43 protein-coding genes and 2 tRNA genes are annotated in these 46,575 nt (G+C 71.7%); 22 read left to right on the top strand and 23 right to left on the bottom strand.

All coding sequences use genetic code 11. The annotated features are described in order from the left end of the window. The 3 genes from DY240_RS14600 to DY240_RS14590 form a co-directional block, all read left to right on the top strand. The coding region (locus DY240_RS14600; RefSeq protein ID WP_119660585.1) for a S8 family peptidase at positions 1-3,730 on the top strand (3,730 nt) is incomplete at its 5' end. Positions 3,731-3,873: 143 nt separating this feature from the next. Then, positions 3,874-4,449, top strand: coding sequence for a TetR/AcrR family transcriptional regulator (locus tag DY240_RS14595; protein ID WP_119660584.1), 576 nt, complete (start codon positions 3,874-3,876; stop codon positions 4,447-4,449). Next, on the top strand, positions 4,446-5,618 hold the full coding sequence (locus DY240_RS14590; RefSeq protein WP_119660583.1) for an MFS transporter: 1,173 nt from the start codon (positions 4,446-4,448) through the stop codon (positions 5,616-5,618). The genes DY240_RS14595 and DY240_RS14590 overlap by 4 nt, the downstream gene beginning before the upstream one ends. A 512-nt stretch (positions 5,619-6,130) precedes the next feature. Here the strand turns inward: DY240_RS14590 and DY240_RS14585 are convergent. From DY240_RS14585 to DY240_RS14565, 5 genes are all read right to left on the bottom strand, one after another. Next, positions 6,131-6,889 (bottom strand): alpha/beta hydrolase, encoded by a 759-nt coding sequence (locus tag DY240_RS14585; RefSeq protein ID WP_119660582.1) that lies wholly within the window; start codon positions 6,887-6,889, stop codon positions 6,131-6,133. A 15-nt stretch (positions 6,890-6,904) separates the two neighbouring features. After that, complete coding sequence (locus DY240_RS14580; protein WP_119660588.1) at positions 6,905-7,906, bottom strand: PHP domain-containing protein; 1,002 nt, start codon at positions 7,904-7,906, stop codon at positions 6,905-6,907. 26 nt (positions 7,907-7,932) lie between these two features. Beyond that, complete coding sequence (locus tag DY240_RS14575) at positions 7,933-8,844, bottom strand: arginase family protein (RefSeq protein ID WP_119660581.1); 912 nt, start codon at positions 8,842-8,844, stop codon at positions 7,933-7,935. A gap of 4 nt (positions 8,845-8,848) precedes the next feature. Continuing rightward, a complete protein-coding gene (locus tag DY240_RS14570; RefSeq protein WP_119660580.1) occupies positions 8,849-9,550 on the bottom strand; it encodes a VOC family protein in 702 nt (233 codons plus the stop codon). A 162-nt stretch (positions 9,551-9,712) separates the two neighbouring features. Beyond that, entirely contained in the window at positions 9,713-10,981 is a 1,269-nt protein-coding gene (locus tag DY240_RS14565; RefSeq protein ID WP_158602853.1) for an MFS transporter, read from the bottom strand. Positions 10,982-11,080: 99 nt separating this feature from the next. On the opposite strand from DY240_RS14565, the gene DY240_RS33345 reads away from it, so the two are divergent. Further along, on the top strand, positions 11,081-11,653 hold the full coding sequence (locus DY240_RS33345; RefSeq protein WP_119660578.1) for a CGNR zinc finger domain-containing protein: 573 nt from the start codon (positions 11,081-11,083) through the stop codon (positions 11,651-11,653). 124 nt (positions 11,654-11,777) lie between these two features. On the opposite strand, the gene DY240_RS14555 is transcribed toward DY240_RS33345, so the two are convergent. Both DY240_RS14555 and DY240_RS14550 read right to left on the bottom strand, forming a co-directional pair. Then, a complete protein-coding gene (locus DY240_RS14555) occupies positions 11,778-12,671 on the bottom strand; it encodes an alpha/beta hydrolase (RefSeq protein WP_119660577.1) in 894 nt (297 codons plus the stop codon). A 61-nt stretch (positions 12,672-12,732) separates the two neighbouring features. Next, positions 12,733-14,103, bottom strand: a complete 1,371-nt coding sequence (locus DY240_RS14550; protein ID WP_147375327.1) for a M14 family zinc carboxypeptidase — start codon at positions 14,101-14,103, stop codon at positions 12,733-12,735. 173 nt (positions 14,104-14,276) lie between these two features. Here DY240_RS14550 and DY240_RS14545 point away from each other — a divergent pair, with 173 nt between their 5' ends. From DY240_RS14545 to DY240_RS14515, 7 genes are all read left to right on the top strand, one after another. Beyond that, positions 14,277-15,101, top strand: coding sequence for a DUF4190 domain-containing protein (locus tag DY240_RS14545; protein ID WP_119660575.1), 825 nt, complete (start codon positions 14,277-14,279; stop codon positions 15,099-15,101). 77 nt (positions 15,102-15,178) lie between these two features. Next, entirely contained in the window at positions 15,179-16,579 is a 1,401-nt protein-coding gene (locus DY240_RS14540; protein ID WP_233552741.1) for a diaminobutyrate--2-oxoglutarate transaminase family protein, read from the top strand. Continuing rightward, positions 16,576-18,027, top strand: a complete 1,452-nt coding sequence (locus tag DY240_RS14535; RefSeq protein ID WP_119660574.1) for a pyridoxal phosphate-dependent decarboxylase family protein — start codon at positions 16,576-16,578, stop codon at positions 18,025-18,027. The genes DY240_RS14540 and DY240_RS14535 overlap by 4 nt, the downstream gene beginning before the upstream one ends. Further along, positions 18,024-19,850, top strand: a complete 1,827-nt coding sequence (locus DY240_RS14530; RefSeq protein ID WP_119660573.1) for an IucA/IucC family protein — start codon at positions 18,024-18,026, stop codon at positions 19,848-19,850. Before DY240_RS14535 ends, DY240_RS14530 begins: the two co-directional genes overlap by 4 nt. After that, positions 19,847-20,539: a GNAT family N-acetyltransferase gene (locus tag DY240_RS14525; protein ID WP_119660572.1), complete on the top strand. Its 693-nt coding sequence runs from the start codon at positions 19,847-19,849 to the stop codon at positions 20,537-20,539. Before DY240_RS14530 ends, DY240_RS14525 begins: the two co-directional genes overlap by 4 nt. Then, the gene (locus tag DY240_RS14520; protein ID WP_199701521.1) at positions 20,523-21,860 is read left to right on the top strand and encodes a lysine N(6)-hydroxylase/L-ornithine N(5)-oxygenase family protein; all 1,338 of its coding nucleotides are present in this window, start codon (positions 20,523-20,525) and stop codon (positions 21,858-21,860) included. Before DY240_RS14525 ends, DY240_RS14520 begins: the two co-directional genes overlap by 17 nt. Further along, entirely contained in the window at positions 21,847-23,589 is a 1,743-nt protein-coding gene (locus DY240_RS14515; RefSeq protein WP_119660570.1) for an IucA/IucC family protein, read from the top strand. Before DY240_RS14520 ends, DY240_RS14515 begins: the two co-directional genes overlap by 14 nt. 203 nt (positions 23,590-23,792) lie before the next feature. On the opposite strand, the gene DY240_RS31380 is transcribed toward DY240_RS14515, so the two are convergent. From DY240_RS31380 to DY240_RS14495, 3 genes are read right to left on the bottom strand one after another with little or no spacing between them, the layout of a single operon-like run. Continuing rightward, the gene (locus tag DY240_RS31380) at positions 23,793-24,410 is read right to left on the bottom strand and encodes a hypothetical protein (protein WP_199701516.1); all 618 of its coding nucleotides are present in this window, start codon (positions 24,408-24,410) and stop codon (positions 23,793-23,795) included. Positions 24,411-24,447: 37 nt separating this feature from the next. Continuing rightward, positions 24,448-25,077: an MBL fold metallo-hydrolase gene (locus tag DY240_RS14500; RefSeq protein ID WP_119660567.1), complete on the bottom strand. Its 630-nt coding sequence runs from the start codon at positions 25,075-25,077 to the stop codon at positions 24,448-24,450. 10 nt (positions 25,078-25,087) lie between these two features. Beyond that, the gene (locus tag DY240_RS14495; RefSeq protein WP_119660566.1) at positions 25,088-25,714 is read right to left on the bottom strand and encodes a cob(I)yrinic acid a,c-diamide adenosyltransferase; all 627 of its coding nucleotides are present in this window, start codon (positions 25,712-25,714) and stop codon (positions 25,088-25,090) included. Positions 25,715-25,736: 22 nt separating this feature from the next. On the opposite strand from DY240_RS14495, the gene DY240_RS14490 reads away from it, so the two are divergent. Beyond that, positions 25,737-26,480: an ABC transporter permease gene (locus DY240_RS14490; protein WP_119660586.1), complete on the top strand. Its 744-nt coding sequence runs from the start codon at positions 25,737-25,739 to the stop codon at positions 26,478-26,480. Here DY240_RS14490 and DY240_RS14485 read toward each other — a convergent pair. Next, complete coding sequence (locus DY240_RS14485; RefSeq protein ID WP_119660565.1) at positions 26,437-26,691, bottom strand: hypothetical protein; 255 nt, start codon at positions 26,689-26,691, stop codon at positions 26,437-26,439. The two genes, DY240_RS14490 and DY240_RS14485, sit on opposite strands and share 44 nt — an antisense overlap. 66 nt (positions 26,692-26,757) lie before the next feature. Between DY240_RS14485 and DY240_RS14480 the strand changes: the two genes are divergently transcribed. The 5 genes from DY240_RS14480 (at position 26,758) to DY240_RS14460 (ending at position 31,289) form a co-directional block, all read left to right on the top strand. Next, on the top strand, positions 26,758-27,339 hold the full coding sequence (locus DY240_RS14480; protein WP_119660564.1) for a TetR family transcriptional regulator: 582 nt from the start codon (positions 26,758-26,760) through the stop codon (positions 27,337-27,339). A 236-nt stretch (positions 27,340-27,575) separates the two neighbouring features. Continuing rightward, on the top strand, positions 27,576-28,499 hold the full coding sequence (locus DY240_RS14475) for a LysR family transcriptional regulator (protein ID WP_119660563.1): 924 nt from the start codon (positions 27,576-27,578) through the stop codon (positions 28,497-28,499). Between the two features lie 227 nt (positions 28,500-28,726). After that, positions 28,727-29,467 carry an SDR family oxidoreductase gene (locus DY240_RS14470; protein WP_119660562.1) on the top strand — a complete coding sequence of 247 codons (741 nt, stop codon included), beginning with the start codon at positions 28,727-28,729 and terminating at the stop codon, positions 29,465-29,467. 32 nt (positions 29,468-29,499) lie between these two features. Further along, a complete protein-coding gene (locus tag DY240_RS14465; protein ID WP_119660561.1) occupies positions 29,500-30,390 on the top strand; it encodes an SDR family oxidoreductase in 891 nt (296 codons plus the stop codon). After that, positions 30,387-31,289: an amidohydrolase family protein gene (locus tag DY240_RS14460; protein ID WP_119660560.1), complete on the top strand. Its 903-nt coding sequence runs from the start codon at positions 30,387-30,389 to the stop codon at positions 31,287-31,289. Before DY240_RS14465 ends, DY240_RS14460 begins: the two co-directional genes overlap by 4 nt. A gap of 1 nt (position 31,290) precedes the next feature. On the opposite strand, the gene DY240_RS14455 is transcribed toward DY240_RS14460, so the two are convergent. Continuing rightward, the gene (locus DY240_RS14455; RefSeq protein ID WP_407659328.1) at positions 31,291-31,632 is read right to left on the bottom strand and encodes a metallopeptidase family protein; all 342 of its coding nucleotides are present in this window, start codon (positions 31,630-31,632) and stop codon (positions 31,291-31,293) included. A gap of 77 nt (positions 31,633-31,709) precedes the next feature. Between DY240_RS14455 and DY240_RS14450 the strand changes: the two genes are divergently transcribed. The 3 genes from DY240_RS14450 (at position 31,710) to DY240_RS14440 (ending at position 33,500) form a co-directional block, all read left to right on the top strand. Next, on the top strand, positions 31,710-33,239 hold the full coding sequence (locus DY240_RS14450; protein WP_119660558.1) for a metallophosphoesterase family protein: 1,530 nt from the start codon (positions 31,710-31,712) through the stop codon (positions 33,237-33,239). A 65-nt stretch (positions 33,240-33,304) separates the two neighbouring features. Then, positions 33,305-33,377 (top strand) — tRNA-Glu (locus DY240_RS14445). Positions 33,378-33,422: 45 nt separating this feature from the next. After that, positions 33,423-33,500 (top strand) — tRNA-Asp (locus DY240_RS14440). 14 nt (positions 33,501-33,514) lie between these two features. On the opposite strand, the gene DY240_RS14435 is transcribed toward DY240_RS14440, so the two are convergent. The 4 genes from DY240_RS14435 to DY240_RS14420 are packed head-to-tail and all read right to left on the bottom strand — an operon-like array spanning position 33,515 to position 36,901. Further along, a complete protein-coding gene (locus DY240_RS14435; RefSeq protein ID WP_119660557.1) occupies positions 33,515-34,774 on the bottom strand; it encodes a tyrosine-type recombinase/integrase in 1,260 nt (419 codons plus the stop codon). Beyond that, positions 34,774-35,016, bottom strand: coding sequence for a helix-turn-helix domain-containing protein (locus DY240_RS14430; RefSeq protein WP_119660556.1), 243 nt, complete (start codon positions 35,014-35,016; stop codon positions 34,774-34,776). The genes DY240_RS14435 and DY240_RS14430 overlap by 1 nt, the downstream gene beginning before the upstream one ends. Further along, the gene (locus tag DY240_RS14425; RefSeq protein ID WP_119660555.1) at positions 35,001-36,572 is read right to left on the bottom strand and encodes a replication initiator; all 1,572 of its coding nucleotides are present in this window, start codon (positions 36,570-36,572) and stop codon (positions 35,001-35,003) included. Before DY240_RS14425 ends, DY240_RS14430 begins: the two co-directional genes overlap by 16 nt. Beyond that, entirely contained in the window at positions 36,572-36,901 is a 330-nt protein-coding gene (locus DY240_RS14420) for a hypothetical protein (RefSeq protein WP_147375325.1), read from the bottom strand. The genes DY240_RS14425 and DY240_RS14420 overlap by 1 nt, the downstream gene beginning before the upstream one ends. A gap of 162 nt (positions 36,902-37,063) precedes the next feature. Here DY240_RS14420 and DY240_RS14415 point away from each other — a divergent pair, with 162 nt between their 5' ends. Then, positions 37,064-37,828: a GntR family transcriptional regulator gene (locus tag DY240_RS14415; protein ID WP_119660553.1), complete on the top strand. Its 765-nt coding sequence runs from the start codon at positions 37,064-37,066 to the stop codon at positions 37,826-37,828. Between the two features lie 213 nt (positions 37,829-38,041). Here DY240_RS14415 and DY240_RS14410 read toward each other — a convergent pair whose 3' ends face one another. Beyond that, complete coding sequence (locus DY240_RS14410) at positions 38,042-39,382, bottom strand: Fic family protein (protein WP_119660552.1); 1,341 nt, start codon at positions 39,380-39,382, stop codon at positions 38,042-38,044. Positions 39,383-39,966: 584 nt separating this feature from the next. Here DY240_RS14410 and DY240_RS14405 point away from each other — a divergent pair. Continuing rightward, a complete protein-coding gene (locus DY240_RS14405) occupies positions 39,967-41,709 on the top strand; it encodes an ATP-dependent nuclease (protein WP_119660551.1) in 1,743 nt (580 codons plus the stop codon). Positions 41,710-41,762: 53 nt separating this feature from the next. On the opposite strand, the gene DY240_RS14400 is transcribed toward DY240_RS14405, so the two are convergent. The 6 genes from DY240_RS14400 to DY240_RS31990 all read right to left on the bottom strand — a co-directional run. Continuing rightward, complete coding sequence (locus DY240_RS14400) at positions 41,763-42,140, bottom strand: hypothetical protein (protein ID WP_199701513.1); 378 nt, start codon at positions 42,138-42,140, stop codon at positions 41,763-41,765. Continuing rightward, positions 42,140-42,394 carry a type II toxin-antitoxin system Phd/YefM family antitoxin gene (locus DY240_RS32000; protein WP_051425603.1) on the bottom strand — a complete coding sequence of 85 codons (255 nt, stop codon included), beginning with the start codon at positions 42,392-42,394 and terminating at the stop codon, positions 42,140-42,142. The genes DY240_RS14400 and DY240_RS32000 overlap by 1 nt, the downstream gene beginning before the upstream one ends. A gap of 160 nt (positions 42,395-42,554) precedes the next feature. Further along, complete coding sequence (locus DY240_RS31995) at positions 42,555-42,848, bottom strand: hypothetical protein (protein WP_158602852.1); 294 nt, start codon at positions 42,846-42,848, stop codon at positions 42,555-42,557. Next, entirely contained in the window at positions 42,845-43,369 is a 525-nt protein-coding gene (locus DY240_RS14390; RefSeq protein WP_119660548.1) for a hypothetical protein, read from the bottom strand. Before DY240_RS14390 ends, DY240_RS31995 begins: the two co-directional genes overlap by 4 nt. A gap of 560 nt (positions 43,370-43,929) precedes the next feature. Further along, entirely contained in the window at positions 43,930-44,493 is a 564-nt protein-coding gene (locus DY240_RS14385; protein ID WP_119660547.1) for a hypothetical protein, read from the bottom strand. A 218-nt stretch (positions 44,494-44,711) separates the two neighbouring features. After that, the coding region (locus tag DY240_RS31990; protein WP_119660546.1) for a hypothetical protein at positions 44,712-46,575 on the bottom strand (1,864 nt) is incomplete at its 5' end.

Here is a 46,575-nt window from a genome sequence, read left to right as displayed (position 1 = left end):
CCCGGCCACGTCGGCGCCGGCCGCCCCTGCCGCCGCGCCGGAGACCGCCGCCGACCCCACGGGCGGCGGCGCACCCGCAGGCGGCGAGTCCGCCACCCGGGTCACGCTGGTCACCGGCGACGTCGTCCACGTCACCACCGTCGGCGGGAAGACGTCGGTTGCCGTCGACGCGGCGGACGGGGGTGCGGTCGAGGCGTACGAGCTGGACGGCGACACCTACGTCGTCCCGGCGCGCGTGGCAGCGCAGGTCCGCGCCGGCGCCGTGGACGACCAGCTGTTCAACGTCACCCGGCTCATCGCGGAGGGGTACGCCGACGACGCGGCCGCCGAGCTGCCGGTCATCGTCACCTACGACGGCGCCGCCGCGCGGTCCGCGTCCACCGTCGCGAGCCGGGCCGAGAGCCTGCCGGCCAGCGACGCCACGCTCCCGCTGCCGAGCATCGACGGAGCCGCGGTCGAGGTCGCCAAGGCCGACGCCGGCACGTTCTGGGACGCCGTCCAGGCCGACCGCGGCGTCGACGGCGTCTGGCTCGACGGCAGCGTCACCGCGACGCTCGACGTCAGCGTCCCGATGGTCGGTGCGCCCGAGGCGTGGGCGAGTGGACTCGACGGCACCGGCACCACGGTCGCCGTCCTGGACACCGGCATCGACGCGAGCCACCCGGACGTCGCCGGCCAGATCACCGTTCAACAGGACTTCACCGGTGGGAACAGCCCGGTCGACCGGCACGGCCACGGCACCCACGTCGCGGCCACCGTCGCCGGCACCGGCGCGGGCTCCAACGGCGCCCGCCGCGGCGTCGCGCCCGGCGCCGACCTGATGATCGGCAAGGTCCTCGACGACGGCGGCAACGGCCAGGACTCCTGGGTGATCGCCGGCATGGAGTGGGCCGCACGGAACGGCGCCGACGTCGTCAGCATGAGCCTCGGCGGGTACGCCACCGACGGCACCGACCCGCTCAGCCAGGCGGCGAACGAGCTGACCGCGGAGACCGGCGCCTTGTTCGTCATCGCCGGCGGCAACTACGGCCCGGGCGACTACTCGCTGACCAACCCGGGCGCCGCCGACGCCGCGCTCACCGTCGGCAACGTCACCAAGACCGAGGAGCTGGCGGCGACGTCCGGCCGCGGCCCGCGCGTGGGCGACCACGCCGTCAAGCCCGACATCACCGCGCCCGGCACGAACATCGTCGCCGCCCGGGCCGCCGGCACGGCCATGGGTTCCCCGGTCGACGAGCTCTACACCAGCGCGTCCGGCACCTCGATGGCCACGCCGCACGTCGCCGGCGCCGCCGCGATCGTCCGTCAGCAGCACCCGGACTGGACGCCCGAACAGGTCAAGGCCGCGCTGGTGTCGACCGCCGTCCCACGCGACGGCCTCACCGTCTACCAGCAGGGCGGCGGACGGCTCGACGTCGCCACCGCCGTCGCCCAGGGCGTCTACGCCGGACCCGCGCCGCTGAACTTCGGCTACCTGCCCTACCCGCAGGCCGAGCTGGAGCCGATCGTCCGCACCGTCACGTTCACCAACGTCACGGATGCACCGGTCAGCCTCGACCTCGCCGCGACCGCGACCACCGGCGGCGCCCCGGCGCCGGCCGGCATGCTCACGCTCGGCGCGCCGTCGGTGACGGTCCCCGCGAACGGCACCGCCACCGTCGACGTCACGCTCGACCCGTCGCTCGGCGCGGCCGGCCTGTACAGCGGCTTCGTCACCGGGACCGGCCCGGACGGGGTGAGCGTCTCGCTGCCACTCGGGCTGAACAAGGAGCCGGAGGTCTACGAGCTCACCGTCACCGTCCTGGACCGCGACGGCGCCCCGAACCGCGGCGCGACCGTCCAGGTCGGCAACGTCGACGACTCCTCCACGCACGTCTCGTTCCCGAACCTGGACGCGCGCGGCCAGGCGACCGTCCGCGTGCCACCGGGCACGTACAGCGTGCTGAGCATCATGACCGAGCTCGACGGCGAGCGGTACACCTACACGTTCGCCGGCGACCCGCAGGTGGAGGTCGGGCCGGGCGGCGCGAGCGTCGTGCTCGACGGCCGCACCGCGGTCCCGGTCAGCGCCGACGTCGGACGGACCGTCGAGGGCGTCTCGGCGAAGCTGGAGTTCTGGCGGTTCCCGCTGGCCGGCGCCGCGATGCACTACCGGTACCTGCTCGGAGAGCCGTTCACCGATCTCTACGCCACGCCGACCGAGCAGGTCACCGAGGGGCAGTTCCACCTGGTGTCGCAGCTGTCGCTGGCCGAGCCGGACATCGTCGTCGACGGCGCCGGGCTGGCCGCGTTCGAGCCGGAGTACTTCGTCTACGCGCCGGAGCTGCCGGCCGGCCGGTTCCGGTGGGACGTCGTCGACGCCGGCGCCGCCACGCCGGCCGAGCTCGCCGGAGTCGACCTGGACGGCAGGATCGCGCTGGTCGAGGCGACCGGCGGGCAGTGGAGCGAGCAGATCCGGGCGGTCGCCGCGGCCGGTGCGGAGCTGGCGCTGCTCTACAGCCGGTCCGGCTACCCGTTCTCCGGCGCGGTCGAGCGCGGGCTGCCCATCCCGGCGGCCGCGCTGGACCTCAGCGAGGCCGAGACGCTGCTGGCCCGCGGCGGCGGAGCCGTCACCGTCCACTCCACGCCGGACAGCCCGTACCTCTACGACCTGCGCTTCGACGAGGACGGCGGCGTGGGCACGGACCTGTCCCACGTCATCGACACGGACGACCTCGCCACGGTGTCGAGCACGTACCACGCGGACGTGCCGGAACGCACGGTCGCCGACGTGAACCCGTCGTTCGCGCCCTGGCAGGACAACTCCTTCGACTCCTTCCGCTACTTCCGCGCGCCGGTCGAGCGGACGGAGTACGTGACGGCGGCGCCCGGAATGCTGTGGCTGAAGCAGCTGGCCGGCTACGAGACGGACGACGTCGTCCTGGCCCGCGGCGCGCGCGACCGGCTGCGGACGCTCTCGGCCGGCGAGCGGGTCGAGGACACCTGGTTCGGTGCGCCGTTCGTGCCGTCGCCGCGACGGGAGGTGCTCCAGCAGACCCGCGTGGGCATCCCGTGCCCGGCCTGCCGCGACGCCGACGAGCTGTTCTTCTGGATCGAGGACTACGCCGACTCCGGCGACGGCCACTACGGCGTCTGGGATACCCGCTGGGAGAACTCGGCCACCCGCCTGTACCGCGACGACCAGCTGGTGGTCAGCCGGCGCACCGGGCGCGGGGTGCTCGCGGCGGTCGCGGCGGACTCGGAGTACCGCCTGGAGATCGACGCGTGGTCGGACGCGCCGTGGAGCTGGGGGACGCGGTCGTCGACGGCGTGGACGTTCCGGTCCGCGGCCCCGGCGTCCGGCCTGGGCGAGCTGCCCCCGCAGTACGCCTGCACCGACGGCGGGCACCGGAACTGTGCGTTCCTGCCGCTGCTGTTCGCGTCGTACGACGTGCCGCTGGACCCGCTCAACCGCGCGCCGGCCGGCCGCACGTTCCACTTCGACCTCACCGTGGGCGGGCAGGTGGGCGCGCCGTCGCCGTCCGTTCGCCGGGTGCGGGTGGAGGTCTCCTACGACGACGGCGCCAGCTGGCGGCCCGCGGTCGTCCGGCCGGCGGCGGGCGCACCGGGGCGGTACACCGTCACCGTCAAGCACCCCGGCGACGCCGCGCACGTGTCGCTGCGGATCGACGCCGAGGGCGACGGCACCCGGCTGGAGCAGGAGGTGATCCGCGCCTACCCGCTGGACTGATCCCCCGCCGCATGCTGGGGCCCCGCCGCCGGGGCCCCAGCATGCGCGGCGTCCGAGGCAGCCCCCAACCCCTCCCGCCCCACCCCACTTTGAGGTAGGCGGGGTCTAGACGACGCCAGCCGCGGCGTGATACACCTTGTATCATGAGTGAAGCGGCGGTGTCTCAGGACGTGCTGGCCGCGGCCAAGCGGCTGGCCGAGCGGCAGGAGCTCGGCGGCGCGTCGATGGCCGACATCGCCAAGGAGGCCGGCATCACCCGCGTCACGCTGTACCGGCGCGGCGAGACGCGGGCCGCCATCCTGGTCGCGCTGCGCGACGAGCTGGCCCGCGAGGAGCGCGCGCGGCTGCTGCCGGTGCTCGCCGGCGACGGCGACGCGCGCACCCGTCTGATCGCGGCGTTCGAGGTCATCTGCGCGATCACCGACGAGCGTGCCGACCTCCTCACCGGGCTCGACGATCCGACGCTCAACGCGATCTACCACGACCCGGGCGACGAGTCGCTCACCCGCACGGAGTTCACCGCGCCCATCGTCCGGCTGCTGCGCGACGGCGCGCTGGACGGCTCGCTGCGCGCCGTCGCCGATCCGGAGGAGGCCGCCACCGTGCTCTACGTCCAGGTCACCGAGACCTACCTGCATCTGCGCCGGGAGCACCGCTGGTCGGCGAAGCGCACCACGGACGCCGTCATCGAGCTGACGCTGAACGGGTTACTGCCATGACCGCGCTGCTCGAGCGGGTCATCCCCGGCCAGGACGTCCACCGCGGCCGGGTCGCCCGGCTGACGATCGCGCACGCCGGCGCCGACCTCTTCCAGGCCGCCGTCCCCGCGCTCATCCCGTTCTTCGTGGCCGAACGCGGCATGACCTACGCCGACGCCGGCCTGCTGGTCCTGGCCGGCAGCCTCGCGTCGTCGGTCATGCAGCCGCTGGCCGGCGTCGTCGGCGACCGCGTGCGGGCCGCCTGGCTGCAGCCGCTCGGGCTGGTGCTGGCCGGTGGCGGGCTGCTGGCGGCGACCATGCTGCACTCGTTCGCCGCCATCGCCGTCGCGCTGCTGCTCGGCGGCCTCGGCGTCGCGATCTTCCACCCCGAGGCGTTCCGCGCGACCCGGGCCGCGGCTGCCGCCAGCCCCGGCGCCGCGCTGGGCGTCTTCGCGCTCGGCGGGAACATCGGCTTCGCCCTGGGCCCGTCGCTGGTGGTGCCGCTCGGTGCGGCGTACGGCATCGAGGCGGCCGGCGCGGTGGCGGTCATTCCGCTGGCCGGTGCGCTGCTGCTCGGCCGCGGGATCGACTCGGAGCTGGCCGAGCCCGAGCCCGACGAGCCCGGCGCGGCGCCGCTGCCCAGCGACTGGCGCACGTTCGGCTTCGCGACGCTCGGCGCGACGGCGGCCGCGGGCGTGCTGTTCGGACTGATGGCGTTCGCGCCGGTCTGGTTCGACGAGACGCTCGGCGCCGGCGTCGGCCTGGGCAGCGCGGCCGTCACCGGCATGCTGTTGGCCGGCGCGGTGGGGACGTACGCGGCCGGCGCGCTCGGCGACCGCCACGGACGGCGGCCGGTCGTCCTGGTGTCGGTGCTCGCCCTGGTCCCGCTGTCGGCCGTACTCCCGCTGACCGGGCCGCTGCTGGCCGTGGTGCTGCTGATCGTGATCGGGCTGGTGCTGGAGGGCATCTTCTACCCGCTGGTCATCGTCGCCCAGGACGGCCTGCCGCGGCACGCCGGGCTGGCCGCCGGCATGGCGCTCGGCCTCAGCGTCGGCATCGCGGCCGGAACCACCAGCCTGCTCGGCGTCCTCGTCGACGCGAACGGCCCGGTCGCGGCTCTCTGGGGCTGCGCGGTCATGGCGGCGGTCGCCCTGGGCGCCGGCGCCCTCGCCGTCCGCCGCCCCCACTGACGCCGCGCACCGGCCGACGCCCGACCCACGACTGTTGATCTTGGAGTAACGCCGGTATCAATCGGACATTTCGGGCCGCAATGGCGGCATTACTCCAAGATCAACTTCGGCGGGGTGGGCGGCTGGCCGGACTGCTCGTTCGCCGGGGCTCCCCGTCGCCCCGGCTGCCCCATTCTCGTGCCGCGAAGGACGGGCAGCGACACGGAGGGCGGGGTGGAGTTTGGGCAGGACTGGATGTTCCGCGTGCCCGTTCGTCCTAGTTTGCCCGGCTATGGACGGTGGTGCTCATCGGCGATCGCGTACATCACCACGATTGCCCAACCCTCACCACGATTGCAGGCGTAGTACGACACGGAATTTCCTAGTGAACGTGATCAATCCGGAGCCGGAGGTGGCCAACGGGCGGCCGGCGCGGCAAACGCCCACCGACGCCCCCGCACCCGATGTTGATCTTGGAGTTGTTCGGCCATCTATCGGACATTTCACCCCACGATTGCCGAACAACTCCAAGATCAACACGGGGACGCGGGGCCTGTCGCGACCGCGTCGACGAAGTCGAGGATCGCGGTCTGGAGCTGCTCGGCCGGGGCGCCGCCGTCGGCGAGGATGTCGGTGCCGTGCCGCGGCGTCGGCAGGACGAGGAGCTCGCTCCCGGGCAACCAGGCGTGCAGTTGCCGGGTGTCCTCGGTGGCGCCGTAGCTGTCGCCGTCGCCGGTGATCAGCAGCGCCGGACAGCTCAGCCCGGCGACCGTGGCCTGCTCGAAGTCCATGCCGTCCGAGTCGAGCACGCCGGCGACCCACACGACCGCGTCCGTCGGCGGCGACGGCTCCAGCGCGACGTGCAGCGACGCCATGGCGCCCAGGCTGGCTCCGGCGACGACGACTCGTTCGGCGCCGTGGTCGCGCAGGTACCGCACAGCGCCGACGACGTCCTGCCAGACCTGGAACCGGGGCCGCAGCCGTTGGTACGTCACCACCCGGTGGCCGCGCTCGGCGAGCGCCTCCGCCGTCGCCATCCAGTCGTCCTGGCTGTCGCCGTTGCTGCCCATGTGCGACAGGACGACGCCGACCGGGGCGTCGTCGGGGCCGAACAACCGGCCCTGCCGCGGCTGGTCGTCGCCGCCGGTGAACTCGATCTCCCGAAACGGCCCGGTTGGCGTCGTCGACACCGGCGCGGCGGAGGGCGAGCCGTCGCCGCCGGCGGAGTCGCCGCCCGCGCAGCCGGTCAGGGCGAGCGCGAGCAGCAGGACGGCGACGGCGGGACGCGGCATGTGCGGCATGGTGCCCTAGGAGCCGCGACGGGTCCAGGCCAGCAGGTCGTCGACCGGCCAGGTGTTGACGATCTTCTCCACCGGCACCCCGCAGGCCGCCGCCCGCTCGCACCCGTAGGGCTGCCAGTCCAGCTGGCCGGGCGCGTGCGCGTCGGTGTCGAGCGCGAACGAGCAGCCGGCCTCGACGGCCAGCCGCAGCAGCCGCTTGGGCGGGTCGAGCCGCTCGGGCCGCGAGTTGATCTCGACGGCGACGCCGAACCGCTCGCACGCGGCGAAGACGATCTCGGGATCGAACGTCGACTCCGGCCGGGTGCCGCGCCCGCCGGTGATCAGCCGGCCGGTGCAGTGCCCGAGGACGTCGACGTGCGGGTTGGCGATGGCGGTGACCATGCGCTCGGTCATCTCGTCGGACGCCATGCGCAGCTTCGAGTGCACGCTCGCCACGACGACGTCGAGCCGGCCGAGCAGCTCGTCGGTCTGGTCGAGCGAGCCGTCCTCGTTGATGTCGACCTCGATGCCGGTGAGGATCCGGATGCCGGGGTCCTTCTCGTTGAGCTCGGCGACGATGTCGAGCTGCTGGCGCAACCGCTCCGGCGACAGCCCGTTGGCGACGGTGAGGCGGGGCGAGTGGTCGGTCAGCGCGACGTACTCGTGGCCGAGCTCGGCGGCGGCCTGGACCATCTCGGGGATCGGGCTGCCGCCGTCGGACCAGTCGGAGTGCATGTGCAGGTCGCCGCGCAGCGCGGCCCGGATCTCCGCGCCGCCCTCGGCGACCGGCCGCCCGCCCGTCGCCTCGAGGCGGCGCAGGTACACCGGGACCTCACCGGCCAGCGCCTCGGTGATGACGGTGGCGGTCACCTTGCCGATGCCGGGCAGCTCGGTCAGCGTGCCGGCCTCGACCCGCTCGACCAGCTCGGCCAGCCCGACGTCGTCGACGGTCTTCGCGGCGGTCCGGAACGCGCGCACGCGGTACGTGGGCTCGCGGGCGCGCTCGAGCAGGAACGCGATGCGCCGCATCAGGTCGCCCGGCGTCGGATCGGCTGTCACGGACCCAGTGTCTCGTGTCGTGCCAGCACAGTGGCGACGGCTTCGGCGAGGCGGCGCGCGGTGGAGCCGTCGGGCTCGCCGTGGTCGGGGTTGAACTCGGTGAGCACGAGGCCGGCGAAGCCGGGGTGCTGGGTCATCACGCTCACCGCGCGCACGACCTGGTCGAGCGTGAGCCCGCGATACTGCGGCACGTCGGCGGCCGGCAGGTCGAGGAAGTTCACGACGTCGACGTCGAGGTGGACGACGAACCGGTCGGCGACGGACGTGACGGCGGACAGGGCGAGCCGGGCGGCCGCGGGCGGGTCGGGCGCGACAGCGGCGACCGGGAACCGCCAGCTGGGCACCCGTCCGTGCACGTCCTCCTCGTCGTCGGCGTAGCCGAAGAAACAGACGTGATCGGCGGTGAGCAGCGGGCGGCGCGGCCCGAAGCCGCTCAGGGCAGGCGCGGTGCCGGGGATGTCGAGCAGGTGCGCGACGCCCATGCCGTCGGCGATCGGCTCGTACGGGTGGTCGGCCGGCGTCATGAGGTCCTGCCCGCCGTCGACGTACATGAGGCCGACGTCCTGGCCGGCGGCCGCGAACGCGCTGATCACGGCGATGGTGAGGGTGCACTCGCCGCCGACGACGAACGGCAGCTCGCCGGCGGCCAGGATGCCGGCGACGGCGTCGCGGGTGTCGCCGAGCACGTCGAGCACGGCGTCGAGGTTGTTCGGCCGGGCGTCGAGCGTTCCGGCGGGCGACGCGGCCCAGCGTCGAACCGGGCGGTCGCCGTGGTCGGCGATGTCGCGGCCGGTCGCCCGCAGCAGCTCGACCAACCCGGCCGACCGGAGCGCGGCCGGCGCCCGCTCCTGACCGGGCCAGTGCGCGGCCGCGCTGGACGGCACGCCGAGCAGCCCGAGCGTCGTCATGGCGTCAGTCCCGCCCCTGCCACGTGCAGATGCAGATCTCGTTGCCCTCGGCGTCGGCGAGCACCCAGAACGCCGGCGCCCGCCCGTCGTTCACCAGCCGCCCGCCGGCGTCGAGCGCGGCCGACAGCCGCCGGCGCGCTTCGTCGTGCGGGACGCTGATGTCGAGATGGATGCGGTTGCGCTGCGGCCGCGGCGCGTCCATCTGCTGGAACCAGACCGCCGGCCCCTGCCCGAGCGGGTCGATCAGCGCGTCGGCCGGGCCGTCGTGGCCGGGCTCGTCGGTGTAGGCGAGGACGGCCTTCCAGAACGGGCGCACCGCCGGGATGTCGAGCGCGTCGATGGCGATCTCGAGCGACTGCTCGGCCCGCGGCTGCGGCGTCCCGACGGCAGGATCGGTGGTGTGGCCGGTCGCGCGCAGCGCCGTCGTGATGCGGGCCGCGGCCTCGACGTCCTCGCTGGTGACGTCGGCCAGCGCGGGGTCCTGCAGGCTCAGCAGCACCCGTCCCGGACGCAGGTCGGCGCGCAGGTGAGCGTCGGCCGGACCGGCCGCGCGCACCGCCGCCGCCGTCACGTCGGCAGCCTCGGCCGGCGACTCCACCGCGACGCCGGCGTGGAACCGCGCCAGGAGGTAGCGCCAGCCGAGATGCTCGACGGCGGCCGATGCCTCCGGCCGACGCAGCGGCCGCCGCGTGGTGTCGTCACCCATGGGGGCCATGCTTGCACGCCGGACCGACAGCCGCGCCGCTCCCGACGCGACGACGCCGGTCCCCGTTGATCGTGGAGTTGTTCGGCAATTGCCGCGTGAAATGTCCGGTAGATACCCGAACAACTCCAAGATCAACAGTGAGGTTGGTGGCGGCGGGCGTACTCAGCCTGGGACGGGGGCGGTGTCCTCGTCGACGGGGCCGCGAACGGCGGCGGCCAGGTCGGTGCGCAGCGCGAACGGCACGAACGCCGCCAGCACCACGACCGCGAGCACTGTCGCCGCCACGAACGCCGTCCGCAGCCCCCACAGCTCGGCGACGAGGCCGGCCAGACCCGCGCTGGCCGGGATGACGCCCCAGCTGATCATCCGCGAGGCGGAGTAGATGCGGCCGAGCAGCTCCGGCGGCGACAGGTTCTGCCGGATGGTCCCGGCGAGGATGCGCCAGATGCTCGAACCGGCCCCCGCGACGACGGCGCCGGCGGCGACCGCCCAGATCCCGGCGTCGAGGGCCACCGGCGCCACGAACAGCACCGTCCCGACCGCGTCGGCAACCATGAGCCGCGTCGTGCCGACCCACCGGCGCAGCGGCTCGACCAGCACGGACGCGATGAGCCCGCCGATCGCCATCGCGGTCAGCAGCAGCCCGTACTGCGCGGCCGTCAGCCCCAGCGGCCCCGGCTCGACGACGTACACGACGAGCAGCGCGGTCGCCACCGCCCAGACGACGTTCATCGCGGCCGTGAACAGCGTGAGCGTCCGCACGACCGGCTGGCGCCAGAGGAACCGGAACCCGGCGACCAGCTCGCCCCGGCGGCGGCCGGCCGGGGGCGCATCGGCGGCGGCCGCAGCGGGCCGGCGCAGCGTCATCATCAGCACCCCGCCGACCGCGAGGACGTAGAGCGCCGCGCTGGCGCCGGTCGCCAGGGCGAGCGTCGCACCGGCGAGCAGGCCGGCCAGCGGCGGGCCGGCCAGCTGGTTCGCCACGTTGATGGTCGCCTCGATGCGCGCGTTGGCCCGGCTGCGGCCGGCCGGCTCGACGACCAGCGGGATGGTCGAGGTGAGGGCGGTGTCGACCAGCGTCTCGGCGATGCCGAGCAGCACCGCCGCGACGAGGATCAGCGGCAGCGACAGCACATCGGTCAGGAAGGCGGCCGTGACCCCGCCCAGCACGACCCCGCGGACCGCGTTGACAGTGCTCAGCAGCGCCCGCCGGTCGAGGCGGTCGACGATCCAGCCGGCGTGCAGCCCGAACACCGGCCACGCCAGGGTGAGCGCCGCCGTCACCGCCGCGACGCCACCCGCCGACGCGTCGACGGCGATGGCCAGCAGCGGCAGGACGAACAGCGCCATGCCGTCGCCGAGGTTGGCCGCCCCGGTGCCGAACCACAACCCGTTGAACGACCGGCCCAGCGACACCGGCAGCACGCGCATCGGATTCTCACCCTTCATCGGCGTTTCACTGGTTGTAGTTCTGGCACAGAAGCGTCTCACCTGTCAACGCCTGATGAATGGTGAGATATTCTCGGCGGTATGACCGACGTCGAACTGGTCGGCAACGCGCTCTGCCTCGACTTCGCCAACACGGTGAACGCCCGGCCGGTCGCCCGGCGCGACTGGCTGGCGACGCCGGACGAGGCGGTGGTCTGGGCGCGCGCCGCCGGGCACCCCGTCGACGACGATCCGAGCCTGCGGTTCACCCTGCCGATCGCCCGCGATCTGCGCGAGACCGTCTTCCGGGTGTTCCAGCCGCTGGCGCACGGCGAGCGTCCCTCGCCCGACGACCTGGAGATCGTCCACGCGACGTACACCGAAGGGATCGGGCACGCCCGGTTCGTCGACGACGGCGAGACGTTCCGGCTCTCCTGGACGCGGCCGCAGACGCTGCGGGTGCTGCTCTGGGAGGTCGCCGCGTCGGCGGTCGGGCTGCTCACCCAGGGCCCGCTGCACCGCCTCGGCGACTGCCCGTCGTGCCACTGGCTGTTCCTCGACACCAGCAAGAACGGGCGGCGCCGATGGTGCAGCATGGCCACCTGCGGCAGCCGCGACAAGGCCCGCCGCTACTACGCCGGCCGCGGCTCCGGCGACCGTGACACCGACGGGTGACCACCCGCGCGCCGGCGGCAGCCCCGGACGCCCGCGGCCGACTCAGCGCGCGGATGGGTGCGGGATCGAGGTAGCCGGGGCGACACCGATCCCTCACCCATGCCCGGCCGGCATCACGCCGGCGTCACGCCTGCAGCGTCGCGGCGAAGTGCGCGTCCAGCGCCTCGACGGCGAAGGAGACCTGGGCCGGCTGGTCGTAGAAGTCGATCTGCGTGCCCTCGCCCCACACGACCTCGACCGGCCCGCGCAGCCGCGACCGCAGCCGTTCGATGTGCGAGGGGAAGACGCACCCGTCGGAGTGGACGAACAGCGCCGGCACCGACACCGCCCCGGCCGCGGACAGCCCGTCGAACGTCAGCCAGGGCAGCCAGCTCGCCTCGGCCATCTCGTTGCGCCACGACGGCACCGCGCCGCGCGCCGGGTTCGCGTAGTAGTCCAGCTCGAGGAACATCCCGGCGCGGTCGTTGCCGGCCTCGTACGCCGGCACCGTGACGACCGTTCGGTCCCGGTGGAACGCCGCCAGGGCCGCCGCCGCCCGGCCCAGCCGGTCGCGGACCCCGTCGAGCCCGCCGTAGAAGGGGGCGACCGACTCGGTGTCGTGGAACCAGCCGGCGATCCCGGCGAAGGAGGCGATCGGCGCGCCGGCCGCGATGGCCGCCAGCGCGTACTGGGCGCTCGCGCACACGCCGACGTAGCCGAGGCCGCCGGGGCGGACGAACGAGAGCGACGACACGAACCGGGCCGCGGCGACGATGTCGGCGATCTTGCGGCTGGGCAGCTCGAACTGACGGGGCTCGCCGCCGCTCTCACCCCAGCCGGTGAAGTCGAACGTGACGGCGGTGTAGCCGCGGGCGGCCAGCTCGGCGGCGTAGCGGTCGGCCATCTGCTCCTTGACGGTCAGCCAGGAACCGGTGACCAGCACGGCGGGCTGCCGCTCCAGCAGGTCGTCACCGGCACGGTGCACGCGGCCGGCCAGGAGCGCGCCGCTGCTCTCGAACACGACGGGAAACGTGGTCATGGGCCGACCGTCGCACGCCGGCCCATGACCACGGAGGGTCGAAACCTGCTGACCTACGGCGTCACGGCCGCGACCGGTGGAAGTCGCGGCGGCATTCCTTGAGGTCGACGGTCACCGTCTCGCCGAGGTCGACGTTCACGGGGACGGTCTGCAGGACGGTGCCGTCGGGGCGCTCGCAGGTGAGGATCCACGGCTCCTCGTAGAACCCGGTCTGGAACCCGTGGATGCCGTCCTCCTGGTACGCCGGGATCGGCCGGTACGACGGGTTCACCGCCCACTCGAACTTGCCGTTCCGGCTCTCGATGTCGAGGTCGGACGTGAGCGTGGTGGTGAACGACGACGGCCGCGTGCTGCCGTCGGGCTGCGGGTAGGGGCTGGTGTACATGTCGAACGCCTTGGTGATGCGCAGGACGGCGCCCTTCGGCCCCTTGCCCTCGATGACGGCGTACTGGGCCGGGTCGGCGGCCGTCTCGAGCATCGTGAACATGGCCTCGCGGTGCTCGTCGTACACGTCGAGGACCTGGGTCTGGTAGGTGCGCTCGACGCCGGCGTCGGGGCAGGTCTCCGTGGTCAGCGCGAGCCCGCGGGTCGCGTAGTACGCCCAGTCGATGGCCTCGCCGGTGGTCTCGTAGTCCTCGGCCGACGGCAGCGCGTCGTAGCCGGGGCCGTAGATGGACGCGACCCGCGACGCCAGGGCGTGCAGGCGGTCGACGTCCTGCGCGGGGCCGGCCTCGAGCTGCAGCGGCGGGTACAGCACCACCTGGATGCACGTGTGCTGGGTGTTGAACACGACCGCCTGGCGGGTCGACAGCAGCCATTCCATGTTCCGCGTCTCCGGCTCCGACCACGGCGCCACGCCGCCGGTCGGGATGGGCAGCCAGCCCATGCCGTAGTTGCGGTTCATGTCGGTGTTGGTATCGGTCTGCCGGCGGCCCCGGACGAAGCCGTCGACGTTGACGACCGGCACGACGACGACCCGGGCGCGGTCGAGCAGTCCGGTGACGTACGGGTCGCCGGCCGCGGCGCTCTCGACCAGGTCGATGGCGAACTCCATGGTCAGCTCGCCGCTGGGGAACTCGTTGCCGTGGTGCATGCCGACGTCGACGAAGACCGGCTTGCCGTCGGCGGCGTCGACGTTCGTACTGATCTCGACGCCGCGGACGGTGCGCCCGGACGTCGTCGGGTAGGGCAGCGTGATCGGCTTGACCAGGTCGGGGTGGTCGGCGACCAGCTCAGCCAGGTCGGCCTCGTAGTCGGCCAGCGTCCGGTACGCGGTGTTGCCGCTGGGCAGCCCGGCGGCCTCCGCGGCCGTGGACGACGGCGACGCCGCGCCCACGGCCGCCGGGACGGCGACCGCCGGGACCGCCAGGACGGCGGCCGCGGCCAGCACGACGGTGCGGCGACTCGAACGGGAGTGATCAGTACGCCTCATGAACGCGTTCCTCTCCGCAGAACGGCAGGGGGCAAGGGCACGACCCAGTCAAGATCGGCCGGCCCGCGCCGAGGTTATCGCTTCGTTACGTTTCGCACGAGAGGTATGGCATGTCACGTTGCGTCCGCCGCGCCAGAGGAGCTCGCGTCCGCCCCATGCGGTAACTTCCGCTCATGTCCGACGCCGGCGCTCCGCCGCCCCCGCCCAACCCGTACGCCCAGCCCGCGCCGGGCACGCCGCCGCACCAGGCCGGCGGCGGCACGCCGTACCCGCAGGGCGGCACGCCGTATCCGCACGGCGGCACCGCGCCTCCGGCGTACCCGCAGTACGGGCCGTACTCGCCGTACGGCCCGAACCCCTGGCCCGGCGAGCCGCCGCGCAAGCCGGGCACCAACGGCTTCGCGATAGCGGCACTCGTGCTCGGCATCGTCGTCGTCATCCCGCTGGCGATCGTCTTCGGCATCATCGCCCTGGTCCAGACGGCGAAGACCGGCCAGAAGGGGCGCGGCCTGGCGATCGGCGGCCTCGTCGCCGCCGGCCTGTGGATCGTCCTCTTCGTCGGCCTGGGGGTCTGGGCGGTGATGAGCGAGCCGGAACGCAACGAGGCCGGCGAGATCACCGAGGGCGGAACGGTCTCGACCTTCGACGTCGAGGTCGGCGACTGCCTCAACGGCCTGCGCGAGACCGAGGACGAGACGGCGATCAGCATGTTGCCGGCCGTGCCGTGCGACGAGCCGCACGAGGGCGAGGTGTACGCGACCTTCGACCTGGAGGACGGCGACTACCCCGGGGAGGAGGCGATCTCCGCGCTCGCCGGGGAGCGCTGCGACGCCGCACTGCTGTCGTACTCCGCCAGCGCGTACGACGACCGCAACGTCGGCATCTTCTTCCTGTACCCGCAGGAGGTGGGCTGGCCGCAGGACCGTGAGGTGGTCTGCATCGCCTACGCCGCCACGGGGATGCTCACCGGGACCCTGACGGAACAGACGGGCACCTGACGGAGGGACTTGCGGTCTAGGTTAGGTTAGGCAAACCTAGTTGACTGCAGATCATTCTCCGTGAAAGGACCGCGCCCGTGGCGTACCACGAGGGTGTCAGGCTCGCCGAACCGCCAGCAACCGGAACCGCCGAAACCACCGACGACCTGCTCGAACGCCAGCGCCTCCGCGAATCCTCGGCCCGTTCCTACCCGCGCCGCCTGCCGATCGCCCTGGTGGAGGGCCGCGGCACCACCGTCCGCGACCACCAGGGCCGCGAGTACCTCGACTGCCTGGCCGGCGCCGGTGCGCTGGCGCTCGGCCACCGCCACCCCGTCGTCGTCCAGGCGCTGCGCGAGGTGCTCGACGAGGGGACGCCGCTGTCGACGCTGGACCTGCCGACGCCGGTCCGCGACCGGTTCGTCGAGCAGCTGTTCGCCGTCCTGCCCGAGCCGCTGCGCGACGGGCGCCTCCTGTTCTGCGGGCCGACCGGCGCCGACGCCGTCGAGGCCGCCGTCAAGCTCGCTCGCACGGCCACCGGCCGGTCCGGGCTGATCGCGTTCGGCGGCGCCTACCACGGCATGACGCAGGGCACGCTCGCGCTCACCGGCCGCAAGGCGGTCAAGGAGCCGCTCGGCGCGCTCCTCCCGGACGTCCACCACCTGCCGTTCCCGACGGCGTTCCGCTCGCCCTTCGGGGTGGACGACGGCGACGGCGCCGCGATGGCCGGGCGCCTCGTGGAGTGGGCGCTGACGGACGACCTCAGCGGCATCGCGACGCCGGCCGCCGTCATCGCCGAGCCGGTGCAGGGCGAGGGCGGCGTGCAGCCGATGCCGGCCGCGTTCGCCGCGACCCTTCGCCGCGCCACCAGCGCCGCCGGCACCGTCCTGATCGCCGACGAGGTGCAGACCGGACTCGGGCGCACCGGCGAGCTGTGGGCGAGCGAGGCGATCGGGCTGGATCCGGACGTGCTGGTGCTGTCCAAAGCGGTCGGCGGCGGGCTGCCGCTGGCGGTGATCGTCCACCGCGGCGAGCTGGACGGCTGGCAGCCGGGCGCGCACGCGGGCACGTTCCGCGGCCAGACCCTGGCGCTGGCCGCGGGTGCAGCGACGATCCGCGAAGTGGTCCGCGGCGGGATGGCGCAGCGGGCGCGGGAGGCCGGCCGCCGGCTCACCGAAGGGCTGGTCGCGGTGGCCGCCGGCGACCCCAGGGTCGGGCACGTCCGCGGCCGCGGCCTGATGGTCGGCGCCGAGCTGGTCGACCCGGGCGTGGTGGACGCCGACGGGGTTCCGGTGCCGGACGGCTGGCTGGCCGGCAAGGTGCAGGCCGAGATGCTGCGCCGTGGCGTCATCGTCGAGGTCGGCGGCACGCACGACGCCGTCGTCCGCTTCCTTCCGCCGCTGGTCATCACCGACGACGAGATCGACCGGGTGGTCGACGCGTTCGGCGGGGCGCTGCGGGCCGTCCACGCCGAGTCCGGCGAGGAGGCCGAGCGGTGACCGCGCCGCTCTTCCTCGACGGCAGCCCGGCCGCGCACGACGCGCTGCGGTCCGCCGTCGCCGAGGTGCTCGCGGTCCTGACCGCGACGGATCGGCGCGGCCCGTTCCCGGCCGTCGGCCCGGCCCGGCTGCGCGAGACGGCTGCCGCGATCGAGCCGCTCCCCGAGGACGGTGAGCCGCTGGGCGAGGTGCTCGCGGACGTCGGCCGGACGGTGCTGGCGCAGGGCGCGCGGGTCACCGACCCGTGGTGCGCCGCCCACCTGCACCCGCCGACGCTGCTGACGGCGGCCGCGGCCGAGGTGGCGATCGCCGCGACGAACCAGTCGATGGACTCCTACGACCAGGCGCCGATGGCGACGTACGTCGAGGACCGGCTGGTCGGGCGGCTCAACGAGCTGATCGGGCTGCCGGAGGCCGGGTCGGGCGTGCTGACCTCGGGCGGGACGGCGTCCAACCTGCTCGGGCTGCTGCTCGCCCGCGACCACGCCGCGGGCGGCGCGAACCTCAGCGGACTGCCGGCCGGTGCGGGCCGCTGGCGCATCCTCGCCTCGGCGGGGGCGCACGTGAGCGTCCGGCAGGCGGCCGCGGTCCTGGGGCTGGGCCGCGACGCCGTCGTCGCCGTGAGCACGGACGACGACGGCCGCATGGACGTCGCCGCGCTGGACCGGACGCTGGACCAGCTGGCACAGACCGGCGCCGTGCCGATCGCCGTCGTCGGGACCGCGGGCACCACCGACACCGGAGCCGTCGACCCGCTGGCCGCGCTGGCCGACCGCGCCGCCGCCGCCGGGGCCTGGTTCCACGTCGACGCCGCGGTCGGCTCGGCGCTGGTGCTCAGCGAGCGGCTGCGGCCGCTGGTCGCCGGGCTCGAGCGGGCCGACTCGATCACCGCCGACCTGCACAAGCTGTGGTGGCAGCCGATCGGCGCGAGCGCGCTGCTGGTCCGCGACGCCGCCGCGCTGGGCAGCGTCCGCGAGCCGGCCGACTACCTCAACCGCACCGAGGACGACGACGTCCTCAACCTGGTCGACCGCTCGCTGGACACGTCGCGCCGGTTCGACGCGCTGAAGATCCTGGTGTCGCTGCGGGCGACCGGGCGGCGCCGGCTGGCCGGGCTGGTCGAGCACCTGGTCGACCTCGCCGCGAAGGCCGGCGAGGCGGTCCGCCGCCGCCCCGACCTCGAGCTGCTGGCGCCGCCGCAGACGGTCACCGTGCTGTTCCGCTGCCGGCCCGACGGCGTGGACGACTCGCTGCAGGACCGGCTGAACGTCGACGTGCAGCGCCGGTTGCTGGCGTCGGGCCGGGCGGTCGTCGGCCGGACCCGCTACCGCGGCCGGGTGGCTCTGAAGCTCACCTTCACCAACCCGCTGACCACCCACGACGACGTCGCCGCGCTGCTCGCCGCGATCGCCGCCGAGGCCTCGGCCGGACTCGAGGAGGCCGCATGACCGGGCTGCTCGAGACGACCACTGCCGCGACGCCGACCCAGGCCGCCGACGACGCGACGGCGCACGCGCTGCTGTCGTGCTGGCTGCGGGAGGTGCCGGGCTGGACGCTCGAGCCCGATGGCGGGGGGTTTGCTGGCGCTATAGCCCCACCAGACCGCCCGCCATCCTGGCCGCGAATCGTCATCCCGCTGCCGCGGTGGAACGCCCGGCTGCTGGTCGGCGTCCGCCGGGTGTCGGCGACCTTCCGGCACCAGCTGGAGCTGCCGGTGCTGGTGCAGATCGCCGACGGCGAACCGCGCCCCGTCGGGCTGGCGCAGCTGGCGGTGCTGCTGGCCGACGCCCTGCCCGGCAGCGGGCTGCGTACGGAACCGCTGCTCACCCGGGTCCTGGACAGCGCCGCGGCGGTCGCCGGTCACCTGGACGGCCGGGCCGGGGAGATCGACCGGCTCTGGTCCGCGGCGCCGCTGACCTTCGCCGAGACCGAGCAGGCGCTGCTGCTCGGCCACCTGGTCCACCCGACGCCGAAGAGCCGGGGCGAGCTGGGCGCCGTCGAGCGGCGGCGGTACTCCCCCGAGACCGGCGGCCGGTTCGCGCTGCGCTGGCTGGCCGTCGACCGCGACCTCGTGCGGCACCGCAGCGCCCTCGACACGCCGGCGCCGGAGCTGGCCGAGGCGCTGCTGCGCGACGATCCCTCCGTCGACCCGGCGGCGCTGCGAGCAACCCGCGACGCCGTCGGCGGCGACCGGATCCTGCTGCCGGCACATCCGTACGAGGCGGACCGGCTGGCCGCCGACCCGCTGACGGCGGACCTGTTCGACACCGGGGCCGTCGTCGACCTCGGCGCGTGGGGTGCGCCGTTCCTGCCGACGACGTCCGTGCGGACGGTGTACCGGGCCGACGCGGCGTGGCAGCTGAAGTTCAGCCTGCACGTCCGCGTGACGAACTCGATGCGGGTGACGCTGCCGAAGGAGCTGGACCGCGCCGTGGAGTCGGCGGCGCTCGCGCGCACCGTCGTCGGCTCTCGCACCCGCGAGGCCGCGCCGCACTTCGTCCTCGTCCAGGACCCCGCCTACCTCACGCTGGCCCGCGGCGGCGAGGTGCTGAACGGCTTCTCGGTGCTGCTGCGGGAGAACCGGTGGGCGGACGGCGGGCCGCGCGACGTCAGCGCGCTGACCACGCTCTGCCAGGACCACCCCTACGGCGGCAGCAGCCGGCTGGTCGCGCTGGTCGCGGCGCTGGCCGCGCGGGACGGCCGCACCGAGGACGCCGTCGCCCGCGAGTGGTTCGCCCGGTTCTGCGACGTCGTCGTGCGTTCGCTGGTGCGGCTCTACCTCGACGTCGGGCTGTGCTTCGAGGCGCACCAGCAGAACACGCTGGTCGAGCTCGAGGACGGCTGGCCGGTGCGCGGCGTCTACCGCGACAGCCAGGGCTACTTCCACCGCGAGGCCGCGCACGGCGACCTCCTCACCGTCGTGCCCGGCCTGGGCGAGGCGACCGAGTCGATCTTCCCGGAGGAGCTGGCCGACGAGCGGCTGGTCTACTACCTGTTCGTCAACCTCACGCTCGGCGTGATCAACGCGCTCGGCCCGTGCGTGGACGAGACCGTCCTGCTCGGCGACCTGCGCCTGCTGCTGACGCAGGAGCGGTCGCGCGGCGGGCGGTATCCCGCGACGCTCCTGGACCGGCTGCTCGACGACGAGCGCTGGCCCTGCAAGGCGAACCTGCTCACCCGGGCGCACGACATGGACGAGCTGGTCGGCGACATCGCGACGCAGTCGGTGTACGTGACGCTGCCCAACCCGCTGCTCGGGGTGGCGTCATGACGTGGTCTGTCACGTTGCCGGGCGCGACGGCGGAGCTGACGTTCGCGCCGGTCCGCGCCGACGAGCACGCCGAGCTGATCCACGACTGGATGAACCGGTCACACGTCGTGCCGTGGTGGCAGCTCGGGGTGTCGCTGCCGGAGATCCGCGACTACCTGGCCGGGCTGACGCACCTGCGGCCGTGGCTCGTGTCGGCGCACGGCGCGCCGTTCGGCTACGTCGAGACGTACGTCGTCGCCGACGACCCGCTGGCCGGCTACTACCCGGCGCGCGCCGGCGACCAGGGGTTCCACCTGCTGGTCGGGCCGCTGTCGATGCTCGGGACCGGGGTGCCGCGGCTGATGGGCCGGGCCGTCCTGGCCTGGCTGCTCAACCGCGGCGAGCGCGCCGTCTGCGAGCCCGACGTCCGCAACGGCCGCATGCTCGCCTACTGCGACCGGCTCGGGCTGTCGTCGCTCGGCGAGGTCGACCTGCCGGAGAAGCGGGCGGCGGTGCTGGCCTGCGAGCGGACGGCGTTCGACGCGCTCTGGCCCGGTGACCGGGCCGCCGTGGCGGCGGCCGTGGAGGTGCCCAGGGAGGCTCATGCGGCACCGACGGCGACGCGGGGCCGAAGGTCCCGCCGAGTCGTCGGTCGAGACCGCGTGCCGAGTGGAGCGAAGGAGGTGTCGCCGCATGAGCCGACCGACTGATGTCACCGGCATGACGACGTATGACGTCGTCGGCGTCGGGCTGGGCCCGTTCAACCTCGGGCTGGCCGCGCTGCTGGACCCGGTGCCGGACGTGGACCCGGTGTTCTTCGAGGCCGCGCCGCGGTTCGCCTGGCACCCCGGCCTCATGCTGCCCGGGACGACGCTGCAGGTGCCGTTCCTGGCCGACCTGGTCACCCTCGCCGACCCGACCAGCCGCTGGTCGTTCCTCAACTACCTGCACGAACGCGGCCGGCTGTACCGGTTCTACTTCTACGAGCGGTTCCACCTGCCGCGGGCGGAGTTCGACGCCTACGCCCGCTGGGTCGCCGAGTCGCTGCCGTCCTGCCGCTTCGGGACGCGGGTGACGGCGGTGACGCCGCTCGGCGACGGCTGGCGGGTCACCGTCGAGGCCGCGGACGGGACCACCGAGGAGCACACGGCCCGGTCGGTGGTGTTCGGCGTCGGCACCCGGCCGTTCGTGCCGGCCGTGGCGCGCGACGTGCTGGGCGAGTCGGTCTTCCACACCGAGGACTACCTCACCTACCGGGAGAAGGCGGTGACCGCGTCCGCCGTCACCGTCGTCGGGTCCGGGCAGAGCGCCGGCGAGGTGGTCGCCGACCTGCTCGAGGCCGGGTTGCCCGGCGGCCTGACGGTCGACTGGTTCACGCGCTCGCGCGGGTTCCTGCCGATGGAGTACTCCAAGCTCGGGCTGGAGCACTTCACGCCCGAGTACACCGCCTACTTCCACGGGCTGCCGCCGTCGGCCCGCGACGAGATCCGGGCCGGCCAGGACCTGCTCTACAAGGGGCTGTCGGCCGAGACCAGCGAGCGCATCTACGACCTGCTGTACGCCGCGACGGTGGACCGCGACGACCCTCCGGTGGTGTACGCCGGCGGCTGCGAGCTGCGCGACATCGCGCCGTCGCCGGTGCCGGGACGGCGCTGGCGGCTGACCTGGCACCACCGCGACCAGGACCGCACGTTCACCCGCGACACCGACGTCGTCGTGCTCGGGACGGGGCACGAGCCGGCGCCGCTGCCGGTCGCACCCGGCGTGGTGGCGGCCGACGCGCTGGGGCGGCCGGAGGTGTCGCTGGACTACCGGCTGACGCTGGCGTCCGGCGCGCCGTCGACGCTGTTCGCGCAGAACGCCGAGCTGCACACGCACGGGGTCGGCGCCCCGGATCTGGGACTCGGCGCGCACCGCAACTCCGTCATCGTCAACGCGCTCGCCGGCCGCGAGGTCTACCCCGTCCGCGACCGCACCGTCTACCAGAGCTTCGGCGTCCCCGAGGAGGCCCGTCCGCATGACCGCACCTGACCTGGAGCAGTGGGAACGGGCAAACCGCGAGCTGATCGCGAAGCTGCTCACCGAGTTCGGCTACGAGGAGATCATCTCGCTGTCCGGCGCCGTGTCGGTGGACCTGCCGGGCGGGACGCTGACCGGACGGGCGACGCGGCGGGCGCTGGGCTGGTGGCGGGTGGATCCGTCGTCGCTGGAGTGGTCCGGCGGCGGGGCACTGCCGGACGCCGCCGACGTCTTCGCCGCGGTGCTGACGGCGGCCGGCGCCGACGCGTCCACGGTCGCCGGAGCCGTGTCGGAGCTGTCGTCGACGCTGCTCACGGACGCCCGGCAGCTGGCGACGGCGCGGCCGGCCGCCGAGGTGGTCGACCTCGAACCGGTGCTCGCCGAGGCCGAGCTGACCGGGCACCCGTGGATCGTCGCCAACAAGGGCCGGGTCGGCTTCGGCGCCGACGACCTGGCCGCCTACCCGCCGGAGGCGCGGGCCGACGTGCGGCTGCTGTGGCTGGCCGCGTCGCCGGCCGTCGCGGATGCCGTCGGGCTGGACCATCACGCCGTGGTACGCGACCAGGTCGGTGAGGCGGCGTTCGAGGCCCTGCGGGCCGCGGCGCAGCTGGGCGGGCTGGACCCGTCGACGTGTGTGTTCGTGCCGGTACACCCGTGGCAGTGGGCGCACCGGATCCTGCCGCTGCACGCACCGCAGCTGGCCCGCGGCGAGCTGGTGTTCCTCGGCGTGGGGCCGGCGCGGTACCGGCCGCAGCTGGCGATCCGCACGTTGACCGACCTCGACGACCCGGCGCGGCGCTACCTCAAGCTGCCGCTGTCGATCCTCAACACGTCGGTCTACCGCGGGCTGCCGCGGGAGCGGACGCTCGCGGCGCCCGAGCTGACGGCCTGGTTGTCGTCCGTGGTCTCCGGGGATGAGTTCCTGCGCGAGACGGGGCTGATCCTGCTCGGCGAGGTGGCCGGCGTGAGCGTCGCGCACCCGGTGTACTCGTCGCTACCCGGGGTGCCGTACCAGTACACCGAGCTGCTGGGCGCGATCTGGCGCGAGCCGGTGCAGCCGTACCTGCGCGACGGCGAGCGGGCGGTCTCGCTCGCCGCGCTGATGCACGTCGACCCGTCCGGCGGGACCTTCGCCGGCGAGCTGGTCGCGCGCAGCGGGCTGAGCGCGACCGAGTGGGTGGCCCGGCTGCACGAGGCGGTGCTGCCGCCGCTGCTGCACGTCCTGTACAAGTACGGCGCGATGTTCTCGCCGCACGGGCAGAACTGCATGATCGTCCACCGCGACGGCGTGCCGACCCGGCTGGTCGTCAAGGACTTCGTCGACGACCTCGCGATCTGCTCGGAGTCGATCCCCGAGCACGCCGGGCTGACGCCGTCGGTGCGGGCCGCCCTCGCCGACGTCGTCCTGGACGGCAAGACGCTGCGGAAGTACCTGCAGAACGGCCTGCTCATCTGCGTCTACCGCTACCTGGCCGAGATCGCGGCCGACCGGCTGGGCGTGCCGGAGGCGACGTTCTGGGCGTCGGCGCGGGACGTGCTGACGGCCTACCAGGACCGGTTCCGCGGCGAACTGGCCGACCGCTTCACCATGTTCGACCTCGAGTCGCCGACGTTCCCGAAGCTCTGCCTCAACCGCCTGCGCCTGTTCGAACGCGGCTACGCCGACGACCCCGAACGCCCCGTCATCTCCGCCGTCGGGACGGTCCCGAACCCGCTCTCCCCGTCCTTCGCCCCGGAATGATCACGTTCAGCACGAAAACTCGTGTCGGACTATGCCTGCAGGCGTGTTGATGCTCGGGTGATCATCATGACGTGCGCGGCAAACGCTTTCCCGTCGGCGAGGCGGGCCACCACCACGATTACCCGAGCATCAACACGCCTGCAATCGTGGTGCGACACGAAATCCCGTGCTGAACGTGATCATTCCCGGCCGGGAAGGGGGCACTAGTGCAGCTCGTTGCGGCGCCACAGTGCGGCGGCGCGCTCGAGCTCCTCGGCCATCCTCAGATTGCCTTTCGCCAGGCGGGTCTGCCGCTCGCCCTCGTCCTCCGGGAGGTCGTCGGCGGAGTGCGCCCGGCCGGCCGCGACGACCCGGCAGAAGGCGCCCGCACGTTCCAGCGCCACGGCGAAGTCGCCGGTGAACGCGCTGGTCAAGACCGCGTCACCGAGGGCGGCGACCTCCGCGGGGCCGGGCGGGTGTGCGACGCCGGCGACCGCCGTGGAGACCTCGGCCACGCGCTCGCCGACGGCGAAGACGCGGGCGGCCTCGGAGCCGTTGCGGTGCACCCAGCTGCGCAGCAGGTAGAGCGACCAGAGCGTGCCGGGCAGGGTGTCGGAGCCGGACCCGCGCCACAGCTCGGCCATCTCGTCCAGCCCGAGGCGGTCGGCGAGGTCCAGCAACCGGGGCGCGGTGCCGGGCTCGGACCGGGCCGCCTGCAGGACGGCGGCGGCGGTGGCGTGCGCGACGGCGGTGCGGTCGGCGGGATCGGGGTCGCCGAGCAGATCGGGCATGTCGGGACGCAGCTGGGGTCGCCGGTGGCGCTCGGATCTGCCTTCGGTCACGTCTCCATTGTCCCTTGTGTGCGCCGGTTCGTCGGAATCAGGCCTCGAACGAGCTGCCGGCGGCCAGGACGCGCAGCTCCGTCTCCTCGGGCGCGAGCCGCTCGAACAGGCCGAAGAACGGGTCGGGCACGGCCAGCAGCGCCTCGTGGATGGGGATGGCGACGTTCGGCGTCAGCGCCCGCAGGTAGTCGACCGACTCGCCGGCCCTCAGCCACGGTGCGGCGGTGGGCAGCCCGAGGATCTCGACGTCGACGTCGGGGATGGTGAAGGAGTCGCCCGGGTGCAGGAACCGGCCGCCCACCAGGTAGGCGACGTTCGGGATGACCGGCACGTCGGGGTGGATGACGGCGTGGTGGCCGCCGAACACGTCGATGGTGGTGCCGACGTGCAGCCGCTCACCCGGCTGCACGCCCGTCGCGGCGATGCCCGACTCGGCCAGGATGGCCGCGCTGCCGGCGTCGGCGTACAGCCGTGCCTCCGGGTTGGCCGCGAGCAGCGCCGGCAGGCGGCCGGTGTCGAGGTGGTCGGGGTGCTGATGCGTGACGAGCACCGCCGTCAGCCCGGTCAGCGACTCGAAGCCGTGCGAGAAGCCGCCGGGGTCGACGACGATGCGGGCGTCGCCGTCCTCGACGAGGACGCAGGAGTGCTCGAACTTCGTCAGCCTCATGATCTCGAGGCTATCGCCGTCGCGGCGGTTCCGCGCGGCCGCCGCCGGGCTGCCAGAGGACGTCGCCGGCGGCCCGGTTGGCGTACCGGGCGAGGATGAACAGCAGGTCCGAGAGGCGGTTGAGGTAGGTGGCGGTGAGCGGGTTGACGCCGCCGTCGTCGCCGGTGCCGTACTGCTCGACCGCCCGCCAGGCCGACCGTTCCGCCCGCCGCACCACCGTCGTGGCCACATGCAGCTGCGCCGCCGTGACGGTGCCGCCGGGCAGGATGAACGACGTCAGCGTGGGCACCTCGGCGTTGTAGCGGTCGCAGTCGGCCTCCAGCTCGTCGATCCACGCGGCCTGGACGCGCAGCGGCTCGTGCTCGTACGACGGCCTGAGCGGCAGGCAGAGGTCGGCGCCGACGTCGAACAGGTCGTTCTGCACCCGCTGGAGGACGGCGAGCACGTCCGGGCCGAGACCGCCGCCCCCGGTGCCGGACCGTTCCAGCGCGACGGCCACCCCGATGGCGGCGTTGGCCTCGTTGGCGTCGGCGTAGGCGACGAGTCGCGGGTCGGTCTTCCGGGTGCGGCTGAAGTCGCCCAGCCCGGTGGTGCCGTCGTCGCCGGTGCGGGTGTAGATCCTCGTCAACCTCACCATGTCCTCACACTACGGTGACCAGATGTCGTCGACACTGCTGCCGGTCGGTCCGGGCCTGGCCGTGGCGATGGCGGTGCTCGTCGTGGTCGCCGTCGCCGTGAGCGCCGTCGCGCGCCTCGGTCACGACCGCGGGGTGGTCACGGCGGCGGTGCGCGCGGTGGCCCAGCTCGCCGTCGTCGCACTGGTGCTCGCCGCCGTCGTCGAGGTCGAGCCGCTGACGGCGGCGTTCGTGCTGGTGATGCTGGTGACGGCGACCGTCACGGCCGGGCGGCGGATGACCCGGGACCGGTCCTGGACGTGGGCCGCGGTCCCGGTGGCGGCCGGCCCGCTGCTGGTCGTCCTGGCGCTGCTGGCCACCAGGGTGCTCCCGGCCGACCCGCTCGCCGTCATCGCGGTCGCCGGGATCCTGATCGGCGGGGCGATGACGGCGGCCGCGCTGGCCGGGCGGCGCGCGCTGGACGAGCTGGAGACCCGGCGCGGCGAGGTGGAGGCCGCGCTGTCGGTCGGGCTGCTGCCGCGCGACGCCGCCCTGGAGATCGGCCGTTCGCAGGCGGCGACCGCGCTGATCCCCGCCCTCGACCAGACGCGCACCGTCGGCCTGGTGGTGCTGCCGGGCGCGTTCGTCGGCATGCTCATCGGCGGCGCCGATCCGATCCAGGCCGGTGCGGTCCAGCTGTTCGTGCTGGTGGCCCTGCTGGCGGTCGAGACGGCCGCGGTCGCGCTCACGATCGAACTGGTCGCGCGCGGCGTGATCGTCCGGCGCTGAGCCGGACGCCGGCCCGGGTGAGCGCCGGGACGACGACGTAGACGGCGACGGGGACGACCAGCAGCGTCAGCACCAGCGTGCTGACCGGGATCGGCAGGTCGCCGGTGAGCGGGCGGAGCAGGAACTGCCCCAGGGTCACGAGCGGATAGATGGCCAGCCAGATGATCAGGGCGCGGCGGTGGACGGACGGCGGACGATTTTCCAACTGCATGGTTGGAGTTTGCGCCCGGATGCGAGAAAAAGCAACTGAACGGTTGGAGATTGCTACGGTGCTCCCATGCCGTGGGACACCGAGGCGACCCGCCGCCGCCTCCTCGACGCCGCCGTCGAGGAGTTCGCCGAGCACGGACCGGCCGGCGCCCGCGTCGACCGCGTCGCCCGGTCCGCCGGCATCAACAAGGAGCGCATCTACCAGTATTTCGGCGACAAGGAGGGGCTGTTCCGCGCCGTCCTCGAGCGGGAGCTGCAGCGCCTCGCCGCCGCCGTCCCGCTCACCGCGGAGCAGGCAGGCGACCTCGGCGACTACGCCGGGCGGCTGTTCGACCACCACACCGACCACCCGCACTTCCTCCGGCTGCTGCACTGGGAGGGGCTGGCCAGCGGCGGCGAGGCGGTCGCGGAGGCGAAACGGGCGGCGCTGCAGCACGACAAGGTCGCGGCGGTCGCCGACGCCCAGCGCCGCGGGCTGGTGACCGCCGCGATCGGCGCCGGGCAGCTGCTCTACGGCGTGATGGCGCTGGTCGACTGGTGGTTCGTCGCACCGCACGTGGTCCGGATGACGGTCGGCGCCGAGGGCATGGACCGCGCGACGCAGCGGGCCGCCGTCGTCGAGCTCGCCCGCCGCATGTCCGCGCCCTGACCGGGACGAACCGCCCGGCGGCGCGACGTCAAGGTGATCCTTCCCACGCCGTAACGCTGGGAACAACCACGGGCATCAGGTAGTTTCAGGTACTGGCGACAGCCCTTCGGGGCTCTCGCTGGGCGGCGGGCCGTGGTAACCCCGGGTCCCACTTATAGCCGCTACGAGCGGCCGTTGCGCCGAGAGGCGTTCCCGGCCCGGCGCCCGAACCATTCTTCCTACGCCAGACTGGCCTCGTGGAGCTGAGGCAGCTGGAGTACTTCGTCGCCGTCGCGCACGAGAAGAGCTTCACGCTGGCCGCCAAGCGGCTGCACGTGGTGCAGAGCGCGGTCTCGGCGGCCATCGCGGCGCTCGAGAAGGACCTCAAGGTCACGCTGTTCGAGCGCAGCGCGCAGCGCGTCGTGCTGACGGAGGCGGGCGCGGCGCTGCTGCCGGAGGCGCTGGCGGTGCAGGACGCCGTCCAGGGCGCCCGTGACGTCGTCGACGAGCTCGGCAGCGGGCTGCGCGGCCACGTCCGGGTGGCGATGCTCGGGGGTCTGGCGCTGGTCGACCTCCCGGCCGTCGCGGGCGTGTTCCGGACCCGCTATCCGGGCGTCGAGCTGCAGCTGCGGGTCGAGGCCACCGGCTCGTCGGGCAACCTGGCGGCGCTGCTGGCCGGCGACTGCGACGTCGCGTTCCTGGCCCTCGCCGCTCCGCCGCACCGCGACCTCGCCAGCTGGGAGCTGGTCCGCGTGCCGAACGTGCTGGCGGTGCCCGTGGGTCACCGGCTGGCCCGCCGGCGGCGGGTCGCCCTGGCCGACCTCGCCGACGAGAGCTTCGTCGACTTCCCGCCCGGCTTCACCAACCGGGCGATCGCCGACCAGGTGTTCGAGGCCGCCGGCATCTCGCGCCGCATCGCCGTCGAGGTGGCCGGGGTCGACGACGCCGCGGCGTTCGTCCGCCACGAGGTCGGGGTGGCGATCCTGCCCGAGTACGCGGCCCGGCTGGCCGGCGACGTGCGGATCCTGCGGGTCGACGGGCAGTCGTTCGAGTGGGCGGTGCACGTGGCCATGCTGCGCAAACGCCGCCCGTCCGCGGCCGTGCGGGCACTGCTCGGGCTCGTGATGCAGCACGTCCGGCTGCTGGACGGGACGGTCGCCGGCGCGGACTTGCATCGCTGAAACTGATTCAGACATCGAAGAGATTCGTTTGTCTTGATGCTTTGGCCGGCTTCAGGATCGAGGAGGGTCAGGCAAAACCGACGGGCGATGGGGGGCCGAAGGTCCCCCTGAGTCCTCGGTCCAGTCCGCAAGTCGACTGGAGAGCGTTCGTGATCTTTGCCTGACCCGACTCTCACATCAGGCACGAACTGTCAGCACGACAGCTCAGATCCGGAAGGAACCCGGCCATGACCGACCAGAACACTCCCCGCGTCGCGATCGTCACCGGCGGCTCCCGCGGCATCGGCCGCGAGACCGCCGCCCGCCTGGGCCGCGACGGCTACGCCGTCGTCGTCACCTACGGCGGCGCCAAGGAGGAGGGCGAACAGGCCGCCGCCGAGGTCGTCGCGGCCGGCGGGCAGGCCGTCGCCGTCCAGGTCGACGTCGCCGACGAGCACTCCGTCGCCGCGCTCTTCGACGAGGCCGAGCGGGTGTTCGGCGGCGTCGACGTCGTCGTGAACGCCGCCGGCATCATGCGGCTCGCCCCGCTGGCCGAGCTGGACCTCGGCGAACTCGACGCCCACCTGCGCGTCAACGTGCGCGGCACCTTCGCCGTCGACCAGCAGGCCGCCCTGCGGGTCCGCTCCGGCGGCGCGATCATCAACGTCTCCAGCTCGCTGACCCGCTTCCAGCGGCCGGGCTACTCCGCCTACGCGGCCAGCAAGGGCGCCGTCGAGGCCATCACCCTGATCCTGGCCCGCGAGCTGCGCGGCCGCGACATCACCGTCAACGCCGTCGCCCCCGGCCCGACCGCCACCGCACTGTTCCTCGAGGGCAAGCCGCAGGAGCTGCTCGACCGGATGGCCGCCGAGCCGCCGCTGGAGCGCATCGGCCGGCCCGAGGACATCGCCGAGGTCATCGCGTTCCTCGCCGGCCCGGCCCGCTGGATCAACGGCCAGACGCTGTACGCCAACGGCGGCGCGATCTGACCCCGTCCCGTCCACCGCAAAGGAGACCCACCATGAGCACGATCCTCATCAGCGGCGCGTCCAGCGGCTTCGGCGCGCTCACCGCCCGCGCCCTGGCCGACGCCGGCCACGTCGTCTACGCCGGCATGCGCGACATCGCCGGCCGCAACGCCGCCGCGGCGGCCGAGGCCAAGGCATACGCCGCCGAGCACGGCGTCGACCTGCGCACCGTCGAGCTGGACGTCAGCTCCGACGAGTCCGCACGGCAGGCCGTCGCCACCGTCGCCGGCGAGCAGGGCCGGCTGGACGTCCTGATCCACAACGCCGGCCACATGGTCACCGGCCCGGCCGAGGCGTTCACGCCGGAGCAGCTCGCCGAGCTCTACGACACCAACGTCATCGGCACCCAGCGGCTCAACCGCGCGGCCCTGCCCGTGCTGCGCGGGCAGAACGACGGCCTGGTCGTCTGGGTCGGCAGCTCCAGCACCCGTGGCGGCACCCCGCCCTACCTGGCGCCGTACTTCGCGGCGAAGGCCGGGATGGACGCGCTCGCTCAGAGCTACGCACTGGAGCTGTCGCGGTTCGGCATCGAGACCACGATCATCGTCCCGGGCGCGTTCACCCACGGCACGAACCACTTCGCCCACAGCGGGTCGCCCGCCGACACCGCCGTCGTCGCCGATTACGAGCGGAAGTACCCGCAGCTGATGGAGCAGGTCGCGCAGCGGCTCGCCGAGCTGGAGCCCGACTGGGCCGACGTCGCGGACGTCGCCCGGGCCATCGTCGACGTCGTCGGCACCGAGAAGGGCCGCCGCCCGTTCCGCGTGCACATCGACCCGTCCGACGACGGCTCGGTCGTCGTCAACGCCGTCGCCGACCGCGTCCGCGCGGAACTGCTGCGCCGCATCGGCCTCGACGACCTGCTGCACCCGAGCGCCGCATGACGCTGATCGACGTGCACGCGCACTTCCTCACCGAGGATTACGTGGCCGCGGCCGTCCGAGCCGGGCATCGCGCCCCCGACGGGATGCCCGGCTGGCCGCGGTGGTCCGCCGACGGTCAGCTGGACCTGATGGACCGGCACGGGATCGCCCGCGCCGTCCTGTCGGTGTCGTCGCCGGGCGTCCACTTCGGCGACGACGTCCGGGCGCGGGTGCTGGCGCGGCAGGTCAACGAGGCCGCGGCGGCGTCGGTGGCCCGCCGGCCGGACCGGTTCGGCTTCCTCGCCGCCCTGCCGCTGCCCGACCTCGACGGCGCGGTCGCCGAGGCCGGGCACGCGTTCGACCAGCTCGGCGCCGACGGCGTCGTCGTCCTGACGAACGCCGCCGGCCGGTACCCCGGCGATCCGCGGCTGGAGGCGTTGTGGCGGTTCCTCGACGAACGCGAGGCGGTCGTGCTGCTCCATCCGACCTCGCCGCCGAACTGGCGCGACGTCGCGCTGGACCGCCCGCGACCGCTGATCGAGTTCGTCTTCGAGGGCGTGCGTGCGGTCGCCGACCTGGTGCTCTCCGGCGTACTGGCGCGCCATCCGCGGATCCGGTTCGTGGTCGGCGACGCCGGCGCCGTGCTGCCCCTGCTGGCGTCGCGGCTGGAACTGCTGGCCGACGACGGCGTGCGGCTCGCGCCGCAGCTGGACCGGCTGTGGGTCGATCTCGGCACGTCGGGCGTCTGGCCGTCGCCGTCGGGGCGGGTGGTCTACGGCAGCGGCTCGTGCTTCACGCCGCCCGAGGGCGTGGCCCGGCAGCTCGCCCGCCTGGACGACACGGTCGCCGGCTGGCGCGCGACCACGACGGCGAACGCGACCAGGCTGTTCGACGGCGTGCCGGCGGGCGTGCGCGGCTAGCTCACGCCCAGCCGAGCTCGTGCAGCCGGTCGTCGTCGATACCGAAGTGGTGGGCCACCTCGTGCACGACGGTGATCAGCACCTCCTCGACGGCGTCGTCGGGCGTCTCGCAGATGCGCAGGATCGGCAGGCGGAACAGCCGGATGGTGTCGGGCAGCACGCCGGTGTACCACTCGCCGCGCTCGGTCAGCGGGGTCCCCTCGTACAGTCCCAGCACCTCCGGAGCATCGTCCGGGGCCTCGTCCTCGATGAGGATCACCACGTTGTCCATCATCTCGGCCAGCTCCGGCGGGATCTCGTCGATCGCCTCGGACACCAGCCGCTCGAACTCCGCCTCGGTCAGCTCCAGCACAGCACCAGTCTCGCCTGCCGGACCGGCGCCCGCCGATTGCGGGGGCGGAAATGTGTTACCAACGATGCGTGGACGTGGCGACGGAGACGAGCGCGCCGGGTGACCGGCTGCGGCGGCGGGTGTGGCGCGACTACACCCGTCCGGCGAGCTGGCCCTCGTGGCTGCGCCGCACGTTCATGCTGCTCAGCCCGGTCGTGCTGGCGCTGGCGGGCGCCTGGATCGCGCTCACCGTCGCCGGCACCACGCAGACCTACGTCGGCCCGCTGGCCATCGACGTCGCGTTCCGGCCGACGCTGAGCGGCGAGTCGGTGATCCATCTCGACCCCGTCGGCGCTGTGGTCCTCGACACCCATTCCGGCCCGGTGACACTGGACATCTCGGTGCGCCAGGTCGACCTCGACGGCCTCAGCGGCTACGTCGACGACCCGTACTCGCTGTCCGGCCTGGACGAGCAGATCACCGCCGGCATCGAGGACGTCATCGTCGACGCGGCGATCCGGGCCGCCCTCACGGCCGTCATCGGGGGCACGCTGGCGGCGGCGCTGGTGCTGCGGTCGGTCCGGCGCACCGCGCTGGCGGCCGGGGTGGCGGCCGCGGCGGTGCTCGGCAGCTACGGGCTCACGGCGCTGACGTTCGACTCCGAGGCCGTCCGCGAGCCCGCCTACACCGGCCCGCTGGCCGCCGCGCCGCAGTTGATCGGCAACGCCGAGGACATCGCGACGAACTTCGACGCCTACGCCGACCAGCTGGCCGGCTTCGTCGCCAACGTCGCCGCCGTCTACGACACCACGCTCAACCTGCAGACGTTCCAGCCGAACGACGACACCATCCGGGTGCTGCACGTGTCGGACCTGCACCTCAACCCGGCCGCGTGGGACATCATCGACGCCGTCGCCGAGCAGTACGACGTCGACGCCATCGTCGACAGCGGCGACATCGTCGACCAGGGCACGCCGCTGGAGAGCTCCTACGTGCGCCCCATCGCCGACCTCGGCCGGCCCTACGTCTTCGTCAAGGGCAACCACGACTCCGTCGCGACCGCGGCCGCCGTCGCCGCCGCACCCAACGCCGTCGTGCTCGACGGCGAGCCGGCCGAGGTGGCCGGGCTGCGGTTCGTCGGCGCGCCCGACCCCCGGTTCACGCCGGACAAGTCCGTCCGCGGCGTGCCCGACGAGCTCATCCGCTCCGGCACCGAGGAGTTCGCCGAGGCGGCCGAGGAGCTCGACCCGCCGCCGGACGTCATCGTCTTCCACGACCCCAGCCACGCCGAACTGTTCGACGGCATCGCCCCGCTGGTGCTCTCCGGCCACGCGCACAAGCGCGACACCTACACGCTGGACGAGGGCACCCGCGTGATGGTGCAGGGCTCCACCGGCGGCGCCGGGCTGCGCGGGCTACGTGACGAAGATCCCACTCCGGTCAATCTGTCGGTGCTCTACTTCGATCCGGACACGAAAGCCCTGGTGGCCTGGGACGATCTCACCCTCGGCGGCCTCGGCCAGACCAGCGCCGAGATCGACCGCCACCAGGCCGGCGAGGACGACGGCGCCGCTCAGGGCCCCGAAGACCCCTCGCCAACTCCCGATTTGGAGAACTGAGCGCGTCACCCTATGCTTTCAACGTCCCGAACGGCGACGAGCCATGGGCCATGTCGTCAGATCTGGTCCCCATCGTCTAGCGGCCTAGGACTCCGCCCTTTCAAGGCGGCAACGCGGGTTCGAATCCCGTTGGGGATGCGGTGTTCTGCTTCGGCAGCAACATCGGGCACGGCAGTACAGCAAGGTCCTGTGGAGCAGCTCGGAGTGCTCGCCGCCCTGTCAAGGCGGAGGTCGCGGGTTCAAGTCCCGTCAGGACCGCCAGCAACACCCACAGCTCAGAGGTCATCCTCTGAGCTGTTCTCATGTCCGGACTCGGTCTCGTCGGCGGGCCGAGGCAGCGAAAAGGCATCGAACAGTCCCCTCACTCTGGTGCGGGCGCTTCCCGAGTCGTGCGTGTAGAGGTTGAGCGTCGTCGTCGCCTGCTCGTGCCCCATGACCCGCTGGACGTCGTTGACGGGGACGCCGTCGGACACCAGCCACGTCGCGTACGAGTGGCGCAGGTCGTGGAACCGTAGCCCTCCGCAGGCCCGGCGAGCGACCTCCTTGACGGCGGCAGCCTCGGTCTCGAAGGTCTCCGTCACCTCGCGGCCGGCGTCGTCCTGCCAGACGCCCCGGTACACCCGCTCGCCCTCCTGGACCACCTTGCCCAGCAGCCCGGCCCGGACCAGCGCGGGACGCCAAATCCGCACGCGGAAGAGCGTGCGGCGGACCGGTCCCCCGGCCTGGTTGGTGAACACCTCGCCCGTGTCGCCCTGGCCGTAGCGGCGACGGTGGCCCCGGAGCGCCTGGACCACGAAGGGTGGCAGCGGCACGACACGGCGACCGGCGCGCGACTTCGGGAACGGCTTGGTCGTGACCGCCCCGGCGACCTCGACCGCGACGCGCACCACGTGGACCTCCTCGGCGTCCAGGTCGACAGCGTCCCAGCGGAGGCCGGCGCACTCGCCCCACCGGAGCCCGGTTCCGCCGGCCAGTGCGACCAGGGCGCGATGGCGCTCGGGAACGACCGGTAGGAGCTGGCTCACGAACGCCTCGCGGCTGATGGTGCGCTCGTCGGTGTCCGAACGACGGATCGCCGGGAGCTGGACGCCCTCGCACGGGTTGAAGGCCAGCAGTCGGTCACGGACGGCGAGCCGCATGATGCCCGCCAGCACGTGGAAGCACTTCCGCACGGTGGCCGGCGAGCGGGTGGCGTTCAGCTCCGAGACCCAGCGCTGGACCGACGAGTGGTCGATCTTGTCCAGCGGCACCGACCCCCAGCGGGGCAGCACGTGGGTCCGGAGGACGGAGTCGGTCCGCACTGTGGTCGTGGTGGCGCTCGCCCGTCCAGCGACCCACGTCGCCGCGTAGTCGCTCAGACGGACCCGCCCGGCGCGAGGATCGACGTACAGCCCGTGGTTCTTGGCCGACTCGACCTCGGCGAGGAAGCGGGACGCCTCGCGCTTGGTCGGGAACGACTTGGACCGCTGCGCTCCGGACGGATCACGCCACGCGGCGCGATAGGTCCCGGCAGTCGTCTTGCGTACGAAGCCCATCAGAACAGCCCGTCCTGGCCGGGGAGCAGCGGTCCGGGCTCCGGGTCGGGCTCGACGGTGACGTCCTCGAGCCAGTCGTGGAACACCTGTTTGGGGATGACCCAGCGCCCGCCGAGCTTGCGCGCCGGGATGTCCCCGGATCGCACGAGGGCGTAGGTGCCGCCGAGGGCGAGGTTCAGCAGCTCCGCGACTTCGGCGACGGAGTAGACGAGGGCGTCGAGGCGGATCACGTTGTCGGGCATAGCGGGGTTCCTTCCGGGGAGGGGTCGGTTGCCGAAACATCGCCGGACGGCGGTCCGGTGGCCTGTTTGGCGGCGTCGTACTGCTCGCGCCAGCGGCGGCGCTGCTCGATTGACTTCGCGACGGCCCACACGTAGGAGGGTGCGTCGGGGTCGCCGGGTCGGACCGGTGTCCAGATGTAGCGGGGCTTGCCGTCGGGTGCGGTGGCGGTTGTCGAGAGCTGGTCGTGGTCGTCCATCTCGATGCCGGCTTCGGTGAGGACTGCCCGGACGACGGCGGCCCGGTCGGCGCGGTGCTCGGTCAGCGTCTTGCCGGTCCACTTGCGCGAGACGAGGACGCGGCGGCCGCCGAGGCCGAGGTGGTCGCGGTCGTGGGCCTTGGATGGGCAGCGGCCGGGTTCCATGCCCGGCTTGGCGTTCTTCGGCTGGGTGCCGTACCGGAGCCAGTTTGCGCACGTGGGCGAGCAGGGCAGCCAGCGGACTTCCTCGGCGAGCCGGTCGATGTGGGCGCGGCGAGCGGCCGAGATGCGGTTCGGGTCGTCGGTGTCGAGCGGTTCGGCGATGGACTTGGTCAGGTATTTCGTCAGGTAGCCGACGCGGCGGTCAGCGGCCGGTGTCCCGGCGAGGATGCCTTGTAGGTCGACCTGGACGCCGAAGCGCAGCACGTGGACCGGCTCGGGTTCCTCGCCGACGTCGAGACCGTCGCCGTTGTCGACGTAGTCCATCGCCTCGTCCCAGGTCGGCAGCATCCAACCGCCGTCGTCGACGTAGCCGCCCTGCTCGTCGTCCCACGCCGGCCGGCCGTCGCGGTAGTGGTGGACGTGGTCGATGCCGGGCCACCAGACCTGGTGATACGTCGCGGCAGCGACCTGCTTGATGAGCTGGCGCGGGATGGCACCGCGGATGGCGGCGTGCAGGTGTGGCGCTAGTCGGCGTTGCGGCTCGACGGCGGCGAAGTACTGCACGTTGTAGCCGGTGGCGCGGCGCAGGTTCTGCCAGAACCGGTCGATGAGCTTCGGGAAGTGCATCGCGTCCAGCGCGGCGCGCCGGTAGTCGTACCGGTGCGGGTCAGCTGGCACGCCCTCGTCAGTGACGCGGCCGTAGGACGGCATCGTGAGCGTGAGGAACATCGACGGCCGGTAGGTCTTGCCGTCCGGTGCCTCGAAGGTCCGCCCGACGGTGTGGCCCGAGACCGGCAGCCGAGGCAGGTCCGGCACGTCCTCACGCCGCCTGGTGGACCGCACACGCCGCTCTGTCGCGTCGTCCTCGTCGTCGTCCGTGGGAGTCTCGTCGTCGCTCTCAGCGTCGTCCTGGTCGTCGAGCTCGGGTTCGGTGTCGAGGTGCCAGCCCTCGCGGCACTGCTGCATCCGCAGCCGGCGAGCCCGCTCCGCACAGGACGGGCAGACCGCCTCACGGGTCGCGCCGCACGCGATCGTCACGGTCCGCACGTCTCCGGTCGTGGTGTCGGTCACCCGCGACAGCACCGGACGCACGCAGGCGCCGAGGAGGACGGCGGCGCTGCGGACCAGTTCGTCGGAGAGGGCCGGGCCGAGCACCATCACGACCGCCCTGCCGGGCGCGGCGTGACCATGAACTCCGGCTCGTCGTCCTCTGGGCGGTACACGGGCAGCGGCCGGCGCAGCTCGGCGGGATCGACGGCCGGTGTGGCCTCCATCAGCCCGTGCACGCAGTGGCAGGCGTCCAGCGGGCCGAGCACGCCGAAGCCGTCGCAGTCCATGCAGACGATCCACACCGACCGCTCGTGCAGGCCGATGCAGCGCGCCGACGCGCACCACCGGTAGCCGCACCAGATGCACACCTGGGCGAAGTTCAGCCGCAACGGCCGCAGCGTCGCCGCCATGGCCGAGGCGAATCTCTGGGTCGTCATCGTGACCTCCGGGGATAGGGGATGACTCCATCCAGCACTCAACACGTTATAACAAGTAGGACGACTGGACACGTGGAATCCGACACGCCACGCTGACCGCCACAGTTACGCGGGCGGTCGCCCAGGTGGAAGACTTGTTCTGTCGAGTAGAGGGGAGGGCCTGTGGCGGACTTCAGGGGTCGCCCTGCCTACCTGCAGATCGCTGACGACATCCGCAGCCAGATCCTCGACGGCACGTTGCAGGCCGAGGACCGGTTGCCCAGCGAAGCCGACCTCATGGCCGACTACGGCGTCTCACGCATCGTCGTGCGCAACGCCGTCGAAGTCCTCCGGTCCGAAGGACTCGTGGTCAAGCAGCAGGGGCGCGGCAGCTTCGTCCGAGCCCAGCGACCCCAACGCACCCGTGTGGTCGGCGACCTGTACAGCGAGCGCCCCGAGGCATCGCCATTCGCGGCGTCCGCGCGAGCGTCCGGCCAGGTGCCAGAGTGGGAGTACCAGACCCGCAGAACCACCGCATCGAAGACGATCGCCGACCGGCTCGGCATCCAGGCCGGCGACCCGGTGATGCGCACCAGCTACCGCTTCTTCGCCGACGGCGAGCCGGCGATGCTGTCGACGTCGTTCGAGCCGCTGGCCATCACCGAGGGCACGCCCGTCGAACAACCCGAAGGTGGTCCCGTCACCGGCGTCGTGCCTCGGATGGATGCCATCGGCATCCACATCACCCACGTCGTCGAAGACGTCACCGGACGGTCAGCACGCCCCTACGAGGCAGAGACACTGAAGGTTCCGGTTGGCGTGCCCATCCTCGCGATCGAACGCACATACTTCGCGAAGAGCCGGCCCGTCGAGACCGCCGACATCGTGGTCTCCTCCGACCGCTACGTCCTTTCCTATCGGCTCCCCGTCCCGCCCCGCAACGACTGACCGGCCTCGCGGCGAAGCCTCAGAACGCGTCCAAAGACGTCAGCAAGCTGGCTGACCGAGGCTGTCACTCTTCTGGAACGCCACGCGAACCGCCCTTCGCTCGAAATTTCACAGCGGGCATGGTGTAACCAGCACCACACACTCCGCTCAGGGTGCGGCGGCCACTCTCCTCCCGTCCCGACAAGAGCATTTCGTCGCCAACGGCGATGAAGGCTAAGAACTCCAACCCGCCTTCAATGCGGCGCCGGTGAGAAGCGCCTCGACTGCCTCGGTCGCCGTAACACGCTTCGATGCGCCCGCAGGCCCGGGGACGCTGGCTAACACCTCGAATCCGCCCTCCGAAGGGCAAATTGCGCGGACAGTCACATAGGGATCGGCGTAATGGAAGTCGTAACGATTCTCGCCGTCGGCGACGACTACCTGCAGTGCGACCTCAGAATAGCGGTCCCGCAGATCGAGTGTTGTAATCTTGTCGATTCTCTTGGCGGCAAGCAGGATACTGAAACCCGGACTTGCAGGCTCGCTGATGAATATCGTAGCGATCCAAGAGTTTCGGATAAATCCCCGGTCTCGAATCTCTTGCCATGCGTCCAGGGGGAGGGGATCCCACAACTTGACGCGCATGAGCCGGGCGCCCTCGACCTCACGTTCGAGCTCGGCTGCCCAAACCTGAGTCTCCTCAACAAGCTCTTCGACCCTGCGACGCCACAGTTCGTACTCGCGTTCACGAGCTCGCGTTGCCGCCTGGTTGCGACCCTGTAGTAGCCGCGAGATCGCTGCCTTGCGTACGCCTGGGTCTTTGGCAACTCGTCGCGCTTTGGTCAACGCAGTCAGTTGGCTGTTGGCGATCATCGCAATGAGAGGTTCCAGATCACCGAAATCAGCCGTTTGCAGCGCGTCGTAATATTCTTGACGTCGAAACGCCGGGATGCCAACGGGCAGAAATCTTGCCGAAGCTAGTACCAAGTCCTGAATTAGTCGGGCAGTGCGACCATTGCCGTCCTCGAACGGATGAACCTCGGCCAACTCGCGGTGAATCCACGCCGCTAGTACGACTGGGTGATGATGATCATACGCAGAAAATGAGTCGCATATCTCTTGCACTCGCGCTTCAACATATGCGAACGCGGGGGGCTTGATCTGCGCCCCACTGATCTGGACATCCTTGCTCCGGAATGACCCAGCGCTTGGAATTATTTCCTTCTCAATCTGGAAGTTCACTTGTCTTATGAGGTCCGGGGTTAGCGAATAACCCTCCCGAACCAATGTATCAACCAGTGAATGGGCGTCAATCACATTGCGTACCTCTACCTCGACGTACTTATCCGCCTCTGCTAGCGCAAGCCCATCCAGGACCGCGAGGGTGATGCGAGGATTTACGTGAACGCCTTCAATATTCAAAGTGTCACTAATCATATCGGGCAGGAAGGCTCGGCGAAGCCTTTCGTTCACTTGTTCACCGAAATCCCCCAGGCTCAGAAACTCGTCGCGTTCAGCGTCCACGTTCTCAAGCAGTTCCTGTAACGCTGGAGTCAACTTCTCCGGCGGCCGCATTGGCACTCCTCACCTCGAAGACATCCTTTTGGCCCGTCCCTGGACGAGGCTACCCCGGAGGCCCTCAGTGCGTAACGGGGTCCTCGCCGATCGGCACGAAGCTTCGCCATCGCACAAGTTCGTGAAGCGGTCACCAGCCAGGCTCACCCATCCGACCGCCGCCTTGACGTAAGCATTGGGACGCGAATCGTCCAGTATCGGCCGTGACACGACTCGACTTCCGCGCCGCACACTGATGGATTGAGCTATTTGGGATCAAGGCGGCGCGCAAGCGCGCCGCAGCCCGCCCGGCCACGCGCCGGGCGTGCGGCCTGGCGGCCGTTCCGGGCGCGGACCAGGCGTGCACACGAGCTGGCCGACACCGACTCAGACCACGTAGGCGCGTCACCGAGCGCCGTCCCCCTCATCGCGGCCATTCTTTGACCTCCGCTCCGCGCGTCAAGGGCGACTTTGTCGTCACTACGTGATCGGCTTCGCCGGCCCTTGACCCGCTCCGCTCCAGCCAACGACCGGCAGCCATGAGGACGACGTCGTGATGTAGGCCTCCGCGTGCATGAGTCCTACCCAAGCGCTACGGTCCGCGCATGAGACTTGCTAGCGTGCGCGTGAATAATTACCGCAGCATCCAAAGCGCCGAGAGCTTCGAGCTCAGCAACTTTACGGTTCTGGTTGGACCGAATAATGAGGGGAAAAGCAACCTTCTACGCGCCACGGTTCTAGGCGTCGATCTAATTAAGGGCTTTGCGCGGACTAGCCAGAACCTTCAACCTTCGGTCCGACGCCTGCCGATGAGCGTAGCCGGACGGCTCCATTCGTACCGCGTGGACCCGGAGATGAGACGCGAGCGCGACGCAGCCTACGAGTGGGAACGGGACTATCCGCTAGTTCTACAACCTAAGAAACCCGGTGGGCGTACGACGATCCGCCTTTCGTTCGCGCTCGACGAAAATGAGATGGCGGAACTGCGCGACCTGACGGGCGTACATCTGAATCAGACGCTAATCACTCAATGGTACTTAGATAAGAAGGGCGCCGAGTTCGATATCCTGAAGCGCGGGCCAGGAAAGTCGAAGCTTCGAGAGAATGCGGGCCCAATTGCGCGGTTCATCAGTGAGCGCATCGACTTCCACAGCATCCTAGCAATTAGAACCCACTCACGCGCCCGGGATGCCGTTCGGAGTCTAGTGCAGGCCGAGCTTCGGTTGCTTGAGGATAATGAGGAATATCAGGCGGCCCTGCAGAAGATCCGCGAGCTGCGCCAGCCGGTAATCGACGGAGTCCAGGACTCCCTCCTCAAGGCGCTCGGAGAATTTCTTCCGAGCATTCAAGGCGTACAAATCAGACTCACCGATGAGCGCACTTTCCTTGTACCAGAGGACATTCTTATCGACGACGGGGTGCAGACAAGTCTTCGGGATAAGGGCGACGGAGTTCAGAGCTTGGCAGCGTTGTCGCTCATGCAGCACCTCGCTATCCAGCGTTCATCGGCAGCCACGATGGTGTTGGCAATCGAAGAACCCGAGGCGCACCTTCATCCGGACGCCGTACATGCACTCAGATCAACGCTACGAAACGCGGCAGACAGCCAACAAGTTATCGTGACGACGCACAATCCAATCATCGTTAATCGCTCGGAGATATCTAGTAACATCGTCGTACAGCACAATAGTGCGAGGCCGGCAAAGCGGATGCATGAGGTTCGAAGTGCCCTTGGCGTGCGCGTATTCGACAACTTGATAGCCGCGGAACTGGTTGTCCTCGTTGAAGGCGATCATGACGCGACGGCCCTTAGGGCTATCCTCTCGAATAGATCTGCGGAAATAGGCCAAGCGGCAAAGGAGGGTCGGGCGGCATTCATTGCAATGGGAGGCGCATCGAAGTTGGCGTTCCATCTTTCCCATTTGGCTAGCCAGGTGTGCGATGCGTACGTTCTCCTCGATTACGATGACGAAGGTCGGAACGCTGCGGAGACAGCCAAGTCTAGGGGAATTCTGGAGGAAAGGGATGTGACCTTTCTTAGGGCCGTCGGTATGAGGAATTCCGAGTTTGAGGACATCCTGAATTCGGAGTTATACAGCGACCTTCTCCAAAACGGGTACGGAATCTCGCTAACGGGCAAATTTCGAAGAGCTCGTACGAAATGGTCAGACCGCATCGAGGGGGAATTTGTGGATGCTGGAAAGCAATGGACTGACGAGACGAAGAGGAAGCTAAAGGCCGAGGTTGCAGCCCTGGTAGCCTCCACGCCAAGCGAGGCGGTCGCCAACCAAAACGTCCAGTTAATCGACAAGATCCGCAGCGATATTGAGCTACGCCTGCGAAATTGATTGCCCGCCAGTGCAACAACGCCCGGACTGTAGGCATACATGAGCGGACGTTGTCAGATGCCGTGAAGGCGCAGCGATACGTTGAGTGCGTCGCTCAGGCGAGCAAGGTCGCCCAGATCGCTTGTGACGACCAGGTCGCCGCGTGAGAGCGCGGAGATGACGACGGTGGCGTCGACAACGTCGCTCGTTCTCGCGGCTGCGCATGCGGCGCCGGCCTCGCGCGCGAGCTGTTCGGTCATTGGCTCGATCTTGCAGCCACGCAGGAGGCGAGAGAGCTGGTGCTGCGGGCCGCCGCGCCACGCTTGGGCCAGGACGGCGGCGGGGACGACGGGGCGGATCTCGTGGCGCAGCGCGTCACGGTGCAAGGCCCAGATGTCGACACGGTTCGCTTCCGCCGCGACCAACGCGCCGGTGTCGTAAGTGATGCCCATCAGTCAGTAATGACGCCCTCGCGGACCAGCACGTCGTGCGCCTTACGTGCCTCGTCGGCGGGGATTGGTCCGTGCTCGGCCTCGAACTCCTCAACGGCCAGCAGACCATCGAGGACGGCGGCGCGTTCGGCCGGCATGATGGCGGCCAGGCGCTCGCCGTGGTCGGTCAGGTAGATGACCTCCCCGGTGGACGTGGCTCGGCTGATCACCTCACTGAGGTGATCCTTCGCGTCCTGCACCGGCATCTCGGACATAGTCCCAGCGTACGGCAGAAGCTCAGCAGACACAGCAGTCTCACTTTCAGTCGAGACGACGCACGCTCGGAAGGCGTCGCGCGTCGTCGCAGCTAGTGGCGTAGAAAAGTCTGGTCCCGTCGCACCAGCAGCCGATGCGACGGGACCAGCCGGCACATCGTCAGAGAGCGTCGCGGCCAGCTCGTCGCTGGATGCGTTCGACGGCCTCGCGGATCGCCTCGTGCAGTAGGTCGGCCTCATGGGTCCCGAGGCGAACCACGGTGCTGCGACCATGACGTGGCACGGTCGTCAGCTCGACCCCGGTCGTCGAGCTGTGCGGGCGGACGACGTTGACGCCGAGGACCCAGCGTCCGGAGTCGGCCGCGATCGACTGCACATAGTGCCGGTGCACGGTGTGGACCCCGGACTCGTCGCACCACTTCACCGGGCAGTCCTCCCGGTCTGCGGCCGTCACGAGGCGTCCTCGGTCTCGGCGCGCTGGATCTTGCGCAGATCACGGACAACGGACTCCAGCTCGCCCAGCGTTACGCCGGCTTCCGACAGCACGCCTGCGACTCGGTCGACGACCTCGCTGTGGGCCTGGCTCCTCAGCGTGTAGCCGTCCTGCGGGTAGAGCACCCCCGGCTTCATCAGCTCCAGACCTCCATCGCGCTCGACCATGCGATTGAGCTGTTCGACGATCTCGGCATCGGTCGCGCCAGGTAGGTACCGCTCCCGGACGTTGGCGAGCAGCATCGGCGTCCACATCGCCTGCTGCGCCACATCCGCGATCCGCACCAGATCAGCTGCCAGCCGGCGGGCCTCCTTCGGCAGCAGATCGAACTGCGCGTACATCTCGGTCTCGAACGGCTTGATCACCACATCGATGTGAGCGTCACCGTGCAGGATGTGCGCGACCATCTCGCCGACGCCCTCCTCGACGAAGGGTTCGCGGGTAATGATCTCTCGGGTATCGGGTTCGGGTAGCTTGACCACGGGTCTCTCCCTGCTCGTTCAGGTTGGGATCAAGTCCCCGGCCCGGTGTTCCAGCACCGGCCGGGGGCGACTAACTGATGAGGACGCACAAGCGTGAAGGCGGGCCACGTGGCCGCGCAGCGACGAGGCAGCGAAGAGGCATCAGAACCCGCACCGCCCGCGAACAAAGGCCGATAGCAGCCGCCGTCCTGACCTGCGCGAATGAACCACCGACAGCAACGGACGACAGCGGACGGCGAGCCCGATCCGCACTGTCAAGGCGGAGGTCGCGGGTTCAAGTCCCGTCAGGACCGCCAGCAAGCCCAGCAGCTCAGAGGGTCGCCCTCTGAGCTGTTTTCATGTCCGGGCCGGTCTCGTCGGTGGGGCTGCCGGCCGACGCCGAGATCGCCGACGCTGCAGCGCGGCCGCGATGGGTGAGGGATCGGTGTCGTCCTGGCTACCCGGATCGCTCACCCATCGCGGCCTGCGGCACGCAACCATCGCCGCCGGCGACTCGATGCCGGCGCCATCGCTTCCGCGCAGTTGGGCGTCACGGATCTGCCGATGCGCAAGCGACAGCGCTAGGCGGGGTCGCGATACAACGGCGCCGGTTCCCCATAGCGCAGCCGTCGGACGCTACCGGGAAGGGCTCCAGCCAGCGCAAGCGACGCGTCGACAGAGCACCCCACGGTGAACTCGATCTCCTCGTCGACCTCGCAGGCCACGCACCAGGCCTGATCCTCCGGCCACACGAGGTGCGGTTCCTGACAGCCCTCCACGGAGCCGTACCAGGCCACGGACGGTGCGTCCCTGAGCACCCCGACAGGACCGGTGAACAGCAGCATCGTTCGATGTGGAATCGGCACTCGTGGCGCCTGAGGAACCGGCTCCCCGCCCCAGCCCTCCCAGACCGCCGCATACCCTCGGGCCGGCGTGGCCGTGTACGAGGCCAACGTCGCGAGGGCTACACGAAGGGCAGGATCTTCTCCTGCCGGGTCGACATCATCGGCCCCCGGGGCGAAGGCGATCCGCACGTACACGTCGAAGCCTGGCGGGCCGTACCGAACAAGATCCCGCCAATCGACCTCGGCCTGCAGCAACCACCGCGCAGCATCCGCGTTTACCGCCGGCCTGATCTCGGTCATCGCCTCAGTCTGCTACGAGTCGCCAGCTTGCGAGCCAACTTCGTGCCTCATGCGCGCTGCGACGGGCGTCGAGGATCAACCGACACGCAACTATCAAGCATCACCCGCGGGTCAATCCCGAGGCGGCCGTGGGGCGATGCCAGCGGGCCGGGCGTGGCCTGCTTCTCGAGCTGAGTGTGAGTCGCGCGGTGAGGCCGAATCCGGCTCGAGAACGTTACTCACGCCCAGGACCCGCTGGCGAATGTGTAGGCGATCCGGCCGGCGCGGCCGTGCGGGACCCGCAGGACGTGCAGCCGGCGGGAGGCGTCCAGGAAGTAGGTGCGGGCGGCGGGCGTGACCGAGGCGGCGGCCTCGCGGCCCCAGTCGATGGTCAGCGTGACGTCGCCGCGGGTGATCGTCAGCGAGGTGGCCGTCGCGGCCGCCGGCGCGCCGAACACCACCTCGGACCCCGTCGACCACCGCACGTCGTCGTCCGGCCGGAGGACGAGCGGCACCTGCTCGACCGCGTCCATCGTCGTCGCGATCTCCCGGACCAGGCCGGTGTCGGTGAACAGGGCGGCGACGGTGACGTTGCCCCCCGTCGTCGTCCAGCGCAGGCCGAGGTCGCCGCGGACCACCGCGACCTGGTCGGGCGCGACGACCGGACCGGCGGCAACGGGACCGTCGTGGTAGGCCGGCGTCAGGTTGGACGCCCCGTCGGTGCCGCCGTTCGGGAGGACGGTCGCCCAGCACTCGGTGTTGGAGCTCTGCCCGCCGTGGACGAACGTGCCCGCCGCCGGGTGCCACAGCAGCCCGAGGCCCGCCCGCACCACCCCGTTGGGCCGCGTGCCCAGGAACGCCTGCAGGTAGTACGACGGGCGCCGGAGGAACAGGTAGTGCTGGTCCTGCGGGTCGACCCGCAGTTCGGTGAACCGGCTGAACCGCACGGCCGGCAGCCCGGCGATCGCCACGTCGCGCTGCCGGCGGGTCGGGTACCCCTCGCCGTAGGGGATGTTCGCCGGGATCCGGGGGTTGGTGTCGCCCGGCGCCAGCGGCGCGACCGGTTCCGGCGCCGCCGCCCACGCCGCCCGCTGGGCGTCCCGGTCCTCGCGGGCGGGATAGAAGACCCGCAGTTGGGGCACCGTGCGGCAGAACACCGACCCGAGGTCGCGCTGCTGCCGGTCCGGCGTGACCGCGTCGAGGAAGTACATCGGGGTGCGCGCCGCGCCGGACGCGAACGAGACCAGCCCGGCGCCGTCGGGCTCGGGGACGACGGTGTAGGCCAGCCACTCCGCGAGCCGGCGCACCACCGGCAGCAGCACCGGAGCGCCGACCTCGGTGTGGATCTCGTGCAGTTCGGTGAGCGTGACGTTGAGGTTGTAGGCGATGTCCATGCCGCGCGGCTCGTAGAGGAACCCGGCCGGACTCTGCGCGTGGGCGGCGAAGTAGGCGATGCGGTCGTCGAGCAGGCGGCGCAACCCCGCGTCGGGGTCCAGGTTCAGCGCCTTGGCCGCGCCGGCGAGCCCGGCAGCGGGCTGGTTCGCGAACTCGACCATGCCGTCCTGCCAGATGCCGGTGTTGCCGGGGTCGAGGAACCACGTCATGGCCCGGTGCAGCGCGGCGCTGATCTCGGCGCCGCGGTCGGGCAGGACGCGCGCCGCGCGCAGCTCGTGCAGCGTCTTGCTCAGGTACCCGAGCGCGAACGCCGTCGCCGCCCGCGACCGCTCGTCGGGCGAGTACTCCGGCCAGGAGCCGTCGTCGTGCTGCAGCCGCAGGTAGTAGCCGATGGCCGCGTCGAGGCGAGCGAGCAGGGCGGGGTCGTGACGGTACGGGTTCCACGGCCGGTCGGCCCCGTGGAACCAGGCCAGCGTGGCGACGTGCTCCATGATGCGGGCGTTGAACGGCTCGCTCGGCGTGCGCCACCAGCCGCCGGCCATGAACCCCCTCAGCTCGGTGTCGGAGTCGTCGATGTCGTTGACCATGTCGGCCAGCGTCACCAGGTACGGTGCGTACCGCTGCTCCACCGCGGCGAAGGCCGGCCGGGCCGGCGCGCCGGCCGGCAGCGGCGCGAGCCGCGCGAGCGGACCGCTGCCGGGGTCGCCA

The organism is Jiangella rhizosphaerae (assembly GCF_003579925.1).
Taxonomy (GTDB): Bacteria; Actinomycetota; Actinomycetes; order Jiangellales; family Jiangellaceae; genus Jiangella; species Jiangella rhizosphaerae.
Note: the sequence above shows the minus strand (reverse complement) of the source record. Positions and strands in the feature narration are given on the sequence as shown.

Coding starts and splice junctions, on each gene's coding strand:
- DY240_RS14580 (WP_119660588.1), bottom strand. CDS start 7,906: ATGCGGCGCATCGCGTTCCTGCTCGAGCGCGCCCGCGAGCCCACGTAC.
- DY240_RS14385 (WP_119660547.1), bottom strand. CDS start 44,493: ATGACCGAGATCAGGCCGGCGGTAAACGCGGATGCTGCGCGGTGGTTG.
- DY240_RS14420 (WP_147375325.1), bottom strand. CDS start 36,901: ATGACGACCCAGAGATTCGCCTCGGCCATGGCGGCGACGCTGCGGCCG.
- DY240_RS14430 (WP_119660556.1), bottom strand. CDS start 35,016: ATGCCCGACAACGTGATCCGCCTCGACGCCCTCGTCTACTCCGTCGCC.
- DY240_RS33345 (WP_119660578.1), top strand. CDS start 11,081: ATGACCGACGTCGAACTGGTCGGCAACGCGCTCTGCCTCGACTTCGCC.
- DY240_RS14480 (WP_119660564.1), top strand. CDS start 26,758: ATGCCGTGGGACACCGAGGCGACCCGCCGCCGCCTCCTCGACGCCGCC.
- DY240_RS14565 (WP_158602853.1), bottom strand. CDS start 10,981: ATGCGCGTGCTGCCGGTGTCGCTGGGCCGGTCGTTCAACGGGTTGTGG.
- DY240_RS14520 (WP_199701521.1), top strand. CDS start 20,523: ATGAGCCGACCGACTGATGTCACCGGCATGACGACGTATGACGTCGTC.
- DY240_RS14435 (WP_119660557.1), bottom strand. CDS start 34,774: ATGGGCTTCGTACGCAAGACGACTGCCGGGACCTATCGCGCCGCGTGG.
- DY240_RS14550 (WP_147375327.1), bottom strand. CDS start 14,103: ATGAGGCGTACTGATCACTCCCGTTCGAGTCGCCGCACCGTCGTGCTG.
- DY240_RS14585 (WP_119660582.1), bottom strand. CDS start 6,889: ATGCCGCGTCCCGCCGTCGCCGTCCTGCTGCTCGCGCTCGCCCTGACC.
- DY240_RS14570 (WP_119660580.1), bottom strand. CDS start 9,550: ATGGGTGACGACACCACGCGGCGGCCGCTGCGTCGGCCGGAGGCATCG.
- DY240_RS14410 (WP_119660552.1), bottom strand. CDS start 39,382: ATGCGGCCGCCGGAGAAGTTGACTCCAGCGTTACAGGAACTGCTTGAG.
- DY240_RS14490 (WP_119660586.1), top strand. CDS start 25,737: ATGTCGTCGACACTGCTGCCGGTCGGTCCGGGCCTGGCCGTGGCGATG.
- DY240_RS14555 (WP_119660577.1), bottom strand. CDS start 12,671: ATGACCACGTTTCCCGTCGTGTTCGAGAGCAGCGGCGCGCTCCTGGCC.
- DY240_RS14530 (WP_119660573.1), top strand. CDS start 18,024: ATGACCGGGCTGCTCGAGACGACCACTGCCGCGACGCCGACCCAGGCC.
- DY240_RS14400 (WP_199701513.1), bottom strand. CDS start 42,140: ATGGGCATCACTTACGACACCGGCGCGTTGGTCGCGGCGGAAGCGAAC.
- DY240_RS14470 (WP_119660562.1), top strand. CDS start 28,727: ATGACCGACCAGAACACTCCCCGCGTCGCGATCGTCACCGGCGGCTCC.
- DY240_RS14515 (WP_119660570.1), top strand. CDS start 21,847: ATGACCGCACCTGACCTGGAGCAGTGGGAACGGGCAAACCGCGAGCTG.
- DY240_RS14545 (WP_119660575.1), top strand. CDS start 14,277: ATGTCCGACGCCGGCGCTCCGCCGCCCCCGCCCAACCCGTACGCCCAG.
- DY240_RS14485 (WP_119660565.1), bottom strand. CDS start 26,691: ATGCAGTTGGAAAATCGTCCGCCGTCCGTCCACCGCCGCGCCCTGATC.
- DY240_RS14425 (WP_119660555.1), bottom strand. CDS start 36,572: ATGGTGCTCGGCCCGGCCCTCTCCGACGAACTGGTCCGCAGCGCCGCC.
- DY240_RS14405 (WP_119660551.1), top strand. CDS start 39,967: ATGAGACTTGCTAGCGTGCGCGTGAATAATTACCGCAGCATCCAAAGC.
- DY240_RS14460 (WP_119660560.1), top strand. CDS start 30,387: ATGACGCTGATCGACGTGCACGCGCACTTCCTCACCGAGGATTACGTG.
- DY240_RS32000 (WP_051425603.1), bottom strand. CDS start 42,394: ATGTCCGAGATGCCGGTGCAGGACGCGAAGGATCACCTCAGTGAGGTG.
- DY240_RS14525 (WP_119660572.1), top strand. CDS start 19,847: ATGACGTGGTCTGTCACGTTGCCGGGCGCGACGGCGGAGCTGACGTTC.
- DY240_RS14575 (WP_119660581.1), bottom strand. CDS start 8,844: ATGACGACGCTCGGGCTGCTCGGCGTGCCGTCCAGCGCGGCCGCGCAC.
- DY240_RS14500 (WP_119660567.1), bottom strand. CDS start 25,077: ATGAGGCTGACGAAGTTCGAGCACTCCTGCGTCCTCGTCGAGGACGGC.
- DY240_RS14595 (WP_119660584.1), top strand. CDS start 3,874: ATGAGTGAAGCGGCGGTGTCTCAGGACGTGCTGGCCGCGGCCAAGCGG.
- DY240_RS14495 (WP_119660566.1), bottom strand. CDS start 25,714: ATGGTGAGGTTGACGAGGATCTACACCCGCACCGGCGACGACGGCACC.
- DY240_RS14590 (WP_119660583.1), top strand. CDS start 4,446: ATGACCGCGCTGCTCGAGCGGGTCATCCCCGGCCAGGACGTCCACCGC.
- DY240_RS14465 (WP_119660561.1), top strand. CDS start 29,500: ATGAGCACGATCCTCATCAGCGGCGCGTCCAGCGGCTTCGGCGCGCTC.